This is a genomic window from Yoonia sediminilitoris, assembly GCF_003058085.1.
Classification (GTDB): domain Bacteria; phylum Pseudomonadota; class Alphaproteobacteria; order Rhodobacterales; family Rhodobacteraceae; genus Yoonia; species Yoonia sediminilitoris.
This window is the reverse complement of sequence record NZ_QBUD01000001.1, coordinates 170,620-226,238: the sequence shown is the minus strand read 5'-3', so window position 1 is coordinate 226,238 and position 55,619 is coordinate 170,620. Positions and strand designations below refer to the sequence as shown.

Below are 55,619 nucleotides of genomic sequence, written 5' to 3'. Positions count from 1 at the left end.
GGCCAGAGGTGCCCGTAATATCGTCAAACTCTTCGCCCAATATACCATCGCTCGGGCGTTCTGCCGCAAGTATGTCGCGCATGACCCGTTCGGCATCGCGGTCAGCGATGGTGACAGGATCAAAACCGGTGCTGTGCTTGTTTTCGGCAGTCAGTCCCGATTGGCGGAAGTGCTGCAATGTGATCGGGCGCACCGCATCCGCGAGCATGTGTGCAACGCGAATGAGTGCGGACGGGTTTTCGGGCGCTATGGCCATCGTCTTTTCCATACTACGCAGGATTCCTGCCCCCGCGGTAGCCCGCGTAGCACGGGAAGGTCAAGAGCCGCCGCTAGGCCGCTTCACTCAGGACACGTGCCAGATCGAACAACCGCCGACGCTGGTTTTCGGGAATTGCATAGTAGGACCGCAGCAATTCAAGGGCTTCTTTGTCCGTCAGGATGTCACCGGGAATATCGCTTCCCTGACCTTCAGCCGGAGGTTGTACGTCCAGACCTTCAAAGAAGAATGAGACAGGCACGCCAAGAACACTTGCAATATCCCAAAGACGGGACGCGCTGACGCGATTCATGCCGGTTTCATACTTCTGGATCTGTTGAAATTTGATTCCAACCTGCTCTGCCAACTGCTGTTGCGTCGTGCCGTTCATCCAACGGCGGTGGCGGATTCGCTTCCCAACGTGCACATCTACAGGGTGTTTCATACTTTTTCTTCCTTCGTTTCAGACGCAATCACGGGGCGACCTGCGATTCATGGTGCGGTTAATTAATGGTTAATATTCCAAAAATTAGCAGCCTAGATGGTCCATGACACCAATACGACACAACACGCAACGGTTGCAGCGGAAGTCCTGACCTTAAGGATAGGTAAGACGGGTCACTTTCCGCGAACGTTGCCAATACAGGCTCCTTTCGACCCCACGCCATTGAGGTGCTAAGACGTATCCAAAATGCACTAGAAAGGATTCGGCCCCAGATGCGCGCATTTCAGGTTTCTTCATTCGATAACGCCCCGGCATTGACGAATGTTCCCACTCCCGTTGTAAAAAAAAATGAGATACTCCTAAAAGTAGATGCCTGCGGATTGAATTTCGCCGATCTGCTGATGGCAACCGGCACCTATCAGGAAACCCCCACACCGCCGTTTACACTTGGAATGGAGGTTTGCGGGACTGTGATCGGGCAAGGCGCGGATGTTACCGAACCAGCCTTGGGAAGCCGTGTTGCGGTCTTTGGTGGCAGCGGCGGTTTGGCTGAACAGGGCGTCTTTCCCGCAGCCATGTGTCGCCCTGTGCCAGACCAGATGCCATCGCATGTGGCGGCTGGTTTTATGGTGGCCTACGGTACATCACATCTGGCCCTGACGCGGCGGGCCAACCTCGCGGCGGGTGAAACACTTCTGGTCCTTGGTGCCGCTGGAGGTGTTGGCCTGACAGCGGTTGAAATCGGCAAGGCCTTGGGGGCTACAGTCATTGCCGTGGCGCGTGGGGCCGACAAGCTGGCCGTTGCCAAGGCCGCCGGTGCGGATCATCTGATTGACAGCACGACAGACGACATCAAGGCCGCCGTCAAGGCGCTGGGTGGTGCAGATGTCGTTTATGACCCTGTTGGTGGCGATGCGTTCAAGGCGGCAATTGGTGCCTGCAAGCCCGAAGCGCGCGTTCTTGTCATCGGCTTTGCCAGCGGTGCGGTTCCCCCGATTGCGGCCAACATCCTGCTGGTCAAGAACATCACCGTCATGGGGTTCTATTGGGGGGGATATCTGAAATTCAATCCGACGGCCCTGACCGACAGCCTGAGTGAATTGATGGCGCTCTATACCGACGGAAAGCTTTCACCGCACATCAGCCATATTCTGCCGCTTGATCAGGCTGCCGACGCTATGGAGCTTTTGCGCAGTCGCAAATCGACCGGAAAGGTCGTCGTCACCCCGCAGCCAGCATAGGTTGGGCCGGCGCTGCCGCATAGCTTTGCTGCACGATCTCAGCCATCGCGATACTCACCGGATCGTCGGGTTTAAGCACATAAAGGTTGATTTTCTGCGGACTGAGAGGCGGCAGCGCTCCCCCATGGTTGATCGCAACCGTATGGGGCGTCAGGTTTCCCGCCAAGGCCACATGCACGGCCAGATCGGCACTGACCGCCACATCAACCGCATTGTCTGACTCTGAATCCACGACCAACTGCCAATCGACCCCGTGATTGTTGAGTGCCTGCAAAGTCCCGCTGCGAAAAATGCAATTGCTGCAAAAGGCGACGGGCAGCGGGGTCTTGCGCCATGCATCCCCGTCCTTGGCCCCGATCCACAACAACGGAACCTCGACCAGTTCGCGCCCGCCCGCACCGCAGGTTTCCTCTGTTGTGAGAATCAAATCAACCTCGCCCCGCCCGAACATCGCCAACAGCTGCCGCGTCGGCGCCGAGATCAGCCGGACCTGCATCTGCGGGAAATCGGCGGCAAAGCGGCGCAAAATCTCGGGCACCGTCGGATAGATGATGTCATGCGGCACACCAAGTTTCAGTTCGCCTTTGTAGTCTGTCGCAGTCAGCCGGTGGCAGATTTCATCATTCAGTGACAACATCCGGCGCGCATACCCCAAAAGCTGTTCACCCGCAGGCGTCAACCCGATGGTGCGCGATGATCGGTCGAGCAGGCTGACATTCAGCGATTCCTCCAACCGTTTGAGCTGCATCGACACCGCAGACTGGGTCAGGTTCAGCATCCCCGCCGCACGGGTCACACCGCCAGTATCCGCCACAGTCATAAAGGAACGCAGAGCAGTCAGGTCGAGGTTACGCATATGATATCACCAAATTTGATGTGAGAAACAACAATCATTCGTTTTCATTATGCACAACTGGGATGTATTCATCAAGTATCAGAATACAACGCCGCGAATACATCACGAAAGGAAATGCAAAATGACCTCCCTCACCGCGCAAACCACATGCCCCCACTTTGAAATGGCAAAGCCACGGGGCCTGTCGCAAACCCTGACGTCCTGGATTGCATTGGCACGCCAACGCCGTGCTCTCGCCATGCTTGACGACCACCTTTTGCGGGACATCGGCGTGACGCGTGCAGATGCGCTGCAAGAAGCCCGCAAACCCGTCTGGGAACACCCCGCAAACGCGGGGAAATAGCCAATAAATCAGGCGGGGTGCGACAATCCCGCCCGAAACAATCAGATTTAACGTTTTTGCATGCAATCCGCCTTGAAATCACCCGCTTTGCTGCCAATATCACACCCAAGGTAGCCGCACGCGCGGCACCACTGAGTTATCTGGAGGTATTAATGGCTCAATATCAGACAACGGGTGCGGTTGGCGGAGTCCGGGCGGCCGCAATTGATGAGGGCCTGCGCGCCCACATGAACAAAGTTTACGGCACAATGTCCATCGGCATGCTGATCACAGCTGCGGCGGCTTGGGCCATTTCCGGCTTGGCAACAACGACTGATCCCGCAATGGCGGTTGCACAGATGGGCAACGGCAAGATGGTGACAAGCTTCGGCGCCCTGATTTACGGATCACCGCTGAAATGGTTAATCATGTTTGCACCGTTGATCATGGTCTTTGGTCTGAGTGCAATGATCAACCGGATGTCGGCTGCGACTGCCCAGTTGGTATTCTACGCCTTCGCTGCCCTTATGGGGCTTTCGCTTAGCTCGATCTTCCTCATCTACACCGGCTTCTCGATTGTGCAGATCTTCCTGATCACGGCAATTGCCTTCGCGAGCCTGTCACTTTGGGGTTACACCACAAAGAAGGACATCTCGGCTTGGGGATCTTTCCTGATCATGGGCGTTGTCGGTATCTTTGTCGCGATGCTGGTCAATATCTTCCTGCAATCACCGGCGCTGATGTTCGCAATCTCGGCGATTGGTGTGCTGATCTTTGCCGGTCTGACCGCTTATGACACACAACAGATCAAGAACGAATATATTGCACATGCAGCCCACGGCGATCAGGAATGGTTGGGTAAGTCGGCAATCATGGGTGCGCTGAAGCTGTACCTCGACTTCATCAACATGTTCATCTTCCTGTTGCAGCTGTTCGGCAACCGCGAGTAATCTGAACAACATAACCGCAACAAAGGGCTGGTGGTAACACCGGCCCTTTTTCGTATCGGAGCAATCCACATGATTTCCCTGCCTGTCACCTCTCTGACAGCCGTCGCTTGTGCCGTCATCCTCATTATCCTGACCTATCGGGTCATCCTGCTGCGACGAAAGGATGGCGTTGTCCTGGGTGACAATGATGATCGTATTCTCACAAAGGCGATCCGCGGGCATGGCAATGCCTCTGAACAAATGCCGCTCGCGCTGATCTTGCTTGGGTTGATCGAAGTGCAGGGAGGGAATCCCGTTCTGACGGGGACGCTGGCGGCCATTTTTGTTGCGGGGCGCGCCCTCCATGGCGTCTATTTTGGGCGGCATGGCACGCCGTGGCAATTCCGTTTCTACGGGATGATGCTGACAATGCTGGCGCAAGCCGGACTGGTTCTGGCGCTGCTATTCGTTCTGCTCTGACGGAGGAAGACATGCCCGTGATCCGCGCAGGTCAAGCACGCATTGACCACCCGTAAACCGGCCACCCCGTGCTGGACCAGCGATACCGGCGGCCTGAGCCAGTTTGGTGCATTCACGGAAACCCTGCCCCCCCGGGTGCCGGTCATCCCTGCGGCATTGGCATGCGCAAGAGGACGAGTTCATCCTCGCACTTGAGGGCGAAGTCACGCTGTTCGAAGGCAGCACTGAAAGCATCCTGCATCCCGGTGACGCCGCCTGTTTTCCGGCAAGCGGCCCCGTCGGTCATTATCTGGAAAACCAAAGCGATACAGACCTGACCTATCTGGTCGTTGGCACCCGCGCACCCAGCGATTGAATCACATACCCTGACCATGGCCGTGTGACCCATTACGACCGGGCGACAGACACCCGCAGGCACGCCGCATCGGACGGCGCGCCTGCATCATCCCCTTACGACGACACGGCATAAGGGAATGGTGCAATTGCATAGGGCAAATATTCACCAGAAATAGGCTGTTGCGTCGCGTTCCGATGCCACGCCGGAAAACATCGACGACACCCCAACTTTCTGGCTGGACCCGCTAGGCAGACTCCTGTTCATCAGCCAGTCCCAGTTCCCGCAATCCGGCATTCTCCACCTCCGCAAGCCAAGCCATGTCCTGAGCCGCCTCGCATCGGGAGAGCCAATTCCGAATCGGCTCACTGTCGGGAACCATGTCCGGAATCCAGGTGAATGGTGACGCCACCAGAATGTCTGCTGCCGAAATTTGATCGTCGACCAGAAAATCATGCCCGGACAATGCAACCTCAAGCGCTGCATACATCGCAGCATTGTCGCGACACCATTCGTTGACCATCGGGTTGTCTGTTACTTCGAGAAAGCTCAGGTACATCAATGGCTCCATCACGTTGCCATAGTAAAAGAGCCACGACAGATAGTCGCCGCGAACAGGTGAGGATATGCCACGCCCCAAGGCGCTATCGAAATGATCGGTGAGCCAAAGCATGATCGCAGCGCGTTCTCTGATCATCCGGCCATCAACTTCAAGAACCGGAACTTTGCCTTCGGGGTGCGGATTTCGCGGATCAGAGTCTCCAAGACCACCCCGGCGCTTGACTTGGATGGTTTGGACCTTCACTTCGGTCTCTTTTCCCATCAAGCGCAGCAGGCTGAGCACACTGGTCGAACGGGATCGTGGCGAATGATAGAGTGTAATCATTGTTCTTTCCTATTGATTATCGCTAAAATCACTCTGCCACAGAACTGCTGCCATTTTTTGTCAGCAACTATGTTGTAGTCTGAGACATGGCCAAATCAGACCGAATCCTTCGCCTTATTCAGCTTCTTCGAAGTTTGCCCAAACCGGTCACGGCGGCCGTTCTGGCAGAAAAGCTCGAGGTGTCAAAACGCACGGTCTATCGTGATATCGACGCACTGCGGATTGTTGGTGCCCGGGTGGATGGCGAAGCAGGCGTGGGCTACGCCCTGATTGAAGATATCGCATTGCCACCACAAACCTTGACCCGGCTGGAGACGGAGGCGCTCTCGATCGGGCTGTCTGAGGTGCAGTTCAGAGGCGATGCAAAACTGGCTGACGCGGCCCGCGATGCATTTTCCAAAATCACCGCCACGCTCAAGGAAAGTCAGCAACGGGATGTGTTGCATGCGGTCAGCCAAGTCTATCGTTTCACAAAGCATGACGCCTCAGAAGTCGAAATGACGACCATCCGCGAAGCCTGTTGGTCCGAGCATGCAATGCTGCTGACTTATCGCGATCGCGCCGGATCAGAGACAACGCGGCGCATCTATCCGCTTGCGGTTCTGTACTTTGAGCGCGCTGTCATGCTGCTTGGTTTTTGCCATTTGCGAAATGATTACCGCAAGTTCCATGTGACCCAGATTATCAGCGCAACACCACTGAAGGAAAGCTTTCGGCCGCGACGTGTCCAACTTCTTAATGACTATGTCACGGACCTGCGAAAAAGGGTCGAAGAGTGGAATGGAAATCTGTCAGATTTCTAGACAGGCCTAACAGTCTGCCGACACGGCATAAAAAAAGCCGCGCAAATAGCGCGGCTTGTTCACTGTCCAAAAAGCAGATCGCTTACTTGATCTTGCCTTCCTTATACTCGACGTGCTTGCGCACGACGGGATCGTACTTTTTCACGACCATCTTTTCGGTCATGGTGCGCGCGTTCTTTTTGGTGACGTAGAAATGCCCGGTCCCCGCAGAGGAGTTCAGGCGGATTTTGATGGTGGTAGGCTTCGCCATGTCTCATCTCTCCGAATTGCGGGCGCAAGCGGCGCTTCGCTGAAAACTTGTTGAAGCTGCCTTTTACGCGGCGCTACGTGCGAGTCAACCATAAAGGCGCGAAATTGTATGAACTCAGCCCAACTCTCGCGATATGGCCAGCACTGATGTGATGTAACCTGATGCATTAGGCACTGGTGACATCGTGACTTCCCACTGTTTGATGTCGTCATTGATCGTTGCCCGCACCGTCCGGAACGTCTGCATTTCCCCGGCAAGCGCCCTTTCAAACCGTTTCTGAATCGCGGGACGATCACGCGCCGGCCAGAAATCCAGCCAAATTCGCCCCACCAGATCTGACATATCATCGACCGGCAGAAGCTGCATACCCTGCCCACCAACAAAGCTGATCCGCCCTTCGCTGTTAAGCAATTCCACACCGTCAGGGCTTTCGCGCAGCTCTGAAAGCCGCGGAATGCACGACGCATTATTGACTGGATTTGATGCAGACAACACCAGAGCCTTATTATTCACAGTTAAACCATAAGGCGAGCATATTATCAAAAAACAATCGTTTGTAAGTAAATAATGCGCGCGGACGGCCTATAAGCCGGATTTTGTTCGGGCCGAGGCCCTTGATGACCATTCATCTAGAATATCTGTTACCAGACATCCTCTAGCTGCCAACCCGGACCGTCTTGGGTTCAAGCATCCCAGCCTTGCGGCGCGAGGTCCCTATTTGGCATTGCTCCCGGTGGGGCTTGCCGTGCCGCTTGCGTTGCCGCGCGCGCGGTGGGCTCTTACCCCACCGTTTCACCATGGCCCCCATATAGAGGGTCGTTTGTTTTCTGTGGCGCTTTCCCTGAGGTTTCCCCCGCCGGGTGTTACCCGGCACCGTGCTTTGTGGAGTCCGGACTTTCCTCTGAGATCATCTGCAAGCAAATCACCCCAGCAGCCATCCAGCCATCCGCGCAATCTATCAGTTAGGCCCAAGCCGCATTCACGTCAACGGGGAAACGCCGCGCAAGATCGGTGATCATACCTGCGTCAACCGCATCCAGTGGTCCCGCGTGATGCGGCCGAAACCGCCGCCGAAAGCTGTCAAGCAAGAGCGCAGGGTCGGGCGTTGCAGTATAGCCAAAGGCCTGCATCATGGGGGCAAAAACGTTTGTTGCGGTCTTTGTTGCACTCTCGGGCCAGACCGATAGACCGTCTTTGACAAGCCGGCGCCAATCGAACCGCTTGCCCGGGTCAATCTTGCGCCCCGGCGCCATGTCCGAATGGCCAATAATCCGTTCCGGTCGGATCGCCCAGCGCGACTGAATACCTTGCAGCAGTTCCGTCAGCGCATCCATTTGCGCCGCGGCAAAGGGGCTGAACCCGTCGTTGGACAGCTCAATCCCGATCGAATGGCTATTTACGTCCTTCACCTTGCCCCACTGGCCTGCGCCCGCGTGCCACGCGCGCATGGCTTCAGGCACCAGTGACAGAACCTCGCCATCCGGCGCGATCAGGTAATGGGCCGATACTGCGTTGTCAGGATTGCACAGGGTCCGCAGTGCAGCCTGCGTATCCGCCATCGCGGTATAATGAATGACGACCATATCAGGGCGCGCGCAACCCTTGCGCGGCCCAAAGTTCGGTGAATTATGCGCGCTCTGCCTCAGCGTCCAGCGGCCTGCTTGAAGGGCGCAGGATCCCAGCCGCAGGCAAATCCATCGCCATCCGGGTCGATCCCGCGCCTGTCACGCTCTGGCCCGCCACGGGCCAGAAAATCGCGTTGCGCTTCGTCGTCGTTTGCGTAGGTCGCGCAGTTGCGCTGGAACCGCCCCTGCCCAGACAACAACGACCGGCTGTACCATTCCTGCCCGCGCGCGTTGGGCGCGTTGATCGCATATTCCACGATATTCGGCCCTGTGCTGCTTGGTCGTTCGGGCACCGCTGTCGGCGCGATCTGCTGCCGTGCGGCAGCCTGAGCAGCGCGTCGCTGCGCATCGCTTTCAATGGATTCGCGGCCTGCGACGGCATCAAAGCTTTGCTCGTCCGAAATGCCGGAATTGTTTGGCACGACAGGGGCAGCGGGCTGCGCCGGAACAGGTTGCACGGCGACGGGTTGCGTCGCGTCAAGCGGCGGCTGCGCTGGCTGCGGCGGCAGGGTTTGCGGCAGCGTTGATGCGCCAATCCCAGCGGCCGCCAGATCACTGCTGGGTATCCCGCCGGGCGGCAAGGTCTGCGGCTGATCCGGTACAGTATTCACGCGGGGCGGAGGCACAATCGCAGTGCGTGGGGCTGCCAGCGCCGCTTCGCGCCGTGCCCGTTCAATTTCAAACTGCTCGTAATCACCAAAGCCCACACCGCGCGTGTCATCGGGCGCACTCCCACCACATGCTGAAAGCGCCACCAAGGCGATAAGAAGTCCCGTGCCCGTTTTCATGGGTGTCACCTGTCAAACCACTGTTATTTTGCTGCAGGCTACCACCACTTTGCAGGTTTGGCTACAAATCCTGCCGACTGCTCAAGGCTGTAGGCGACGTTGAGCAGATCACCTTCTTCCCAAGGCCGCCCGATCAGTTGCAGCCCGAGCGGCAACCCCTGACTGTCAACACCCGTGGGCACGGCAATTCCGGGCAAACCGGCAAGGTTGACCGTCACCGTGAACACGTCATTGAGATACATCTGAATAGGGTCCGCATCCGTCATTTCGCCCAACCCAAAGGCGGCCGAAGGCGTGGCGGGCGTCAGAATCGCATCAACGCCACCTGCAAAAACCTGATCAAAGTCCTGTTTGATCAAGGCCCGCACCCGGCGCGCCCGGTTATAGTAGGCGTCATAGAAACCGGCGGACAGCACATAGGTACCAATCATCACGCGGCGCTGCACCTCGGGGCCGAAGCCTTCGGCACGGGTTTTTTCGTACATCTCGGTGATGCCGTCGCCCTGTGCCAGCTTGGCGCGGTGCCCGAAACGAACCCCATCATAACGGGCAAGGTTGGAAGAGGCTTCCGCAGGTGCGATCACATAATAAGCTGGCAGCGCATATTTGGTGTGCGGCAGACTGATGTCCTTGATGATCGCACCTGCATCTTTTAGCATCACGGTGCCATCTTCCCACAGTTTTTCAATCTCGGCTGGCATCCCGTCCATGCGGTATTCCTTTGGAATACCAATCACTTTGCCTTTGATGTCGCCTGTCAAAGCGGCCTCAAAATCCGGGACCGCCAGATCGGCACTCGTGCTGTCCAATGGGTCATGACCTGACATCGCGCGCAGCATGATCGCCGCGTCGCGCACATCTTTGGTCATCGGTCCGGCCTGATCAAGCGAAGACGCAAATGCGACAATGCCCCAACGCGATACACGACCATAGGTCGGTTTCAGGCCTGTGATGCCCGTAAAGGCCGCAGGCTGGCGGATTGATCCGCCCGTATCTGTCCCTGTCGCTGCAAGGCACAGATCAGCGGCAACCGCACTGGCAGACCCACCCGACGACCCACCCGGTGTCAGCGCCGCATCGTCATTGCCCCGTCGCCAGGGGTTAACCGCATTGCCATAGACAGAGGTTTCGTTGGACGACCCCATCGCAAATTCGTCCATGTTCAGCTTGCCCAGCATCACAGCACCGGCGTCAAACAACTGGGTGGTGATGGTGGATTCATATTCGGGCTTGAACCCTTCCAGAATGCGCGACGCTGCTTGCGACGCAACACCTTTTGTGCAGAATAGATCCTTGATCCCCAAGGGGATCCCGCACATATCCGGCGCGTCGCCCGCCTTGATCCGTACGTCAGCGGCGGCAGCCTGTGCAGTCGCAATTTCGGGTGTTTTGTGCACAAATGCCCCCAGCGCATCGGCCCCTTCGATGGCCGTCAGACATGCGGCGGTAATCTCTGCGCTGGTTGTTTCGCCTTTGCGCAGCGCATCACGCGCGCCAGCGATGGTCAGTTTGGTCAGATCAGTCATTATTCCACCACCTTCGGCACAGCAAAGAACCCTTCACGCGCATCGGGCGCATTCTTCAGCACGGCCTCCTGCTGGTTGCCATCTGTCACCACATCCGCACGGCGCTTGAGCCGCTGCGGCGTGACCGATGTCATCGGCTCGACCCCTTCGACATCAACTTCGTTGAGCTGCTCGATAAACCCAAGAATTGCGCTGAATTCAGACGCTAGTGCAGGCAGCGCGTCATCTTCGACCTTGATCCGGGCGAGTTTGGCAACGCGGCGGGCGGTTTCGGTGTCAATGGACATAGAGAACTCCGGCTGTTTGTTGGGGCCGCGTTTACCGCTCAACGGCTGCGCCCGCAAGCATATGCCTGCGGTAAACTTCAATCATCCAACCCGGTTTGATTGCGGTTCAGTCAAAACATCTTTCCGGTTTGCTCCGCGACGCTATAATCTTGGGTTAACAAGGGGAGAAACCACATGAAAATTATCTGGCTCGGGCACGCAAGTTTCAGGATCGAAATTGCGGGGCAAATCCTCCTGATTGATCCATGGTTGGATGGCAATCCCAGCTTTCCAAATGACCAAAGGGCCGCAGCCCTGACAGGTGCCACGCATATTTTGCTGACCCATGGGCATTTCGACCACACGTCCGAAGCGGATGCGATTGCCAAGGAAACCGGTGCGACAATCGTGGGCATTCCGGAACTTTGCGGCATGTTCGAAGGACATGAACTGATAGAGTTCAACAAGGGCGGCACGGTTGACCTCGGCGGGCCACTGGTGTCGATGGTCCATGCCACACATTCATCCTCGCTTGGCAGCGCCTATGCGGGAACTGAGTCAGGATTCATGATCAAAGGCGAAGACCACATGATCTACGTCTCGGGCGATACAGACATTATGGCCGACATGGACTGGATGGCGGATTTCTACAAACCCGACATCGGTATCCTGTGTGCAGGCGGGCACTATACGATGGGGATGGAGGGGGCGGCCTACGCAGCCAAACGCTATTTCAACTTCGACACGGTAATCCCGTGCCATTACAAAACATTCCCCCTGCTGGCGCAATCTGCCCAGCCTTTGGTTGACGCGCTGCCAGACGTTGATGTGCGCACCCCGGAATTGATGGAGGTCGTGGAGATCTAGCGACGCTGCGCAAAAAAGTCGCGCAGCAGTGCCTCTGACGCGGCCGCCCCGATCCCGTCATAGACATCTGGTACATGGTGGCATTGGGGATGGCTAAAGATGCGCGGCCCCTGCGCGATACCGCCAGACTTTGGGTCCGCAGCCCCATAATAAAGCCGCGCGATCCGCGCGTTGCTGATTGCGGCGGCACACATCGGACAGGGCTCAAGCGTCACGTAAAGGTCGCAACCGGCCAGGCGCTCTTGACCCATTTCAGCACAGGCCTGCCGGATCACGAGCATTTCGGCATGGGCGGTGGGGTCGTTCAACTCGCGGGTCCGGTTGCCCGCAAGCGCGATCACCTGCCCGTTTTGCACAAGTACGGCCCCAACCGGCACCTCGCCACGCGCGGCGGCCTGACTTGCCTGATTCAGGGCGGCATCCATGTGACTGCGGAACTCCATGACGTCTGATGCCCCGTTGTGGATGGGCGTTCAACCATGTTCGTCAATTTCGGGACCGACGGGGCCCGTTTGACAGAGGGTGAACGCGCTGCCCGACATGACCGCCTGCGGTTTGCTGCAACAGCCAGAAATCGCGCTCACCCGCAAGCCGCTTCCAACAACTCCCGCTGTTTGTTCGCGACGAAACGCACGATCCATACATCACTCTGCAATTGCGCAGTGCCGTCCTTGTCTCTAAACGCGGGGTCATGACTGATACACCCCCAAGCGGCGATCGCATCGCCAAAGTCCTGTCCCGCGCAGGGATTGCCAGCAGACGCGAGGCCGAGCGGATGATCGAGGCTGGCCGCGTGAGCGTGAATGGCAAGGTGATCACCAGCCCTGCCCTGAATGTCTCGGGCGCAGACAAGATTGTCGTGGATGGCAAACAGGTCGGCGAACCTGACCCGCCGCGCATCTGGCTATATCACAAGCCCGCAGGCCTTGTGACAACAGAGCGTGACGAACAGGGGCGGCCAACGGTCTTTGCATCGCTGCCCGACACAATGCCGCGCGTGATGTCGGTAGGGCGTCTTGACCTGAATTCCGAAGGGTTGCTGCTGCTAACAAATGATGGCGGGGTCAAACGCACGCTAGAACTGCCCAGCACCGGCTGGCTGCGTCGGTACCGCGTGCGGATCAAGGGATCGGTCAGCGAGGCCAAGCTGGACCAATTACGCGCCGGGATCACCGTTGACGGCCTGACATACCAGCCGATGACCGTCACCTTTGATCGCCAGCAAGGGGCCAACGCATGGCTGACAATTTCCTTGCGCGAAGGCAAAAACCGCGAAATTCGCCGCGCCATGGAAGAGATCGGCGTGATCGTGAACCGCCTGATCCGCGTCAGCTACGGACCGTTCCAGCTGGGCGCATTGGCCCAAGGCGAGGTTGAAGAGCTCAAACAGCGGGTGGTGCGTGACCAACTGGGCCTGTCGGGCAAACCAACGCCCGTGCGCCAGCGCAAACCGGTGAATCGTCCGGCCAAACGCCCCGAAAGTGGCAAAAAGCGCTCAACTTGAACCCTTGTTCCGGGCAACGCGTTGTGCATTGTAGTTGCAAACGAAAACAAAAGGGATTTCGCTTTGGCCGACCTGCTGACGCTTGAAAACGCAACAAACCTGATCATGCTGTGCTTTTTGCAGGCGGTGCTGGGTTTTGACAACCTCTTGTACATCTCGATTGAAAGCCAGCGCGCGCCGGTTGCCCAGCAAAAACAGGTGCGCATGTGGGGCATCCTGATTGCGGTTGGCCTGCGCGTGGTGCTGCTGTTCACAATGATCCAACTTCTTGGCTGGCTGTCAGAGCCGTTTTTCATCATGGAATGGGAAGGCGTTCTGGAAGGCGGCGTGAATTTCGCCACGATTATCTTTGTGCTGGGCGGTATTTTCATCATGTATACGGCCGTCAAGGAAATCGGACATATGCTGTCGATGGATAAACTTGACCATGACGTGGATGGGAAATCCTCAAAATCCGCCACGCAGGTGGTTTTACTGATTGTCGTCATGAACCTGATCTTTTCGTTCGATTCCGTTCTGTCGGCGCTGGCGATCACCGATGTGTTCCCGATACTGGCCACGGCGATCATTCTTTCGGGCATCGCAATGCTGGTGCTCGCCGATGGGGTGACGCGGTTTCTTGAAAAGAACCGGATGTACGAAGTGCTCGGCCTGTTTATCCTGCTGATTGTTGGCGTCGTGCTGCTGGGCGAAGCGGGCCCTGCTGCGGCCCACGCGATGCATGACGATACGCTGCAAATCAAAGTCTGGGGACAGGATATCATCCCAATGTCGAAATCCACATTCTACTTCTCTGTAGTGGTCCTCGTCGCCGTCGAAATCATCCAGTCAGGCTATAGCCGCAAACTGAACGCAGAGCGGGCCGCGTTACAGAAACACTCGTAATGTCAGCATTGCATACCTACATGGGAAAGGGATGAAAATGAATCGAGGGGCCTATGATCCGTCTTATTTTCTTTGCGGTCCTGATCGCAGTTTTGGTTGTGGCTGGCATTCTGGTCGTCACTATTCTGCTGTCCGTCTTTACGGCCAAGACCGTGATGGGGGCCGATAATATGCCAAGCCCGATCCAGAAAATATCCTATATCGCCCTTGTGATCCTTTTGATTGGCCTCAGCGTCGGCTGGATCGGAGGCGTCTGACATGGCCAAACGGTATGGCGGCCGGTTCAGCCCCGATGGGCAGGACACAGCGCAAGAACAGCCAAAGGCGGCAGAGATCAGGGCACCGGGCATGAAGTCCAATCTGCTGTTTGTGCCTGCCGTTATTCTGGTGTTCACATCGCTCAACGAAACCCCGCAAGACCTTGTGCTGGGTCTAGTCGCGGCAGGTGCGCTGACCTTTGCCGCTTGGCTGCTGCGCGAAGGGCTGAAGGCAGAGGCCGCTTATAACGCCCGCAAGGTCGCGCGCCGCCCTGCCCTGCCCCGCAAGATGCTGGCGACAGCCCTGACAGGAGCGGGTGCCGCACTTGCCGCCTACAGCAATGATACAGGCGTGGTCGGGTCCGCGCTTTATGCCGTGGCGGCGGCTGGCCTGCATGTGACAGCCTTTGGCATTGACCCGTTGAAAGACAAACGGATGGAAGGGATCGACGCCCGCCAGCAGGACCGTGTGGCCAAGGTTGTGGATGAGGCGCAGAATTACCTTGATGCGATGAAAGACCAGATCGACAGTCTTGGCGACAGCAAGCTGACGGCCCGCGTGGCCAGCTTTCAGGTCGTTGCCCACAAGATGATCCGCACCGTCGAAGAGGACCCGCGCGATCTGACCGGTGCGCGCAAGTTTCTGGGCGTCTATCTGATGGGCGCACGTGACGCGACGGTGAAGTTTGTGGACCTTTACAAGCGAAACAAGGATGCAGACGCACGTGACAAATACGATGCTCTGCTGGATGATCTGGAACATAATTTCGACGCACGAACGCAAAAGATGCTGCTGGATGATCGCAGCGACATGGATATCGAAATCAATGTGCTGCGCGACCGATTGCAGCGCGAAGGCGTGAGCCTGAACTTGAAAGGGAATAGGTAATGTCCGAAGAAATCCGCCAGAAGGCCGAAGCCGTTGTCGCAGAACTGGAAAAGGTGACAGCCGTTGCCTTGCCCGAGCCAAAAGGCGAGCTTGTCACGCTTGACGCCGCTGACGCCCCGACAAGCGAGGAAATCACCCGGCGGATGGCGGAAGTTGATATCACGGACACCAATTCGATCGTCTCATTTGGGTCTGCCGCGCAATCGGAATTGCAGGAGATTTCGCAATCCATGCTGGCAGGTGTACGCAACAAGGATGTTGGTCCGGCGGGCGACAGTCTGCGCAATATGGTGACGACAATTCGCGGCTTTTCGATCTCTGAACTGGATGTGCGCCGCGAACGTAGCTGGTGGGAAAAACTGCTGGGCCGCGCAGCCCCCATTGCCAAATTCGCCGCCAAATTCGAAGAGGTGCAGGGCCAGATCGACCATATCACAGGTGATCTCCTCAAGCATGAGCATGTGCTTTTGAAGGATATCGAAAGCCTTGATATGCTGTACGACAAGACCCTGCAGTTCTACGATGAACTGGGCCTGTATATCGCGGCGGGTGAAGCAAAGGTCGCCGATCTCGACACCAACACAATCCCCGCCAAAGAGACAGAGGTGCAAGGAGCCCCCGAAGATCAGGCCGTGATGAAAGCGCAGGAATTGCGCGACATCCGTTCGGCGCGCGATGATCTGGAAAGGCGGGTGCATGACCTGAAACTGACCCGTCAGGTGACGATGCAGTCGCTGCCGTCTATCCGGCTGGTGCAGGAAAATGACAAATCGCTGGTCACGAAAATCAACTCGACCCTCGTGAACACCGTGCCATTGTGGGAAACCCAACTGGCACAGGCCGTCACGATCCAGCGCTCATCCGAGGCCGCGACCGCCGTGCGCGATGCCAACGATCTGACCAACGAGTTGCTGACCGCCAATGCAGCCAACCTGCGTGACGCCAACAAGGTGATCCGCACCGAAATGGAGCGCGGGGTGTTTGACATCAACGCCGTCAAGGAAGCGAACGCCAACCTGATTGCCACGATCAATGAAAGTCTTGAGATTGCGGACGAAGGCAAGCGCAAGCGCGCCGAAGCCGAAGCCGAAATGATCAAGATGGAGGCAGAACTGAAACAAACGCTGGCCGCAGCGCGCGCCAAGGCCAGCCCCAGTGCCGCGCCCGGCGACACGGACCTCTAGAGCCACATGCGCGGTTGGACGGGGATATCGCGCGGCCTGATCCTTGCCTCTTTGGCGGGGCTGGTTGGCTGTGGCGATATTCTGGTCGAACCGCCCGCGCAAACGGCCGCGCCGCCAGTTGCCCCCCCACCCGCTGAACCGCTGGTCAAAGCCCCCAGTCAGGCCAGCCGCGACTTGGCACGCTACTACAGCGGTTTGCAAAACAGCCTGCTGACCCAAGGGCTTTTGCGCGGTGATGGCGGCGGGCCTGATACGCCCTTCACCGACACGCAACTGGCCCGGAATTTCGTGCAGATCGCCCTGTTCAACGAATATCGCGATGATTCCGATTTCAGCCGCCCGCAGGCCACCGTGTCCAAGCTGCGGCGCTGGGATCAGCCCATCCGGATGCATGTGCAATTCGGCGATACGGTGCCGCTGGCCCAACGTGATCAGGATCAGGCCAGTGTCAGTGCCTATGCCGCCCGGTTGTCACGGTTAACCGGTGTGCCCGTCACCCAGACCGATCGCAGGCCGAATTTCCACGTGCTGTTCCTGGGCGAAGACGACAGGCGTGCCTATGCGGATGAATTGCGCAATCTGATACCGGGGATTTCTGATGCGACGGTCCGGGCTTTCACCGACCTGCCGCGCAACCAGCTTTGCGTGGTTATCGGCAGCTTCAAGCCCGGGCAATCCAGCTATCGCACTGCGATCGCGCTGATCCGCGCTGAACATCCCAACCTGATGCGCAGCGCCTGCATTCACGAAGAACTGGCCCAAGGCATGGGGCTGGCAAATGACAGCCCTGCCGCGCGCCCGTCGATCTTTAACGACGACGAAGAATTCGCGCTGCTGACAACCCATGACGAACTGCTTTTGCAAATGCTTTATGATCCACGTTTTGAAACCGGCATGCCAATCACAGCCGCCGCACCGATTGCACGGCAAGTTGCCACCGAAATAGTGACGCCCGGCCAAAGCTGAGGCGCTGACACGACTGATAGGAGACCTGAAATTATGGGCATTTTCGATTTTTTGACGGGCGAATTCATCGACGTCATCCATTGGACAGACGACACCCGCGATACGATGGTCTGGCGGTTTGAACGCGAGGACCACGAAATCAAATATGGCGCCAAGCTGACCGTCCGCGAAGGCCAAGCCGCCGTGTTTGTGCACGAGGGCCAGTTGGCCGACGTCTTTACTCCCGGTCTTTATATGCTTGAAACCAACAACATGCCGATCATGACGACCCTGCAACATTGGGATCACGGCTTTCAAAGCCCCTTCAAGTCAGAGATTTACTTCGTCAATACGACCCGTTTCAGCAACCTCAAGTGGGGCACGAAAAACCCCATCATGCTGCGCGACCCCGAATTCGGACCAACACGCATCCGCGCCTATGGCACCTATACGGTCAAGGTCGCGGACCCGGCGATATTCCTCCGCGAAATTGTCGGCACAGACGGCGAATTCACCATGGATGAAATCAGTTTCCAGATTCGCAATATCATCGTGCAGGAATTCAGCCGCGCGATTGCCGCCTCTGGTATTCCGGTGCTGGATATGGCCGCAAACACCGCCGATCTGGGCAAGCTGGTCGCAGAGGCCATCGACAGCACAATCCGGCAATATGGCCTCAGCATTCCCGAGCTTTATATCGAAAACATCAGCCTGCCCGAAGCCGTAGAAAGGGCATTGGATGACCGCACATCGCGCGGTGTGGCGGGCAATCTGGACGATCACATGAAATGGAAGGCCGCAGAGGCGATGGCCACCGAAGGCTCTGCCGCAGGTCAGGCGATGGGCATGGGCATGGGGGCCGGTCTGGGGATGCAGATGGGCAATATGGTGAACGCGGGGCCTTGGGGGCAAGCGCCTGCTGCACCCGCCGCTGCGGCACCACCGCCGCCGCCACCACCACCGGTTGAGCATGTCTGGCACATCGCCGAAGCCGGCGAAGTCAGTGGCCCGTTTTCAAAGGCCGCGATGGGGCGCAAAGTTACCGATGGCGCGCTGACCCGCGACACGATGGTCTGGACCCAAGGGCAGGATGGCTGGATGAAGGCCGAAGATGTGACCGAACTGGCGCATCTCTTTACCGTCATGCCACCGCCACCACCGGGTGCGTAAAGACCCTGCCTACGGCGCCAGACCGAAACTGCTTTCTGGGCGTCGCAGATAAACTTGCGGCACGATATCAAGCCGAAGCACATGCATCAAAGCGCATCACCCGGCGCTTTGCCTGCAAAGTAGGCGTCAAGATTATCAAGCGCCCGGAAACCCATTGCATCGCGGGTTTGCACCGTAGCGCTGCCGATATGGGGCAGCATGAAGATGTTATCATATTGCGCAAAGGCAGGGTTGCCACCCGGCTCGGTCTTGAAGCAATCCAGCCCCGCCGCAGCGACCTGCCCGCTATCCAACGCGCCCATCAATGCGTCTTCGTCAACCAGCGCACCACGGGCTGTGTTTACAAGAACAGCGCCCTGCGGCAGCAGCGCCAGTCGGTCCGCATTCATCAAATCAGCGGTCTGAGGTGTCGCGGGGCAGTGCAGCGACAGGAAATCGGCAACCCCAAGCAGGCTTTCGATGCTGTCATGATAGGTCGCGCCATGGGCCTGTGCATCCGGCAGGCGCGAACGGTTGAAATAGTGGATCTCCATATCGAAACCGCGGGCCTTGGCGGCGAACGCACGCCCGACACGGCCCATTCCGATAATGCCAAGCCGTGCGCCTGTGACCTGCTTTCCGACCATAAAGGCAGGCGACCAGCTGTCCCATGCCCCCGAACGCACAATACGGTCGCCCGCAACAGCATGACGGGCCGCCCCCAGCATCAGCAGCATGGCCAGTTCCGCCGTGGCGTCGGACAGGACATCGGGCGTGTTGGTGATGGTGATGCCGCGCGCCTTGAGCGCTTGCAGATCGCAATGATCCACCCCGACGGAATGGTTGGCCACGATTTGCAGACGGTCCCCGAACTGCGCGACCACATCGGCGCTGAAATGTTCGGAATGGCATGGGATGATCGCATCGAACGCATGACTGGCCGCGATGAGGTCCTGTGCACTGCCCGGCGTGTCATCATGGTTGATGACAACATCATAATCGCGGGCTGCACGTTCAAGCGTTGCATCACTCAGGCGGCGGGTGATCCAAAGGCGCGGTTTGGTCATTTCTTGCGCACGCATTCATCCCAGAAGTCATACAGGGCGGCTCCACAGACCACGATGGCAATAACCATGAAAGGCAGCCCACCGGTGAAGCCTGCAAATCCGGTCGAGATACTGTAGGACAGGCCGCCAATAAAGATAAGCAGGATCGCGGTGCCGATAAATCCCATGAGAAGTTTGATACCATATGACATAGTCTGTCCTTTTGTTCAGGCGGCTTGCGCAAGGTGGTTTTGCAACCAGCTTGCGGTTCGCAACAAGCGGTCGTCTTTTTCGGCGGGGCCAATCAGTTGCACGCCGATGGGCAGATCGTTGGCCCCGACCAACAAGGGTAAGGTGACGCAGGGCAGCCCCGCAAGTGTCCATAGCGTGCAAAAGATCGGATCACCGGTGCCATCGCCAAAGCGTGGCGCCTCTCCGGCGGCAGAAGGTGCGATGATCGCGTCAAATTCGGTGAACAGATCGGCAAAAAACGCTTCCGCAGATACCTTGACGGCCAAGGCGTCCTCATACTCGATCTTGCTGATCTGGCGACCGCGCGTAATGATGGGTTTGAGCGTATCGCTCAGCATATCCCAGTGCGCGTCAAACGTCTCTGCCAGATGCTGGCAAATTTCGTATTCGTGGATACGCGCCTGTACAGCCACCAGATTTGACAATGTGTCAGCTGCGCTCATCCTTGTGACCTGCGGGCCCAGAATTTCCAGTACCGCCTCAAGCCCGTCACGGGCGTCATCAGTCAGGCGGTCATAGAATGGCAAATCGAACCACGCGAGGTCGGGGGTGACGGGTGCCTCTGCCTGCGCGCCCGCCAACATATCAGGGCGCGGGCGTGCGAAACTGCATGGGTCGCGCTGGTCGTATCCGCCAATAGCGTCCGTCAAAAGGGCCACGTCAGCCAGCGTACGGCCAAAGCAACCGACCTGATCCAGTGAAACCGACGTCTGCAAAAGCCCCGACCGGCTGATCACGCCGCGTGTAGGTTTGAAACCAAAAGTCCCGCAAAAGGACGCCGGGCGAATAACCGACCCGTTTGTTTGGGTCCCGATAGCGAGCGGGACATGCTGTGCCGCCACCGCAGCCGCAGACCCGCTGGACGACCCACCCGGGCTGTAGTCAGGGTTATGGGGGTTGCGCGTTTCATTGGCGTGCACAAAGGCCAGTTCGGTTGTGACGGTCTTGCCCATGATCACGGCGCCCGCCTCGCGCAGGTGTTCAACGATCCGTGCGTCATCGTCCGTTTGGCGCCCTGCGAATATCTGCGTGCCGCGTTGGGTCGGCATATCGCGTGTATCAATGATATCCTTCAATCCCACAGGCACACCATGCAGCGGACCGGTGGCCAGACCGGCCTTGCGGATGCGATCCGCCTCTGCCGCCTGGGCCAATGCGCTGTCAGGGTCCAGATAGGCCCAGGCATGAATGGCACCATCGGTCTCGTCGATCCGTGCCAGACATGACTTGACCAGATCGACAGAACTGAGGCGGCCAGAGGCGATGGCCCCAACAGCCTCAGTTGCTGTCAGACTGTGGGGGGCCTGCTTCATGGGACGTATTCACCAAACAGATAGTCAGGGAACCACAGTGCGATGCCCGGGAAGGTATACATCAGCACCATCGTCAGAATGACAATCCCCAGATAGGGAATGATCCCCTTGAAGATTTCGATCAGTTCGATCTGCTTTTTCAGCACGCCCTTGAGGTAGTAGGCAGACATCGCCATCGGCGGGGTCAGGAACGATGTTTGCAGGTTCAGGGCCACCAGCATGGCAAAGAAGTAAGGGTTCACGCCAAACGGCTCTAGCAGCGGCAGGAAGATCGGCACAAAGATGATCAGGATCTCGGACCATTCCAGCGGCCAACCCAGCACAAAGATGATCAACTGCGCCATGATCAGGAATTGGATCGTCGTCAGATCCATGCCGATGACCCATTCGCTGATCAGATCATGCCCACCGAGGTACGAAAAGACCGACGCAAAGGTCCATGAGCCGACGAACAGCCAGCAGACCATCGCTGTGGCTTTGGCTGTCAGGAACACCGATTCCTTGAGTTTTTGCCACGTCATCGACCGGTAAAGCACGGCCAGAACCATGCCACCCAATGCACCCATGGCCGCGGCTTCGGCTGGCGTCGCAAGCCCACCCAGGATCGACCCCAGAACCAGCGCAATCAGTACGGTCAGCGGCAGGAATGACACCAGCAAATCCATATAGATTTTGCTGGGTGGAGGAACGTCTTCCAGCTTTGGCTTGGGCGCCAAAGACGGGTTCACCCAAACGCGCAAGATCACATAGACGATGTAAAGACCGGCCAAAAGCAAACCGGGGAACACCGCAGCCGCATAAAGGCGCAGCGGCGACAGGTTTCCGATGGCGGCATAGACGATAAGCATAATCGACGGCGGGATCAAAATACCCAACGTCCCACCCGCGCAGATCACACCGGATGCGAATGATTTGTTGTAGTTAGCATTGGCCATCGCGGGATAAGCGAGCAAGCCCATCAAGGTCACAACCGCGCCGACAATCCCCGATGCGGTCGAAAAGACAGCGCATGTCAAAAGCGCCGCAATCGCCAATGACCCCGGCAGATTGCGGGCGGCCATGTAAAGCGAGAAGAACAGGCGATCAACGATATTGGCCCGCTCGACCACGTAGCCCATGAACAAGAACAACGGAATGGCGACAAGCGTGTCATTTTCCATCACCGAATAGGTGTTCTGGTTCAAAAGGTAGAAGATGTTGTTGTTGAAGATGTCCGAAAACACTTCGGGCGGGCCTTGGTAATAGGCGTAGTATCCAAAACCGACGCCCATGGCGATCAGGGTAAAGGCAATCGGAAATCCAAGCAAAACCAGCATGATAAACATGCAAAGCATAAGGATGGCAACTTCGGGGTTACTCATATCTATCTCTTTCGATTGAAGCGAAGTCGCTTATTTGTCGCTGGGGGTGATGCCGGGGATAGACACGTCATCCATGTGCATCAGCATGTCTTCTGTTTCACGCACATCATCCAGACGTTCCATCCAGACACCTGTCCGCATTGCATTCCAGCAGCGGACAAGTTCTGCCAGGCCCTGCAACAGCAACAGCCCTCCCGCCAGCGGGATGAGTGTCTTGAAGAAATAAATCTGGATACGGGCGGGGCTGTTCCAGCTGACTTCCTTGTAGCGCCAGCTGTCCGATGCGATTTCCCAGCCGTACCAGAACAGGGCCAGAATACCCGGAAAGAAGAAAAGCAGATACAGCAGGAAATCCACGCGTGCTTGCCATTTCACGGAAAAGAGACGGTAGACGACATCGCCGCGCACGTGGCTGTCCTGTGCCAGTGCATAGGGACCTGCCATCAGGAACAAGGCACCATACATCTGGACCATCATGTCGAAAGCCCAGACCGTAGGCGCGTTCAGCACATAGCGGACAAAGACCTCGTAGGACACTGACAGCGTCAAAATCAGGATGCACCACCCAAAGGCGCGGCCAACCCAAAGGCTAAGCCCTTCAACTGCATGAACGAATTTGGTCACCTGCGGTGCCTCCCCAATATGCATAAAAACCGGGGGCCTTCTGTGGGCCCCCGGCGTTTTCATTTCCTGATGATCAGGCGAAGTAGTGGTTGTATGCCAGCTTATAGTCAGGCTGGTTCAGGTTGAGATAGCCCATGACGTTCTTGGCGTAGGCCTTTTGGCTCTCAATCACGCGGGCAAAGAATTCATCCTCGCCAGAGATCCGGTCAACAACCACATCCCATGCCTCCAACTGGGCCGCCATAACGTCATCAGGTGTGCGGTGGACCTTGACGCCCTGCTCTTCTTGCAGCGTGACAAGATCGTCCGCATAACGCTTGGTGTTGTGCCAGTAGAAGTTGGAGTTTTCCGCTTCCGATGCGTACTTCAGAATCGCTTGCAGTTCAGCAGGCAGGCTTTCGAACTTGCGCTTGTTGAAGGTAACCTCAAAGAATTCCTGCGACTGGTGGAACGACGCAAGGTGATAGTCTTTCGACACATCCTGCATACCAAAGTCACGGTCAGACGTCGGGTTGTTAAATTCGGCCGCGTCAATCAAGCCTGACTTCATTGCAGGCTGGATTTCACCACCGGGCAACTGCACAACGGACATGCCCATTTCCAGCAGAACGTCAGCAGCCAGACCCACGGTGCGGTACTTGAGGCCGTTCATCTGCGACACATTTGTGATCTGCTCTTTGAACCAGCCAAGCGGCTGGGCGGGCATTGGCGAATTGAAGAATGACACAACATTCAGGCCAAGGCTGCCCATCAGTTCGTCAAACAGCTCTTGTCCGCCGCCATAGTTGACCCAACCCAGCACTTCCTGCGACGACCAGCCAAAGCAGGGGCCGGTGCCGAACAGGGATGCTGTCTTGGATTTTGAATACCAGTAAGCAGGCACATAATGTGCAGCATCCAGAACGCCGCGGTGAACCGCGTCTTGCATCTGGCTTGTTTTGACAACCGAGTCGACGGCGAGCAGGTCAATCTTCAGCGCATCACCAGCCATGGCGTGCACGCGATCGACATAAGACTGCGCGTTTTCAAGGAAAATACCGCCGCCCCAAGCGGCCTGCATTTTCAAGGTTGTGGTGTGCCCTTCGGCAATCGCCGGGGTCGCCAAGGCTGCGGCACCAGCAACAGCTGATCCGCGCAGAAACTTTCTGCGGTTTACGGTATCGGTCATGTTTCCTCCCAAGGAACTATCGTGCTCCCGCCCCCTCCCGAGGCAGAAGTCGACTTCGGTTTTTTAGATGCAAACAGGCGATTGAGCGTCGCGCCGATGACCGGTGAGCCAGTTTCGGCACAGCCAATCGCCTGTGATCCTCTGCGATTGTGTGACAAGTGAAACCCGCTGACAAGCGTTTCTGTTCAAAAACTGTGCTCTTCGCTGCATCTGCCCTGCAGCGTTCACCGCTGATGAAAGGTGTCTCAAGCCAATGTTCCCGCATGAGGGCGCGTTGGGTGATGGCCCCAATTAAAATAGATAACATATTGATATTGTGTTGTAATTACTGAATCCACCCAATTCCCATGTTCCGAATCCTGTTTGTGTCGCCTGGCGTTGCTTTTGTAAAAAGACCGTGCCTGACCAGCCGTTCTGTCGGACAGAAAAACTTTCCCCTGCGTCAGACCTGAGCCGCCCGATACAGCCATAGGTGGTTCTGTGCGACAGAGTTGCAATTCGCCATCTTCTTCAACGAATCGCCATGTTCCATAGGGCGCCTTGCACCGCTTTTTGACCGCCGCGACCGATTCGTCGCGAATCACTGATCAGGCACGGTGGCGCAGCAAAACAGGTGCGTCGGTTCGATCTCTCGTGGGCAGGGCCCCCGTCTGACTGTTCCCGATCCAAAGATTCTCTTGGTCCTGGCAGCCAATCCTCACGGTGCCGGTTCCAGATGGCGGGCAAGCAGTGACAACACATCCACCTTTGCTTTCAGGCGGGCCGCCAACAGGAACAGGCCACCCAGTTTCCGCTGAAGCAAGAGCACATCTATCGGCAATGGCGGTGGCACAAAACCATCTTCAGCCAGCGCCATCCCTTCGGCCTGCATCTGCTGCGACAATGTCGAATCTGCAAAATCAAACAACGCCTTGTCTCGCAACGCATCAAAGATCCCACGCATCATACGCTCGATGCGACTTCGCTGCCTGTCGGTTGTGCCCGAACCGATGAAACCGATTTCTGCCGCGGTCTGCATCATGGCCACTGTGTCATTTGAAAGCCCTGCCCGCATGAGTTTGCGGTAGCGTTCGGCAATCACCGGATCAATATCGCGGGTTGCGCCGAAATCGAGCAATACAATGCGATCCGTTTGAGGTTGGTACAAATAGTTGGCGAAGTTGGGATCGGTCTGCATGACGCCAAAGACAAAAAGCTCTTTCAATGCAAGATCGATCAAACGGGTGGCGATCCTGTCGCGCGTCTCCTGCGTTTCGTTTGCCGCCTGCTCGATTGGCAGGCCCGGCACAAAACCCATGGCCAGAATTTCAGGCGTGCTCCAATCATGATGGACATCTGGCACGACAAATGCGGGTTCCTTGGACAAAAGCGCCCCAAACCGGGCAAGTTGCGCCGCCTCGCGGGTATAGTCGGTTTCCTCGTGGAGTTGCTTGCGACCTTCCTCAAGATAGGGGGACAACGCAAACCCTTTTGGAAGCAGACCGGACATCCGTATCAACGCGCCCACATTGGCGACATCGCTGTCGATGCTTTTGGCGACCCCCGGATATTGCACTTTGATCGCCAGTTCGCGCCCGTCTTTCAGACGTGCCTTGTGGACCTGCCCGATAGAGGCCGCTGCAATGGGCCGCACATCGAAGTTTTTGAACGCCCCCAGCCAGCGGTCCGGCCATTGCTTGTTGAGCACCTGTTTCAATTGCGCAGGCGGCATGAAGTGCGCATCGTCCCGCAGACGGGCCATGATCTGCGCCAGCTCGGGCGGAAGGAATTCACCCGTGTCCATCGACATCAGTTGACCGACTTTCATGGCGGCCCCGCGCATCTTGGCCAACTGATCTGCAACCCGGCGGACATTGGAAGGGTTCAGCAACAATCCTTGCATTGACGGGCGCTGCCCCCGGCCCAGCTGTGCAACACCGTTCAACGCCATGTTGCCAGCTATGCTAGCCGTCATGGTCCCCAATTGGCCAAGCCGTGAAAGGCGGCGGGACGGTACGGGAATAGCCCGTGCATCAGGTTGTTTTTGCGACATCGACGGAAGGTAGCGGTGATGCGGGTATTTTCAACGCCCGTCACACAACAGGCCGCTAATTCAAAAGCGCTTCGATCAGGTCGACGATCTGTGCGGAATCCGGTGTAACCCGAGAGCCGAACGTTTCAACAACTGCGCCGTTGCCGTCGATCAAAACCTTGTTGAAATTCCAGCGCGGGATAAAGCCAAGCTCTTGCCGCAGCGATGCATAAAGCGGGTGCGCCTCTTCGCCTTTGACATGGGTGATTGTCGTCATTGGCATGTCGATACCATACTGTAGTTCGCAGAATTCCTTGACCTCTGTTTCGGTCGCAAGCTCTTGATTGAAATCGTCGGAGGGCACGGCAAGCACCACCAGCCCCTGCGCGCGGTAGCGGTCATAAAGGTCCTGTAGCCCCCGATATTGCCGCGTAAACGCGCATTGCGAGGCAGTGTTCACCACAAGCACGGGTTGTCCCTGCCATTGCGCAATCGACAAGGTGCCGCCGTCGATTGAATCGAAGGGCGCGTCAGTGTCAATGGCTGCCGCCTGCGTACTGAAAAGGAATGAAACGGCAATCAGAAGGATACGGAACATAGCGTGCCTCTTGGTTTGGTGTCGGCGGAGCCTTATCGGAGAGGTAGACCCAGCCGACCGACTGTCAAACCACAAACAGGGTCATAGACTATCCACCAAGCTCGAAACAGCCGTTCTTATCTTGTTGCGGTAAAACGGCAGCCCAAGACATTCGTGCCACTAATTCTGCGCCGATCGCTGCTGAGGACAGCACGGTAGTTGTCGCGCACGCCATTCTGCCAAACAATACGCACCTGCAGGGTGCCATCGCCGACATCTGTTGTCGTCCCCCGCCCGACATTGCCAAGGTCGTCGCGCGTCACCACAGAATAATTATTGCCGCCCTGCGACCGGTAGGTCGTGCTGCCGACAGACGAGACAAAAAGCGGGCATTTCGACACAAACGACCATGTTCCGGTCAAAGAGCGCGCGCGAGGGGCCGACGGTGCCGGTCGGGTCTGCACCGCAGCTTGTGTGCAAACCGTTCCGTCTGCCGCGTTCAACAGGTCCAGTGCTTCCTGGGTTCCGAGTGCTGAAAGGGCAATTTTTGCGCCACTTTCATTGACAAAGGCGCGAAACGCACGCCGCGTGCGTGGCCCCACCACCCCATCTGCCTGGCCTGCCGCGCAACCCAGCGCGTTCAGCCGCTGCTGGCTTTGCCGGATGATTTCCTTTTGCGGGACCGCCGGAATTTCAGGAGGGGTTGCAACCTCCTCTGCTTCGGTCTCCACTGGGTTGTCATCGTCGCGCAGACGATCAAGTTCTCTTATGGCGATGACGATCAGAAGGTCGCTTTTGTCTTTGTGCTTTTCCAAAAACGCCTCGTAGGCCACGACAGACCCCAAGGAGCGCGCACGCGCGAAATCGGCCCGCAACGCTTCACCGGCGGGGTCTGCGGTCGGCACTTGTTCGACAACCGGGGTTGCTGGTAACGCTTCACCCCCATCCGAGTTGAAATAGAATTTCCCTAGCAATTCATCATAATAGGCGGGGAATTGTTGGTGGTTTTGCTTCAAGGCAAGGTCGCGGACTTCAAGCCGCACCTCCGAGATCAGTTCGCGCAATTCCAGATTGGGTTGCGTTAATCTTGGCAACAATGTCCGGGTAAAAACCGAATTGGGGTCAGAGTCCGGCCCGTTAAGCCGGTCCAGCGCCTGCTGCTGCGCGCCTGCGGAAAAGACGACAAATGTGCCTTCGGGCGCCGTAACGCGCGCCAGTCCGCGCGAGCCACCGATATTCCGCCCTGCTGTCGCGGCAAACGGATTGTCGCGGCAGGCGTCAATAAACATCAGCGTGGTGCGCGCGCCTGTATTTTGCACGCGCAACAGCACGTCGGACAGGCCGATGCTTTCAAACTTGATAAAGTCCTCATTCGCCGTATCCGGAGCCTCGATGTCCACCGGAAGCAGATAGTTTTCGCCGTCAATCTCGACCCCGTGACCGGCGAAAAATACCAGTGCCGTGTCACCGGGCTGCAATTGGCCGGTAAAGGTGGCGATGGCGCGGTTCATTTCGCGGCGGTCGGCGTCAAGAATGACAGTCACATCAAACCCCAGCCCCGAAAGCGTATCTGACACGGCCCGCGCATCATTGCGCGCCTTTTCCAGCATTGGAACGTGCGCGTAATTGTCATTGCCGATGATCAGCCCCGCACGTTTTGCCGCAACGGCAAGATCTGGCAGGAAAACAGCCAATGAAATTATCAAAAACAGAGTTCTTATCATCTAGCCATCCTCGCCTTTAGGCCGATTATGCAGCGCGTGGCAACTCACGCAAGAAAAAGAGGCGCTGTTGTGGCCTGCCATTTCGGGAACTGCTGTCGTTGGTCCTTTGCCTTGCCAAAACTCTGTTCCGCGCAGCCTGTTGTGCTGCGCGGGCCATGTTTGCGTTCAATTTGCGACAAAAACACCTGTCTCGCGATAGATATTGCCGTCGCTTTTTTCATGATCCATCGAGAAGGCACCAGCAACCGATGTGTCTGACCCACCAAAGTTTCTGCCGATAAATCCTTCGTATTCCCCTGCACTGCCTTCAAACGTCGCACCGATTTGTGTAAATTCTCCGCCCGAGGCGCTGCCACTAAAGCGCCCGTCCGCACCCAAATCCGTGATTTCCAGGACGACATCCTCTGCCCCAACCGCATTGGCGAAGGGCACCCCATTGGGTGCGACAACAGTACGTCCGGTAATTTCACCGTCCATCGTCATACCGCTGAAGTCTGCGGTGAAAACTGCCACACCCGTCACACCCGCAGAGATGGCAGGGGTTGCACTGTCAGGGGCTCTGACGCTGAGGCCTGCGTAATTGCCGGTGTAGGTCGCTTCACCCGACGAAGGCAGATCCGCTTCGCCCCGGCGACCATATATGGTGCCCTTCGCCTGATCGTCGGGGTCGAAATTTTGAAAGGTCGCAGCAAAAACATCCGAGTTTTGCGCGACGGCCGCAAAGATTGGCGTATTGACCCGGTTTGTGATTTTCGCATCCCCAAGCGCGGCAATGGCCCGGTCGGTTCTGTCGCCAATCTCTTCCCCATCCAGAGTCAGGACGCCGGTATTGGGATCAAATGCCAGATCATCATTGCCGATTTTGATGTCAAAGACCTGTTGCCGGTCAACGAGCGAGTCGCCCGATCCACCGCCACAGGCGGAAAGTCCGCAAATGATGACTGTTGCCGTTGCGAATTTGATCTTCTTGGTCATGTGATTACCCTCTTTATAAATTTCACTTGCTGTGGGCCGACCGCCGAAAGATTGGCGGTTGCAGCCAGATCGGTTATTTTCAAACATTTTCGGCGACTGCCGCTGTTCTGGACCCAACTTACGACCGGGGTGGGCACGGGTCTGTGGGGTCGATCCCCCAATTGGCTCTCGCACCCGATTAACGCCATGAGGCATGACGCAAAAAAGGGGCGGTTGCTGCACATGCACCCCCCCCCCTTTTGGGTTCGCTCAACCGACCTTAGACAAAGTCGAAGGCGTCAACCGGCAGCGTCACGTCAAGGTCAAGCAGCGTATCGACACTGTCCACCGCGCGGGTCAGATGATCGCCGACGACAGGGATATTGCCTGTGACATCTGCAATCGTTTCCAACCAGCCTTCAAAGGCTGCGGCGAATTGATCGTCGGTTGCAAAACGCGTCACAGTGCCCGTCGCATAGTCTGAAAGATCAACTGCGCCAGCATTAACCGCCCCCAGGGCAGAGCCTGCGGTGAAGGCACCATCAAGGAAGGCCGCAGCCAGGTCGAATGACTGGCCTGTGTCCCCGTCGCGCACGATCAGAGTCTCGATCATGGTGTCGGCTTGCGACATGTTCTTGATCCGCAGTTCGGCGCCGCTGTTCAGGATCACCAGATCGGATCCGCCATCAACCCAAAACCGCAGGTCTGCGCCATCAGCAGAGCCCGCATTGCGCAACTCAATCGTATCGTCACCACCGGCGGCACCGGTCACGGCGTCGATCTTCCCTTCGGCCAGATCAAGCAGGCGTGCGGCGTCCCGCAAGGCATCCAGCCCGGCTTCGTCCACCGTGGCGTCTGCACCAAAGGTGAACAGATATGTATCCGCGCCCAAACCGCCGACCATGTCACCATCGGCTGACAGAATGTCATCGCCCGTGCCGCCAAACATCTGAACCGCGTCATAGTCCAGCATTGAACGAAGCTCAGAGGTCGCCTCTGTCACCGCGTCAGCGATGGGTTCCACGGCCTGCATGGCTGCGTCAACAATATCATCCAGCGGGTTCAGCGCGCCCAATGTATCTTTCACCGTGTCGGTGAACTCGGCAATGGCACGCAGAGGCGCAAACAATGCGGAGTCAAAGGTCGCTGACAGGTCATAATCAAGCACATCGGGCAAAATCGCCGATGTGAAAAGATCAACAAACGCACTTGCGTCAATCATCCAGTCGGTGCCGTCCTGACCAAAGGCGAAATTCACCGCATCACCCATTGACAACATCAGGTCGCTGCCCGTCCCGCCAAGGGCCAAGTTCAGGCTGCCGCCACCCAAAAAGATATCATCGCCGCCTTCGCCCATCTGAAAGCCCAGATCGCCGCCCACATGGAACAGATCGTTGCCATCGCCCGCGAATTGCAGGTTCAGCGACGTGGGCAGCGCTTCAATGATTGCGTCTTTGGCAGCCTGGGCCAATTCAGCTTGTTCCTGCGCGCTTTGCTCCTCTTCAGTTTGGTCGGTGTCGATTGTATCCTCAGCCGTATCTTTCAGGGCCTGTGCCAGATCGGACCACGCATCCCTGGCGTCCGCAATCAACTCACCCTGAGACACCATCAGGTCGCCGCCGGTGCCGCCAAACTGGGACTGAATGCCCAAACTATCGGACAATTTGACGCCAACCATCACGTCACCGTCTGCCCCGCCGGACTGCACGGCAAGTTGGCCCAATCCCAGCATCACATCGGTTCCCGCGCCGCCCGATTGCATGATGCCCTGACCGCCACCAATCAGAAAATCGTTTCCTGCGCCACCGGTCTGGATATTGCCACGCCCGCCGCCAATCATGATGTCCTGCGCTGCACCGCCGACCTGCAAATTACCGTAGCCACCCGCCAGAAGGACGTTATCGCCATCGTCGTTAGCCGAAACGTCAAGGAATTCTTCCACCCGGTCGCGCATTGCGTCGATATCAATATCCCCGATTGCGAAATCGTCCGGGATGGCCGACCAGATATGCGCGCCAAACTGAATATTGCCGCTGCCTGCGCCGATCAGCCAATCATCACCTTCAGCGCCAATTTGCACATTCATGCTACCGGCACCGACAAGCACGTCTCCGGCCTTGCCCCCGTGCTGGATGTTCTGCGACCCGATGGCCACCAGCAGGTCGCTATCATCACCGCCGAATTGCAGGTTGGTCATGCCCAGCGCGAACAGATCATCATCGCCCTCGTCGCCGAACTGCACATTGGTGTTGCCACCCGCAGCCAGCACATCATCGCCTGTACCACCCCACTGCAAATTGGTGCCGCCGATCCCGAGCAGGATATCCGCACCCGCGCCGCCCCACTGGCTGTTGCCGGTCGAGATGGCAATCATCGTGTCGTTGCCTGCTTCGCCCGATTGCGCCGTCACCAGAACGGATGCGGCTGTCATCATATCGTTCCCCGCGCCACCAAACATGACGTTGGCACCGCCTGCGGACTCCATCACATCATCACCGTCACCACCCATGAAAGTGTTCACGCCACCAATGCCACGCAACACGTCATTGCCCGTGCCGCCCGACACTGTATTGACGCCACCTGTCGCTGCGATGTGGTCATTGCCGCTGTCACCCAGCACGGTATTGATGCCACCGCTGGCCATGATCGTGTCATGGCCAGCGCCACCGCGCACCGTATTCGTGCCGCCCTTGGCGATCAGCGTATCATTACCATCCTGACCAAACAGGGTGTTGACGCCGCCGGTTGCTTCAATGCGGTCGTTGCCGTCCTCGCCAGAAAAGGTATTCACCCCACCCTTGGCAATCATCGTGTCGTCGCCGGTGCCGCCCTTGGCCGTGTTGATGCCGCCGATCCCTTCGATGCGGTCATTGCCGCTGTCACCATAAAGGGTGTTGGTGCCGCCAATGCCCAGAATGGTATCATTCCCGGTGCCGCCATAGGCGATGTTGGTGATGCCGTGCGCCTCGATCCGGTCATGGCCGGAGTCGCCACGCATGTGGTTGTAGGCACCCTTGCCGATCATCGTGTCGTCCCCGGTGCCACCCTGCATCCGGTTGCTGGCGCCGCTGGCGTACAAATAGTCATTGCCACTGTCGCCGGACATGTCGTTGTCAGCGCCGTAACCATACAGCTTGTCGTGGCCGCTTCCGCCATTCAGGTCATTGCTGGCCCCATAGCCGTACAGGCGGTCCTGATCGTTGCCGCCGTAAAGGACATTGCGCGCGCCATACCCTTTGAGCGTGTCATTGTGATCGCCCCCGCTGAGATAGTTGTAGGCGCCGTAGCCATAAAGACTGTCATAGCCGCTTTCACCGTACAGTTTGTTGGTGGTGCCATAGCCATAAATCTTGTCGCTGCCGGTGCCGCCCTTGAGGTAGTTGTAAACACCCTTGCCCTTGATTGTGTCCGACCCGGACCCGCCATAGAGGTAGTTTCGCGCGCCCCAGCCTTCGATGTAGTCACTGCCGGACCCGCCATAAAGCGTGTTCTTGTCGACGCTGTAGCCGTAAATCTTGTCGTTGCCGGACCCGCCGTCAGCGGTGCTGCTCCAGCCATATTTCTTGATTGTTTCGTGAATGCTATCCGATGAAAACCAGCCCATGATCGTCGTCCTTTTCGTGTTTGTTGCAGTCCGGCAGTGTGCCGGTGTTCTGTCATCAAACTACGAAAGCAGCGGGTCTGTTGTTATGGGGCCGATCCCCCAATTGGCCCGGCGTCAGGCCTCAAGCGCCAGCATGAATGCAGTGCCATGGCCGGGCTGCGCAGTCATGGACAGGCTGATGCCATTTTCCTGCGCCAAACTAAAACAGACAGCCAACCCCAAACCGTGCCCGTCTGATGTCGGGCCCTTTTCGCCCTCTTGCTGAAACCGCCCGAATTCCTCCTCTGACAGGCCCGGCCCGGTATCGACAACGCAAAGGGTCGCCATGCCGCCCCTGCGGCACAGGCCCATCAGGACGCCGCCCGCATCGGTGTATTTGATCGCGTTGGACACCAGATTGCTGGTGATCCGCATCAGAGCCATGGGTGGAATCCGTGTCTGATAGGTACTTGTCACCATCCGCAGGCGCAGACCCTTTTTTGCCGCCTCTTGCTGAAACATCTGCTGCACCGTTTGCAGGATCAGTCCGACCTCATAGCGTTCGTTTTCCTGCTCTGGCGGTGCGTCAGTCGCATTATCAAGATAGCTTTCGGACAGGGACGTAATGTAGCTGAACGCCTCGCGCAGTTGCCCGCGCGTTTCGGGGTCGACGCGGGCGGCAAGGCTATCGACGGTCATGCCCAGCGACATCAGGGGCTGGCGCAGATCATGGCTGGCATTGGCCAGTTGCCGCGTGCGTTCCTGCGCCTTGGCACGGGCCGTTGCATAGTTTTGTTCTGACGTGAACAACGCCTTGTTCAGTTCTGCCTCGCGGGCCAGGGCTGCAAGTTCGGCGGCGGTGGCCGCCTCTTGGGTCCGCCGGGTGATTAGCACTTTGGCGACAAAATTGGCCAGCGCGCCCAACACCAGGATCAGGTAGACGCCTTTGAGCGCGGACAAGCTACCCACGATCTGCGGCAGTGCGGGCACAAGAAGCGGGACAAGCAAAAGCATCAGCCCCGTCAGAGCCAGAAAACTAAAGAGACGCCCGACCGCAAAATTTGAGGCATGGGTTGCGTTGGTAATACGGGTCGCCACCAGCACGGCCACGCACATCAGCGCAAGCAACAGATAGGCAGCCGCAGCAACATACGTGCCGGGCGACACCAATGAAATCGCAAACCCAAAGCCACAGAGCCCCGCAAGTACGGCACACCATCGCGCCCAAATGACGCGGTTGCCGGCACGAAACCCCTGCCCGGCCAGCAAAAAACCGGACCCCGCCAGCGTGAATAGCAGGAAAAACCCAACAGCCGACTGGATGCCGGGCGTATTTGGGTACAGGAACCGAAAAAGCAGCCCGTCAAGAAAGGCCAGCAAGCCCAGCCCGACAAAGAACATCAACGCGTAAAGCAGACTCATCCAGTCGCGCAGGGCCGCGAAAAGCGCAACAAAGACAAGGATACTGGCCAAGGCAAAGGCATAGAAAGCCGCAGTCAGGGCCACGCTTTGGACGGCCTTTTGGGCTGTCGCATCGGCCTGCTCGAACCTGACGTCCAACTGCTGCAAGGGGCCAAACTTGACATGGGCCAGCACAAGCACGCGCTCACCGGGCAAAAGCGCCAGCGGCTGCGATTGCAGACGCCCTGCTGTGTGCTGGACGGCCAGAAACGGTCGAAAGACCGAATAGCTCAGCACATTTTCAAGCGGGCCGTCACCTGCAAGATAAAGATCAACCTCACTGACCAGCGGCGCGTTCAGAACCAGTCGCCCGGCGACAATTTCCGTGGCGTTAAGTTCTACCGCCGCCCATGCCTCTGGCGCATGATTGGCAGCGTAGGGTGACACCTCCAGCACTTCGGAAAAAGCCCCCTGACCGTAACGGGCAACCATATCGACAGGATCTGCGGCGGTGCCGGAGGCATAGCGTAGCGCAGGTGTCAGATCATGTTCGGACTTGGCTGGCGAGACGGCAAAACTGTCGGCAAACGCCGGGGCCGCGAAGGCGGCAAGCGCAAGCAAACAAGTCAGTGCGGCTCTCAACCGGCGGACTACGTCAAACAAGGGACCACTCCTCAAAACGTCGATCCTGCCATCAGGCGATGTTCTGCCCGATCTGACAAGAGGTCAGCGGCAAAATGGGGGATTGACCTCAGTTCCGGTCGCGGTGGTTGTCGTCTGCCGCCCGCAGTTCCCCGGGGGAGACGAAGCCATCATTGTCCTTGTCGGCAATGCCAAAGGCAAAGCCGAACGCGCCAAACATCCTGATCTGGCGCGCCGTGGTTTGACCGGTCTCTGCCATGGCGCGCACGAACACTTCGAACTCTGTGCGGTCAAGACGTGCGTCGGTATTTCCATCTGCCGCCACCCATGCGTCCACTTCCACAGAGGTCGCGGCAATCGGCCCCTGCTGCGCGCTCAAGGGTTGCGGCAGGATCGCGCAAGGCAGGGCAAGATACAAAAATTGCTTCATCATTCACCTGTTCCTTGTTGCAGCCATGGGCACAAAAGCTGGCATCCGGGGTTTTTCGCAAGGCGCTTTGCTGTCAGGTTATGCAAAAGACAGAAAATTTGGCAACACTGCGTTCAATGATGCGGCAGCCCTTTGCAAGCGAGTGACCCACGTGCGGACCTTTACCTGTGTTATTGCTGATGACCATGCAATTGTACGCGCGGGCTTGCGCGCAGCCCTGACCACACCGGGCCTCATCGAACCGGGCGGCATTGACGTTGTCGCAGAAGCCGCAAACGGGTTGGAGGCCATCGCCTGCCTGCGCCAGCATCGCCCGCATTTGTTGCTGCTTGATGTGCAAATGCCCTTTGCGGGGGGAACAGAAGTCTTGCTGGAGGCCCGGCGCTGGTCGGTCGACACAAAGATCGTCGTGCTGACGGGCATTTCTTCGGTGGGTAAACTGTCAGAATTGATTGACGCCGGAGTCGATGGCATCTTTTCGAAGGCGACCGAAAACGATGAGCTTTACGCGACCCTGCCCCTGATCCTGCGCGGCGGGCGGCATGTGTCGCAGCATGTTGTTGACAGTCTTGACAGCAGCCCGCCTGCGGTCAGCCTGACCGACCGCGAACGTCAGACCCTGAACCTTGTGGTCGCCGGGCGCAGCAACAAGGAGATCGCCGAAACCCTTGGCATCAGTGCAAAAACCGTTGATCGACACCGCACCAACATGATGCAGAAAATCGGCGTGCATTCGGTGGCGCAACTTATTGCCTTTGCACTGCGCGAAGGGCTGATCGACGGAACAGATGCACTGTAGCCGCCTCGACGTCCCGATATACTGCGATCTGGCCTGTCAAATCTGAGGTGCCGCGAGGGCGTCGCCAATCAGGTCTTCGACAAACAGGCTTAGCAATTGCGTCCGACCCGAGACCCCCGCCTTACGATAGATGGCATTTGTCTGGGCTTTCACTGTTCCCTCGCTCACATCCCGCAGGCAGGCAATTTCGGTTGTTGACATGCCTTTGATCGCAAAAAGCGCCACATCCCGTTCGGCGGGGGTGAGAGCCCATTCCGTAAATCTCTCTTCCACCACGTCCATGAAAGCCCCTGATGCAAGGCGCAACTGATCTTCAACGCGGCTATTGCGTGCTATGGTTTTGCGCAAGGCCATCATGCCCAGCACCGCCCCCAGAACCAGCCCAAGTGCCGCACCAATTTCGATAAGCTCGTAAACTTGCCACTGAAAGGGCGCGAACCCAAGGATCGAGGACAAAATGCGCGACAGGAAGAAGATGGCGCAGACAAGCTGCACCAGAACAATCGCAAGAATGTACCAGCGACCGATCAAAAACGACTACTCATAGATTTGGCGAAAACGATTAGTCATCGTCATCATCATCATCGTCGTCATCGTCATCATCGTCGTCGTCATCATCGTCATCGTCGTCATCATCTTCATCATCGTCATCGTCGTCATCATCATCCCGTTCGTCGTCCCTATCGTCATCGCGACCTGAACTCTCGGAGGACGACCGTCCACTGTCGCGACGTGATGGCCTGTCATAATCCGACCTTCGCGGTGCAAGAATGCGTGGACGACGATCGTCGTCATCTTTATTGCGCATATAGTCACGTAGAATTTCGCCGGTCTGCGGTGCAATCACCAACTCCCGGTAAAGGTCGGACCGTTCTGCGGTAAATCTTAGCCGCCCCAAAAATGTCCGGTTCACCTTGATGTCACGAAAGCCCTGGTCCTCTAGCTGCCGGACCACCTGATCTTCGACGGATTGGGCCACCGCAAGATGCGGTGCCCCAATAAGTAAAAGTATTATGAACAATCGTTTCAGCATGAATTCCCCGCTGCCTGCGATACTACAAGCACAGGATGGATGAACGATTAGTCGTCGTCTTCGTCGTCTTCGTCATCATCATCTTCGTCGTCGTCATCATCTTCGTCATCATCCTCGTCATCGTCGTCATCGTCATCCTCGTCGTCATCTTCGTCGTCTTCGTCGTCATCTTCATCGTCACGATCACGATCCCGGTCACGATCCCGATCACGCCCCTTACGATCGTCATCTTCGTCATCTTCGTCATCTTCGTCGTCGTCGTCTTCATCATCTTCGTCGTCGTCGTCAGACTCGTCATCATCATCGTTTGAATTGCGGACAAAGACCCCTGGTGATGTGTCATCGTCACCGCTGGCACGTTCGACTTCGCTCTCGAGTATTTCACCGGTGGCAGCATCATAGGTCACTTCGAGTTTCTGGCCTCTCAGAAAGGCCTCCACCTTCACGCGGCGCGGGCCGTTGACCACCTCAATGCGTTCGAATCCGCGCGACTGCAATTCGCTCACGACCTGGTCCGCAATAGATTGCGCATAGCCGGCGGACGCGGTCACCCCCAAGACTGCGGTAGTGGAAAGGAGCAATTTTTTCATGGTCTATCCTCTTGATGTTCAGGACGCACAACGCGGCCTGTGAAGACTAGCATTGCCGCGCAATGGATTATCAAACCATTGGCTCCGGGTTTATTCAGCGCCGCCTAAACCAAAGTTTATGCGCTTCTCGGCACCTGATTCAGGCACCAGACATGTCAAAACCCAGATGCTTGGCCACAGTGAAGATATCCTTGTCACCGCGACCACACATGTTCATGACCAGCAGGTGGTCCTTGGGCAGATCGGGTGCGATCTTCATGACGTGCGCAAGCGCGTGTGACGGCTCAAGAGCCGGAATAATACCCTCCAGCGCACAACTGAGCTGAAACGCCTCCAGTGCCTCCTTGTCGGTGATGGCCACATATTGGGCCCTGCCGATTTCATGCAACCATGCGTGTTCCGGTCCGATGCCAGGGTAGTCAAGGCCAGCCGAGATCGAAAACCCTTCCAGGATCTGGCCATCATCATCCTGCAAAAGGTAGGTGCGATTGCCATGCAGGACACCGGGTCTGCCGCCAGTCAGGGATGCGCAATGTTCCATCTTCTGGTTGACGCCCTTGCCTCCGGCCTCGACCCCGATGATATTCACATCCTTGTCGTCCAGAAAGGGATAGAACAGCCCCATGGCATTCGAGCCGCCACCAATGGCCGCGATCAACGTGTCGGGCAGGCGCCCTTCCGCAGACATCATCTGTTCTTTCGTTTCCTTGCCTATGATGGATTGAAAATCACGGACCATCGCAGGATAAGGGTGCGGACCTGCAACCGTTCCGATGCAATAAAACGTGTCGCGCACATTGGTAACCCAATCACGCAGCGCATCGTTCATTGCATCCTTCAGGGTGCCGCGGCCTGATGTGACAGGGACGACCTCGGCGCCTAGCAGGCGCATCCGAAACACATTGGGTGCCTGACGCTCAACGTCATGTGCGCCCATATAGACAACGCATTTCAGGCCAAATTTTGCGCAGACGGTTGCAGTCGCCACGCCATGCTGGCCTGCACCGGTTTCGGCAATAATGCGCGTCTTGCCCATGCGGCGGGCAAGAATGATCTGTCCCAGCACATTATTGATCTTGTGGGCGCCGGTATGGTTCAACTCATCCCGCTTGAGATAGATTTTTGCGCCGCCAAGATGATCGGTGAGGCGTTCGGCAAAATATAGCGGGCTTGGGCGGCCAACATAGTGGGTCCACAAATCGTGCATCTCGGCCCAGAAGCTGTCGTCGGTTTTTGCATTTTCATACTGTTCCTCAAGCTCAAGGATCAGTGGCATAAGTGTTTCCGACACGAACCGGCCACCAAAGTCGCCAAAGCGGCCCTTTTCATCGGGTCCTGTCATGAAACTATTGAAAAGATCGTTTGCCATCTTTGGTCATCCTCGTCCGTCGGGTCTGTTCGGGTGTTAAGCCTTTGGGGAAAAATCTTCTAGAAGATTTTTTTCGAAAGAACCTTATCTAAGGTTCTTGGGCGCGCGCGGACGCAACAAAGTCCGCCATGCGCTGCGGGTCTTTCACACCGGGTGCGCTTTCCACTCCGGATGATACGTCAACCTGTCGTGCTCCGGTGCGTTCAATCGCCTCTGCAACGTTGCCCACATTTAGTCCACCAGCCAGCATCCATGGCACGCTCCACTTGCGACCCGCGATGAGACGCCAGTCAAACGCCAACCCATTGCCACCCGGCAGGGCGGCATTTCTTGGGGGCTTTGCATCCATCAAAAGCTGATCGGCCACATCGGCATAGATATCAAGCTGCGCCATGTCCTCGGATCCGGCAACACCTACCGCCTTCATCACCGGCAGCCCATAGCGCGCCTTGATCTCAGCGACACGCTCCGGTGTTTCCGCACCATGTAATTGCAGCATATCCAAAGGCACACCGCCGACGATCGCGTCAAGCGATGTATCATCCGCATCGACGACCAGCGCGACCTTTGCAATGCCCGGCGGCACATCAACGACCGCCGATCTCGCCTCTTCTATCGACACATGGCGCGGTGATTTGGGAAAGAAAACGAGACCAACGTAAGCGGCGCCAGCCTGCACGGCACTGGCCACCATTGCGGCGTCACGCAATCCGCAAATCTTCACACGGATGTCAGAGTGCATCAGCCCGTTTTTTCAAGCAGGGCCAGCACGTCGTCATCGCTTTGCGCTCTAGCGGCAGCGCCCCGCAACTGCTCCACTTCGCGGCGCAAAGTCTCTACTTCGCGGGCCTTGCGACGCGCATCGGCACGGATGCGGTGCTCGCGGATCCACTCCCAGAAAAAGCCAATTAACAGACCGGCACCGACACCCAGAAGAATCACGACAAACATGGGCAGGCTGATATCCGGCGATACGCCCAGCAAGTCGCTCACCGGTTCGGGCATTGCACGCAGCGTGACGAAATCACGGTTGGCCAGCCCGATTAGAATGAGGATCAGCCCAACAATGGCCCAAAAAGCATAGCGTATCGTCTTCATCATCAGCACCAATTCGTTAAATCTGCATCGACCATCAGACGTATGCCAACGACGTCTGGCCCTTTCCTAATCAACGGCTGAACTGTGTCAACCGATCGCTGTATCAGTTCAATTTCCGTTTAACCTGTCGCGAAGCAGTTTGCCCGTCTTGAAAAAGGGAACATGCTTTTCTTCGACCTGCACGGATTCACCTGTCCGCGGATTTCGGCCAATGCGTTGATCGCGCTTTTTCACTGAAAAAGCACCAAACCCGCGCAACTCCACCCGATCACCGCGGGACATCGCACCTGTAATCTCTTCAAAGACAGTATTCACGATCTTCTCTACGTCTCGCTGATAAAGGTGCGGGTTCTCGTCGGCAATTTTCTGGATCAGTTCTGAACGGATCATGGCGAAGTTCTCCCTAGCGATTGTTGCCCAGCGGGTTTCTGTCCGCTTTTCAAGTAACTATAGGCGCATTCATGCGCTCACGAAATAGCATGACGCGGTCAATTCGTCACAAAATCCGATGAATCAGGTCCGATCCGGGGCGGTTTTGCGTGCAATCGTGCCAAGGGTGCGGGACGTGCCTAAAAGCATCCGGGGGGCATCGTATCGATTCGCGCTACGCTTTTGCTGAACAGGCCGCCTGCAAACGCCGCGGCTCGTTCTCAAATCTGTCTCAATGGCGCTGACGTCAGGCACGGATACGCATGCGCCAACCAGCAACCTGTTTTCTTGCAGAAAGGATGGAGTTGGCCGACACTTGAAAAAAGGCCCACCATTACTGGCAGGCCCCAAAAGAAATATGCGCCGGCGCTTACTGCTTGTTCATCCGATTTTCGATCAGATCCTCGACCACAGAAGGATCAGCCAGCGTCGATGTATCGCCCAGCGCGCCGAAATCATCTTCGGCGATCTTGCGCAGGATGCGGCGCATGATCTTGCCAGAGCGTGTCTTGGGCAGTCCAGGTGCCCATTGCAGCAGATCAGGCTTTGCAATCGGCCCGATCTCTGAGCGCACCCATGTTTCCAGCTCCTTGCGCAATTCATCGCTTGGCTCTTCGCCTGACATCAGCGTGACATAGGCATAAATCCCCTGCCCTTTGATATCATGCGGGTAGCCCACAACGGCAGCTTCGGCAACTTTCGCGTGCGCAACCAGTGCGCTTTCGACTTCTGCCGTTCCCATCCGGTGCCCAGAGACGTTGATCACATCGTCGACCCGCCCCGTGATCCAGTAATAGCCATCGGCGTCGCGGCGGCAGCCGTCACCGGTGAAGTAGTAGTTCTTGTAGTCGCTGAAATAGGTCTTTTCAAACCGCTCGTGATCGCCCCAGACAGTGCGCATCTGCGCGGGCCAGCTGTCTTTGATGCACAGCACGCCCTCGGCCACCGTTTCGTGGATTTCCTCACCGGTTGTGGGTTCAAGAATAACCGGCTGGATACCAAAGAACGGCACCGTGGCCGACCCGGGCTTGGTCGCAACTGCGCCGGGCAACGGGGTCAACAGATGGCCGCCGGTTTCAGTCTGCCACCATGTATCAACGATCGGGATTTTTCCTTTGCCGATGGTCGTGTTGTACCAGTTCCACGCTTCGGGGTTGATAGGCTCGCCCACGGTTCCCAGCAGTTTCAGATCGGACAGGTCGTATTTTTCGACAAAGCTGTCACCTTGGCCCATCAGCGCCCGAATGGCAGTCGGTGCTGTGTAGAACTGATTGACCTTGTGCTTTTCACAAACCTGCCAGAACCGGCCCGCGTCCGGATAGGTCGGCACCCCTTCGAACATCAGGGTCGTAGCCCCGTTGGCAAGCGGTCCATACACAATATAGCTGTGGCCCGTGACCCAACCTACATCGGCCGTGCACCAGAAAACATCGCCATCATGGTAATCGAAAACATACTGATGCGTCATCGAGGCATAGACGATATAGCCACCCGTCGAGTGGACCACGCCCTTTGGCATGCCCGTGGATCCTGATGTGTAAAGGATGAACAGCGGATCTTCGGCGTTCATCTCTTCTGGGGGGCAGTCTGCTGAAACGGTTTCTTCGATCTCGTGTAGCCAATAGTCGCCATCTGAGCGCCAGGCGATCTGCTGGCCGGTCCGCTTAACGCATAGGCACTTGCAATCGTGCATGACGTTGATCAACGCTTGGTTCACACTGTCCTTGAGATTTGTCACCCGCCCGCCCCGCGGCGCGCCATCAGCGGTAATCACGACCTTTGCATTCGACCCGCTGATCCGCGCAGCCAGCGCATCGGCAGAGAACCCGGCAAAGACAATCGAATGAATCGCGCCAATCCGCGCGCAGGCCAGCATTGCATAGGCCGCTTCGGGGATCATGGGCAGGTACAGAACAACACGGTCGCCTTTCTTGACGCCCAGTTCCTTGAGACTGTTAGCCATCAGACAGGTTTTTTCGTGCAACTGCGCATAGGTGATATGCTGCGCCTCTTCATCGGGGCTGTCGGGTTCCCAGATGATGGCAGTTTGGTCAGCACGGGTTTCAAGATGGCGGTCAATGCAGTTAGCGCTGATATTCAGCGTGCCGTCTTCGTACCATTTGATGTCCACATTGCCGGGGGCAAAGCTGGTATTCTTGACCTTGGTATAGGGCTTGATCCAGTCGATGCGCTTGCCATGTTCGCCCCAGAATGCTTCGGGGTCATTGATCGACGCCGCATACATTTCGTCGTATTTTGCCTTGTCCGCATGCGCGCCAGCGGCCATCGCCGCAGACGGTGGATAGAGTCCTGCTGGTTGATCGGTCATGACTTCCCCCCTTCGAATTGATATTCACTTTGGATCGCATCATGGGCAGAATGACGCGGAATCCAAGTCCGTCGTCGAACCGGCAGCAGGATTTGTCAAGTTTTGGCGGCCAAAATGACAGCATTTGTAAAAAATTTTACCCCCTTTTCTTCTCCGTACCAAACGGCATAGCTGAAATCATGGATGCAATTCTTGTTCTTGGCGCGGCTGTCTGGTCCGATGGGCCGTCGCCCACATTGCGCAGACGCACGGCCCATGCCGCAGAGTTGTGGCATGCCGGGGCTGCTCCGAGCATTATTCCATGCGGGGGTTTGGGCAAACACCCCCCCTCCGAGGCGGCCGCGATGCGAACCCTTTTGCTGAATGCAGGGGTCTCTGCTGATGCCATCATCCTGGAGGATCAATCCACGACCACGCTTGAGAACATCCGGAACGCGCGGCCACTGCTGCCCGGACCCAATGTCATTATCGTGACAGATCACTACCACGGGCGGCGGGCGCTGATGGTGGCACGGCATTTGCGACTGAATGCACGGGTATCGGCACCAAAGCACCCTCATCCGCCAATAAAACACCAGATTAGAGAAACCTTAGCCCGCCTTGCCTATGCATATAAATTGCGCGGTTTGGGGCGGAACGGTTAAGATGGCCTTGCCGCCTTAACGTTTGGTTAACTCTTGCCCCCACAGGATGCGAAGGGTGCGGCAAGGGGACAGAATGCGCCACATTTTGACAGGGTTTTTCTTGCTGGGGCTCGCGACGTCCGCAGACGCGGGCGCTTGGAACCGCGAGAAGGGGCAATTGTTTGTCTCTTCAGGGCTGAACCTGTGGGCCAGCGACTGGGGGTATGTGCCAAATTACTATGACACCACAATCTATGGTGAGTACGGGCTGACAGACCGTGTCACGCTTGGCTTTGACTATTTCACCGCAGATCGGGATAATAGTCACACCGCCGTGGGTTTTGCCCAGTTTCCGCTGGGCGATGTGACTGGCGCAAACCGTTATGCGGCCAGTCTGGGTTTCGGTCTGGAACGCGATCAGGACGATGACATTGATTATCTGATGCGCGGCGGCCTGTCATGGGGACGCGGGCTGCAAAGTGGATGGCTGGGTATTGATGCCAGTGCGACCACCCGCACCTCTGACCGGACCTATCGGCCCAAGGTCGATTTCACATGGGGCCACAACCTGTCAGACGCATGGACCACCATGGTCCAACTGCAAACCGGCGAAGGCAAAGACGGTACCCGCTTTGCCAAACTCAACCCGACCGTCATTTACAGCCTGACAGACAATGCCCGGGTCAACCTTGGCCTTGTGGAGCCAATCACAGGACCAGAAGAAAGCAGCCTGCGCATCGGGGTATGGTTCACCCTCTAAGGTGGCACGCCACATCGCCCTTAAAGCCCCCCGATGTGTCGCAGATTGTTGATGATTTCATCCAGCCCCTGCCCGTTGCGCAGACTGGCAAAGACGCATGGCAGATCACCGCGCATCCGGGCGGCATCATGTTTCATCACGTCCAGTGACGCGCCGACATGGGGCGCAAGATCTGTTTTGTTAATGACCAGAATGTCGGACCGTGTAATCGCCGGGCCACCCTTGCGGGGGATTTCCTCGCCTGCCGCGACATCAATCACATAGATCGTCACATCGGCCAGTTCAGGGCTGAATGTGGCCGACAGATTGTCGCCGCCACTTTCGATCAATACCAGTTCCAGATCGTCGTGGCGCTGGCGCATCTCGGCAATGGCTGCCAGATTGATCGACGCGTCCTCGCGGATCGCCGTATGCGGACAGCCCCCCGTTTCGACCCCCATGACACGATCAGCCGGCAGGATTTGCATCCGCATCAGGGCTTCTGCATCTTCCTGCGTGTAGATATCATTAGTGATGACGCCAAGGCTGATCTGGTCCTTCAGGGCGCGCGCCAATCCCGCCGTCAGCGTGGTTTTGCCTGCGCCGACGGGGCCACCAATCCCTACCCGCAATGGGCCGTTTACCGACATTTGTCTTGTCCTCTTTTCATGACCGGAAAATCCGCGTGTGCTGGGTCGCATGCTGCATTGATGCGATATCAACGGCAAAGGTCGCGCTGCCGATATCATCAAGCGTGGCGTTTGCCGTCTCTTGCCCGATCTGCACGCACAAAGGCTGCAGGTCATGCACGATCTTCTGCGCCGCAGTCTGCCCCAAGGGCATCAAACGGGTAGCTGCCTGCACCAGATTACTGGCAAAGGCTTGTAGCCAGACCTGCGCAACAGGGACGGCGTCCATATCCATCAGGCCAGCGGCCCTTCCCACCGCGACAGGATACGCCATATCAGGCAAATCCAACCCCCAAACGGCGCGTGTCGTAGCTGCAAAGGCGGCCCCTTGCTGCAAAGTCTCTGCCCGGCGCTCCCTGGACGGGGCCAGCGCGGCGGCAAGATCAGCCAGCGCATCCAGATCATCCCCCAGATGCGCCTGATGCAAAAGGATGGCATCGGTGCGCCCGGCACCGCGCGCCAAAACGTCAGTAAGCCAATCGGCTAAGTGATGGATCTGTGTGATGTGGCCGGCACTTACGGCGCGTTCCAACCCATGCGACCAGGCGAAGGCCCCTACCGGAAAAGCCGGTGACAGCCACTGCGTGAGGGTCAATAGGCGATCAGCCTGCATGGGAATGGCTGTGATCGTGACCCATTGTGCGCCCGTGGCCGTATGCCCCGCCTTCGGGCGTGAAGGGACCATCGAAATCCACGACCTGCGCGCCAAGCTGTTCCAGCATCGCCCGCATGACCTTTTCGCGTTGCACAACCAGCGCACCGTCTTCGATGGCACAGGGCGCATGGCGATTGCCAACATGCCATGCCAACCGAACAAGGTCACCGGTGACGCGCATCAAGGGCTCGTCTGCGGCAGCGACCGCGATTGTGCGCCCGTCGGACAGGACAAAGCCGTCGCCAGCATTGATGGATGTCGTGTGCGGCAAATCGACGAGGAAGGACACCGCCGCCTCTGACTGCAATCGCTTGCGGCGCAGGAGCCGTGCATCATAGGTCAGTTTGACACAATCATCGCTGTGCGCATGATGGACAATATGGTTGGCCACTAGGGTCATGACCCAACCCTTCCCCAGATCAAGGCGTTTACATGAGATGCGGGACGGCGTTTCGCAACGCTTCTTCGCGGGTCATTCCTTTTTCCGCCAGTTCCGCGTCGGTCATGGCCGAGACTGCATTCAGCGCCTGAACGCGCGGGTTGTTTTCGGCGAGATAGACCAAACCATTGCCAATGGCACGAACCGGTGCGAGAAGCATGTGACCCAGTTCGGCCAGAACTTCGGAGTTTGAAATCAGTGAGTTGTCGGATTGGAAAGCCATGATGTGCCTCTTGCAAGCGTGTTTCTTTCCTCCCTTCCAACGAATTAGGTCCCACACTCACCACAAACAAGCTTTCATCCTGCAAAGCGACTATGCGCCCAGTGCATTGGTTTGTTAACGTCAAAATAAGAAATACCTCTGCGCCATGGGCAGGCTTTCCGCCGGTTCGCAGGTCAGCAATTCACCATCGGCGCGGACCTCGTAGGTTTCGGGGTTCACTTCGACATGCGGCATCGCGTCGTTCAACTTCAGGTCCTTCTTTCCAATCCCGCGCGTATTGACCACGGGCAGTGTCTGTTTGGCCAGACCAAGGCTGTTGCCGATGCCTGCATCCTGTGCGGCGGCGCTCACAAAGGTCACCGCAGAATTTTCCACCGACCGCCCGTAGGCCCCGAACATCGGGCGGGTATAGACAGGCTGCGGCGTCGGGATAGATGCGTTAGGATCACCCATCTGCGCGCAAACGATCGTGCCCGCCATAAGGACCATCTCTGGCTTGACGCCAAAGAACGCAGGGTCCCACAACACCAGATCGGCGCGTTTGCCTTCCTCGATCGACCCCACATGCCGTGACAGGCCATGCGCAATGGCGGGATTGATGGTGTATTTGGCGATATAACGCCGGACGCGCATGTTATCGTTGTCGCCGGTTTCCTCATTCAGGGACCCCCGCTGCACCTTCATCTTGTGCGCGGTTTGCCATGTGCGGATGATCACTTCGCCCACGCGGCCCATCGCCTGACTGTCAGAGGCGATGATCGAAAAAGCGCCCATGTCGTGCAGAATATCCTCAGCGGCGATGGTTTCACGCCTGATCCGGCTTTCGGCAAAGGCCACGTCTTCGGGGATGGATTTGTCCAAGTGGTGGCAGACCATCAGCATGTCCAGATGCTCGTCGACCGTATTCACCGTAAAGGGCCGGGTTGGATTGGTCGAAGATGGCAGCACATGTGCTTCACCACAAATCTTGATGATGTCGGGCGCGTGTCCACCCCCTGCCCCTTCGGTGTGGAAAGCATGGATCGTGCGGCCTTTCATGGCGGCAACGGTGTTTTCCACAAACCCGCTTTCGTTCAGCGTATCAGTGTGAATCATCACCTGCACGTCCCAGGCGTCCGCCACCGACAGGCAGCAATCAATCGCTGCCGGGGTTGTGCCCCAGTCCTCGTGCAGCTTCAGGCAGGACGCGCCCGCAAGCACCTGTTCTTCCAATGCGGCAGGCAGCGATGCGTTCCCTTTGCCTGCAAAGGCAAGGTTCATCGGAAAGGCGTCAGCCGCCTGCAACATCCGGCCAATATGCCAAGGGCCCGGCGTGCAGGTTGTCGCGAGCGTGCCATGCGCAGGCCCGGTCCCGCCGCCGATCATTGTGGTCAGACCAGAATGCAGTGCATCCTCTATCTGCTGGGGACAAATAAAGTGGATATGGCTGTCGATCCCGCCAGCGGTCAGGATACGCCCCTCACCGGCAATTGCTTCTGTACCCGGGCCGACGATGATATCCACGCCGGGTTGCGTGTCTGGATTACCCGCTTTGCCGATCTTGACGATCTTGCCGTCCTTGAGGCCAACATCGGCCTTGATGATACCTGTCCAGTCAACGATCAGCGCGTTGGTGATAACCGTGTCAACCGCGCCAGCGGCGCGGGTCACCTGACTTTGGCCCATACCATCACGGATCACCTTGCCGCCGCCGAACTTCACCTCTTCGCCATACAGCATGGCATTGCTGCCCGTGCCGCCCGTCGCGGCAGCCCCGGCAAGTTCGGCGGTCAGGTCACGCTCCACCTCGATAATCAACTCGGTATCCGCCAACCTTACGCGATCCCCAACCGTGGGACCGAACATTGCGGCATAATCAGCGCGGGATATCGAGGCAGGCATGGGCGTCTCCGGTCAGGTTTTGGCTTTGGCCCCGGCATCACCCAAAGGCACATCTGCGAGGGTCACAGGCTTCTTGGTTGATCCGGATGTCGTTTTGGGCGCGGCTTTATTGGCCGCTTTTGCAGGTTCAGCAGGTTTCGAAACCTGCGTTGGCGCTGGCTTTTTCGCCGCAGCGGGCTTTGCGCTCTGCCGGGGCTTGGCAGTTTTCGCAGCAACCGCAGGTTTCGCAGCAGAGGCTTTGTCAGTTGCTTTTGTTTCGGGGGTCTTTTCTTGAGAGGCGGGTGCTGATGTCACCTTGGTAGCAGCAGCAGATTTCGGCCCGGGCTGGCTCGTGACGGGCTGTGCCACAGGCGCGGCTTTGCTCTTTTCGGCAGCAACGGGTGCGGCAGGTTTGGCAATTGCCTTTTTGGGGGCTTGCTTTTTGAGGGTCGGCTTTGCCTTGGCAGGTGTCGCTGTCTTTTTCGCCAGTGCCTTTGCAGGCTTTGCTTTCGGGGCGGGCTTCTTGACGGATGCATCGCCAAGGAAAGGCGCATAAAGCGCCTTTTGCGCCGCGTACGTCTGGTCAAGCATGGTCTGTGTCATGCGCATCTGTTGGCCGATTACGGCCGCTGACGCGCGCGCCATGTCGGCAGAAAGTGAAAGTGCGATAGCTGGGGTCATATTTCATTCCTCAGGGTTGAAGGGCAATTTTGCCCGTCCACCATAACGCAATGCGGCTGCAAGTGCAGCATCTTTCTGCAATGCAGCATCCCACATCACAACGCCCCCATGACCTGCCCGTTGAAACCAAAGACATGGCGGGAACCCGCAAGAGGGATCAACGCAACCTCACGCCGCTGGCCCGGCTCAAAACGTACAGCAGTCCCGGCAGCAATATCCAGACGCATGCCGCGCGCCGCTTCACGGTCAAAATCAAGCGCCGGATTGGTTTCGGAAAAGTGAAAGTGGGACCCGACTTGCACTGGCCGATCACCGGTATTCGCCACCATCATGGTCAGGGACTGTGCCCTTGCATTCAAGGAAATTTCGCCCTCTGCTGTCATCACTTCACCTGGTATCATCGCATCACCCTAACCTTCTTATGGCCAAAAATATCCCCGCCGGAGGCATCACCGGATCGGATCATGCACTGTCACCAGTTTTGTGCCGTCCGGAAAAGTCGCCTCGACCTGCACTTCGTGGATCATCTCGGCGATGCCATCCATCACCTGGTCGCGGGCAATGACCTGCGCGCCTGCCTGCATCATATCCGCCACCGACCGACCGTCGCGCGCGCCTTCAACGACCGCATCAGTGATCAGCGCAATTGCTTCGGGGTAATTCAGCTTGACCCCACGTGCCAGCCGCTTGCGCGCCACTTCAGCCGCCATGGCAACCAGTAATTTATCCTTTTCGCGCGGGGTCAGCTGCATCTTTCTAAAGTCTCCAAACCTTGGGAAGCGGCACCTCAGAGAGTGCCTCGATCACCGGAATAATATCATGGCGCAGATCAAAGCCGTCTTTTGCCAAAAACCGCAAAAGCAGCAGGTCATCCGCGATCAGGCTCGCACCGGCTGTTTCAGGCAACGGCAAGTCTGCATGCAACGCCGCCTTGGGGCCCGCCAAAAGCACGGTCGCCATCGCACGTGCACCGCCTGCAACCGCGCGATGCGTCAGCATCCGGTGCGCATCGCCCATCAGACGCACGGCATCCGCAAAGACAAGCTTCTTGTCACGAAAGATCCGCCACTGATCCGTAAACGACAAATCATGCAGGTCCTCGCCCATGGCTTCGCGGCCAAAGATGAGCGGCTCGACAATCAGCGCTGAGGCGTCACTCTCCAGATCAACCCGCAAGCGCCGGGCCAGCGCGGCACCCTCGAACAGAATCGTCTCCTGCGGCAGCCAGTGGATGCAGCCACCGGCGGCAACTGTCATTGTCACGTCGCTGCGCGCGACCTGCCCCGGCTGCGCCCGGTATGCCCGTTCCGCCGCTTGCGACGATAGCGACAAAAACGCGTCAGGCCCCGCAGCCAGCGCATATTGCATCCGGTCGCCCCCGGTCAGCCCACCTGCTGTATTCAGGAACACCGCATCAAGCGCCTTGCCCGCGACACGCGGAAACAGGGCCTTGAGAGACCCGCTTTGGCGCAAATCATCAATGACAGACTGGTCGCCCCGCCGTTTCGCCGCAAGTTGCAGGCCACCCTGCGCACGCGGGGACGCAACGGTCTTTATGGGGGCAGCGTAGGTAATCTTGCGGTCTCTTTGGCTTGTTCACCCTATCCATCCCAAAAAACGGGCCCTTGACCAGTGGCCACGCGCATTTTCAACGCAATTGGCCCAATGGCCACCACGTTTTGCACAATTTGCAGGCATTCGGCAAAGAATGGCGACCCGGTGGCGTCAATGAAAACGCACGCCAGTCTTAAAACGAGTGAAGCTCCCGAAAAAATCCGGGAGCTTGATTGCATACGCGTTTGCGCCCTGCTGCTTGGGCTAAGCGCATCATCATTAAAGATCAGGCTGCATGATACCCAAACTCAGGATACAAGGGATCAGTCCTCTGGCTGATCCATCCGCACCTGATAGCGGACCTTACCCTTGACCGCGCGCGACCATCGCAGATTGATGCTGCGCCCGCCCGTCCCCTGTTCCGGCTCCGCGTAGGGCATCTCGTAGACGCGCGCCCCGGATGAGGTGGTCACTGCCCCTTCGGGCATCACGCTATCGACAAACTGCGCGGGGCCGTCAAATGGCAGGTAATTCTTGGTGCTCATCACCCACGTCGCGGCCTCTGACGCCTGGCTGTGGGACAATGACATCGGGTTATGCGCCGGTTCATTCACATTGTGATAGACGTTGCCTGCAAATGTCAGACGCCGGGTGCGGCTGTAGTCAAGATCGGCAAAACTTGTGTCGACATGTTCCACCCTGTCGATCCGCCCATTGAGCGACCGGAAAACATTGCTTACGACTGAAAACCCGTTGATGTAGTGGCCCGGGCCATAGGGTTTGATCACGATGAAATTGAACCAGCCCGCGACGTCATTGGTGGTGAAGATATTGCCGGTGATCGTCATCCCACCAAAGGAGAACTGTGCGCCCAATGCGGGTTCGCTCAGGTGTTCATTGGTCCATTCGATAAAGTTGTTGTCGCAGTAGTTCCCTGTGAATACCGACTTGGGGTTCAGCGATGTGATCACAATGCCACCCTTGCGGATGCCATTGACCTCATCATCGCCGTGAAACCAGTGGTTGCCGGAGATCAGGCTGCCTGACCCCGCCAATACACAAAAATGCTTGAACTTGCTGGTCCGGTTGTCGCGGATTTTGACATCATTGGCGTTGGTGTTGAGGCCTATGCTCTTGCGGTTCGACACCGGGATCGCCTGCTCGTCCGAAATGAACTGGCAGCGGTCAATCATCATCCCCTGACAGCCCCGCCCCGGTGACGTGATCCCACGGTCCCTGGGCTTGTTGATGAAACAATCGCGCACATGAAATGTGAACCCTTCAGGGGCCATCATGATCGCGCTTGCCTCGCCCAGCCCCTGAAATTCGATATCGTCCAGAACAAACTGGCTGAGCTTCTCGAAACCGGAAAAATCAAGCATGTATTTGAACCGCTTGAAGGTAAACACCTGCGTGCCTTCCGCATCATAAAGCGGCTGACTCAGCGTGATCCGGCTGCCCGCGACATTGACCTCGCGGACATAGACTTCGCGGCCCACGCCGTTACCTTCGACCACAGCCCCAACCGGAATGCTGGCGATATTGGCCACGTTCGTCAGTTCGCGGTCGTTTGACGCCGAATAGGTGGCTTGCGCTTCGACTTCGATGGTGTCCCAAGCCGCGCCTGCAATGGGTTGGAAATGCCCGTTGCGGATCACCCGCCGCGTTTCAAACCGGTCGCGTGTGGGGTCGGCCGCCTGCATGTCCACAGGTTCCGACAGCGCAATGCGTCGCCCGCCCAGATCAAGCGATTCATGGTCTGCGAAATTGATCAGCGCCTGAAACGCCTTCTTGAACGCCAGTTCTTCGTTCTCGAACGCCTCAAGATAGCTTTGGTAATTGAAACCCCGTTGCAGAATAAAGCGATGTTCTGGGGCTTGACTGATTGTCCCTTCAAAACTGACCGGATTGGCCAGTGTCACACTATCACCCAGCAGATAAACGCCCTCTGGCACAATAATGGTGCGCCCACCAGATGCGTTGTCAGCCGCCTCGAAGGCGGCAGTGTCATCCGTCGTGCCGTCGCCTTTCGCGCCAAAGTCCCGCACATCGACAAAGGCCAGCAAATCACGCAGGAAAACGCTTGTGACATCCTCGATCTGGATATCATCGACCCGGACAAGGCCGCCGCTCGGGCCCGTCAAGTCAATCCCGAAGTGCCCGTAATTGGCCCCCGTCCAAACCAGATCAACGCCCGTGCGATCGCCCGTGCCAACGATGGCGCTGATCTCAACCACCCCACCGTAGCTATCCAACTGTACGGAAGGCCCCGCGCCCGGCAATCCGGTTGCCTCTGCGCCGCCCGCAAGCCCGGCCCATCCTGAAATGCGCACCGCTGGCATCGGCCCTGCGACAGCCTTGACCCGCGCAGTGATCCGCAAATAACACCCCGGCAAAATCGGCGTTTCGCCCATATAGCGCACGCGCGCCATTGGGTCGGTTTTCAGCACCTCAAGACAGCCTGCAAAATCCTGATCGGCAGCGACGAACACGCCCGATCCGCTGACGGCATAGGTGTCAGACCCCGGCGTGCCATCGCCGCTGGACCAGACACCAAGACCGGCTGCGAAGGGCAGCGGGTTGAACACGATACCGTCGGTGATTGCTTTATTCATGAAGAAAGACCCTTGTGGCAGCAAAAATGCAAAAAGCCCGGCGCAAACCGGGCCACTCGCAAGTCAGGCTACATCTGAGGTCTAAAACATGGCTGACAGCACCGTGACGGTGCCCCTACGCCCCAACGTCAGGGGCGGGGACCAGTTGCACGCCATTGATTTCCCAGCCGCGTTCAGTCTGGATCATGTCATAAAGCAATACATGCAAATTCCCGTTCTGGTCCCGCAAAAGCACCTTCTGTCGCTGTGCATCACCGATCTGCTCTTGATCTAGAAATTCGACCCGGCTGTTGTCCCACACCATCGGATAGCCGCGCTGCACCATCGTCCCGAAATTCTCGGGATTGCCAAAAAGGCGCTGGATCATAGGGCTGGCATATTGCCAGGCCATATCAATATCGCGGTCATTGAAGGCCTGAAGCTGGTCGCCGATCACGCCTTCGATTGTCTCCTTTGACTGCGCAAAGGCGGTCGTTCCCGCAAGCCAGAATGCCAATATGCAAGTGAATAACCGTCCCATCGCCGCTCTCCTGATTATCTTTCCACTTATAGATACGGGCAGGGATGGGGATTAGTTTCAAAATTCTTGGGTTGTCTATGCGCGAAGCCAGGTCACACCTTCAACGCATGTCCGGTCCTGCGCCATTGTGACCACAGGTGCAGAGCGGGAATTGCCCGACCTGGGGGGGGCGGTCGGAGCGGGTGTTTGGCACGGGCCCGCGCATCACGCGACCGCTCTGGCGCCTGGCAGGCCGTTGCAAATCGCCCTCCAGGGGGAGGTCGGGCGATGTCCGAACTGCGCCGGGCAGTTGATCCAGTTGGGAAGGTTTCTACGAACGCGAACGGCCGCCCCGGGCCGCACATCAGACCAGCTCATTTAGCGTAAACCACCAAGCCTGCGCATTATGCCGCCAGCTTTTCTTCGATCAACGCGACCGTTTCGTCCACACCGTAAAGCGCGATAAAGCCACCGAAGCGGGGACCCTGCGATGCACCCAGCAGCACTTCGTACAGGGCGGTGAACCAGTCGCGCAGATTCTCGAACCCGTGGTCCTTGCCGACAGAAAAGACCAGCGATTGCAGGGCTTCTGCATCCAATCCGCCGTCCCAGTCCTTCAACCGCGCGGCCAGATCGGCCATGGCGGCGCGTTCAGGGTCGGTTGGGGCGCGGTAGGTCTTGGTGGGCTTCACGAAGTCGTTGTAATAGGCGACGGCAAAGCCGGCAGCCTGATCCATCTGCGGGTTCTTTTCGGCTGATGCGTCCGGCGCGTAACGCTGGATAAAGCCCCAGAGGGTTTCCTTGTCCTCGGCGCCCGACACGGACGCAAGGTTTAGCAACATCGCAAAGGGAACCACCATATCGGAGGCGGGCACATTATGGCCGTGGATATGGAACACCGGGTTGTTCAGGCGCGCCTTGTCATCCTGTGTGGCATAGGCGCGCAACTGCTGGTGATATTCATCGACCGCTTTGGGGATCACATCAAAATGCATCCGCTTGGCCGTCTTAGGCTTTTGATACATGAAATATGACAGGGACTCTGTCGCTGCATAGGTCAGCCATTCGTCAATCGACAAACCATTTCCCGACGTCTTCGAAATTTTGCGCCCCTCCGCGTCCAGGAACAACTCATAGGTGAAATGTTCCGGCGCGCGGCCGCCCAAGGCCCGACAGATGCCGTCGTAAATGGGCGTGTTGGTGGCGTGGTCCTTGCCGTACATCTCGAAGTCGACGCCAAGTGCGGCCCAGCGGGCACCAAAGTCCGGCTTCCACTGCAATTTGCAGTTCCCGCCGGTCACCGGGATCGTCACGTCGGTCCCGTCCACGTCTTCAAATGTAATCTGGCCGTCCTTTGTGACCTCTTTCATCGGCACATAAAGCACCTGCCCGGTCGTGGGGCTAATCGGCAGGAAAATCGAATAGGTCTGGCGCCGTTCTTCGCGCAAGGATTTGAGCATGATCGCCATCAGCGTTTCATACTCTTCCGCCGCCTTCAGTAGGATCGCATCCATCTTGCCAGACCTGTAATAGTCCGTGGCCGAAGCGAATTCATACTCGAAACCGAATGTATCAAGGAAATTGTTCAGACGCGCATTCATATGTTCGCCAAAGCTGCCGTG

General features: G+C 57.5%; 61 protein-coding genes and 1 other RNA gene (2 of these 62 only partly in view). 17 read left to right on the top strand and 45 right to left on the bottom strand.

The window, feature by feature from the left end; translation table 11 throughout:
- Together C8N45_RS01175 and C8N45_RS01170 are read right to left on the bottom strand one after the other, a co-directional pair.
- Nucleotides 1-256, bottom strand: partial view of an inositol monophosphatase family protein gene (locus C8N45_RS01175; protein ID WP_108385083.1) — the 5' end (the start) only. Its footprint begins 554 nt before the window's first position; 256 of the gene's 810 nt are visible here — the first part of the coding sequence; the start codon lies at nt 254-256; the stop codon falls past the left edge of the window.
- Nucleotides 257-329: 73 nt separating this feature from the next.
- Nucleotides 330-701, bottom strand: a complete 372-nt coding sequence (locus C8N45_RS01170; RefSeq protein WP_108384392.1) for a helix-turn-helix domain-containing protein — start codon at nt 699-701, stop codon at nt 330-332.
- A gap of 272 nt (nt 702-973) precedes the next feature.
- Here C8N45_RS01170 and C8N45_RS01165 point away from each other — a divergent pair, with 272 nt between their 5' ends.
- Nucleotides 974-1,942, top strand: coding sequence for an NADPH:quinone oxidoreductase family protein (locus tag C8N45_RS01165; protein WP_108384391.1), 969 nt, complete (start codon nt 974-976; stop codon nt 1,940-1,942).
- Here C8N45_RS01165 and C8N45_RS01160 read toward each other — a convergent pair.
- Nucleotides 1,923-2,798: a LysR family transcriptional regulator gene (locus tag C8N45_RS01160; protein WP_108384390.1), complete on the bottom strand. Its 876-nt coding sequence runs from the start codon at nt 2,796-2,798 to the stop codon at nt 1,923-1,925. The two genes, C8N45_RS01165 and C8N45_RS01160, sit on opposite strands and share 20 nt — an antisense overlap.
- A gap of 121 nt (nt 2,799-2,919) precedes the next feature.
- Here C8N45_RS01160 and C8N45_RS01155 point away from each other — a divergent pair, with 121 nt between their 5' ends.
- The 4 genes from C8N45_RS01155 (at nt 2,920) to C8N45_RS01140 (ending at nt 4,884) form a co-directional block, all read left to right on the top strand.
- Nucleotides 2,920-3,141, top strand: a complete 222-nt coding sequence (locus C8N45_RS01155; RefSeq protein ID WP_108385082.1) for a DUF1127 domain-containing protein — start codon at nt 2,920-2,922, stop codon at nt 3,139-3,141.
- 152 nt (nt 3,142-3,293) lie between these two features.
- Entirely contained in the window at nt 3,294-4,070 is a 777-nt protein-coding gene (locus tag C8N45_RS01150; protein ID WP_108385081.1) for a Bax inhibitor-1/YccA family protein, read from the top strand.
- A gap of 69 nt (nt 4,071-4,139) precedes the next feature.
- Nucleotides 4,140-4,529 (top strand): MAPEG family protein, encoded by a 390-nt coding sequence (locus C8N45_RS01145; protein ID WP_108384389.1) that lies wholly within the window; start codon nt 4,140-4,142, stop codon nt 4,527-4,529.
- A gap of 106 nt (nt 4,530-4,635) precedes the next feature.
- Nucleotides 4,636-4,884 carry a cupin domain-containing protein gene (locus C8N45_RS01140; protein ID WP_245882510.1) on the top strand — a complete coding sequence of 83 codons (249 nt, stop codon included), beginning with the start codon at nt 4,636-4,638 and terminating at the stop codon, nt 4,882-4,884.
- A gap of 226 nt (nt 4,885-5,110) precedes the next feature.
- Here C8N45_RS01140 and C8N45_RS01135 read toward each other — a convergent pair whose 3' ends face one another.
- Nucleotides 5,111-5,749 (bottom strand): glutathione S-transferase family protein, encoded by a 639-nt coding sequence (locus C8N45_RS01135; protein WP_108384388.1) that lies wholly within the window; start codon nt 5,747-5,749, stop codon nt 5,111-5,113.
- 86 nt (nt 5,750-5,835) lie between these two features.
- Here C8N45_RS01135 and C8N45_RS01130 point away from each other — a divergent pair, with 86 nt between their 5' ends.
- Nucleotides 5,836-6,552, top strand: a complete 717-nt coding sequence (locus C8N45_RS01130) for a helix-turn-helix transcriptional regulator (protein ID WP_108384387.1) — start codon at nt 5,836-5,838, stop codon at nt 6,550-6,552.
- 82 nt (nt 6,553-6,634) lie between these two features.
- On the opposite strand, the gene rpmG is transcribed toward C8N45_RS01130, so the two are convergent.
- From rpmG to gatC, 7 genes are all read right to left on the bottom strand, one after another.
- On the bottom strand, nt 6,635-6,802 hold the full coding sequence (rpmG, locus tag C8N45_RS01125) for a 50S ribosomal protein L33 (protein WP_055082637.1): 168 nt from the start codon (nt 6,800-6,802) through the stop codon (nt 6,635-6,637).
- Nucleotides 6,803-6,916: 114 nt separating this feature from the next.
- On the bottom strand, nt 6,917-7,315 hold the full coding sequence (locus tag C8N45_RS01120; protein WP_211095442.1) for a PAS domain-containing protein: 399 nt from the start codon (nt 7,313-7,315) through the stop codon (nt 6,917-6,919).
- Between the two features lie 56 nt (nt 7,316-7,371).
- An RNA gene (rnpB, locus tag C8N45_RS01115) (RNase P RNA component class A) lies at nt 7,372-7,752 on the bottom strand.
- Nucleotides 7,753-7,764: 12 nt separating this feature from the next.
- A complete protein-coding gene (locus C8N45_RS01110) occupies nt 7,765-8,385 on the bottom strand; it encodes an N-acetylmuramoyl-L-alanine amidase (RefSeq protein WP_108384386.1) in 621 nt (206 codons plus the stop codon).
- 59 nt (nt 8,386-8,444) lie between these two features.
- Nucleotides 8,445-9,215 carry a hypothetical protein gene (locus tag C8N45_RS01105; RefSeq protein WP_108384385.1) on the bottom strand — a complete coding sequence of 257 codons (771 nt, stop codon included), beginning with the start codon at nt 9,213-9,215 and terminating at the stop codon, nt 8,445-8,447.
- 38 nt (nt 9,216-9,253) lie between these two features.
- The gene (gene gatA, locus C8N45_RS01100) at nt 9,254-10,741 is read right to left on the bottom strand and encodes an Asp-tRNA(Asn)/Glu-tRNA(Gln) amidotransferase subunit GatA (RefSeq protein WP_108384384.1); all 1,488 of its coding nucleotides are present in this window, start codon (nt 10,739-10,741) and stop codon (nt 9,254-9,256) included.
- Entirely contained in the window at nt 10,741-11,028 is a 288-nt protein-coding gene (gatC, locus tag C8N45_RS01095) for an Asp-tRNA(Asn)/Glu-tRNA(Gln) amidotransferase subunit GatC (RefSeq protein WP_108384383.1), read from the bottom strand. The genes gatA and gatC overlap by 1 nt, the downstream gene beginning before the upstream one ends.
- 174 nt (nt 11,029-11,202) lie before the next feature.
- Between gatC and C8N45_RS01090 the strand changes: the two genes are divergently transcribed.
- Nucleotides 11,203-11,874, top strand: a complete 672-nt coding sequence (locus tag C8N45_RS01090; protein ID WP_108384382.1) for a metal-dependent hydrolase — start codon at nt 11,203-11,205, stop codon at nt 11,872-11,874.
- On the opposite strand, the gene C8N45_RS01085 is transcribed toward C8N45_RS01090, so the two are convergent.
- Entirely contained in the window at nt 11,871-12,317 is a 447-nt protein-coding gene (locus tag C8N45_RS01085) for a nucleoside deaminase (RefSeq protein ID WP_108384381.1), read from the bottom strand. The genes C8N45_RS01090 and C8N45_RS01085 overlap by 4 nt on opposite strands.
- Nucleotides 12,318-12,565: 248 nt before the next feature.
- On the opposite strand from C8N45_RS01085, the gene C8N45_RS01080 reads away from it, so the two are divergent.
- The 7 genes from C8N45_RS01080 (at nt 12,566) to C8N45_RS01050 (ending at nt 18,708) form a co-directional block, all read left to right on the top strand.
- Complete coding sequence (locus C8N45_RS01080) at nt 12,566-13,378, top strand: pseudouridine synthase (protein WP_108384380.1); 813 nt, start codon at nt 12,566-12,568, stop codon at nt 13,376-13,378.
- 63 nt (nt 13,379-13,441) lie between these two features.
- A complete protein-coding gene (locus tag C8N45_RS01075; RefSeq protein ID WP_108385079.1) occupies nt 13,442-14,263 on the top strand; it encodes a TerC family protein in 822 nt (273 codons plus the stop codon).
- Between the two features lie 53 nt (nt 14,264-14,316).
- Complete coding sequence (locus C8N45_RS01070; RefSeq protein ID WP_108384379.1) at nt 14,317-14,520, top strand: hypothetical protein; 204 nt, start codon at nt 14,317-14,319, stop codon at nt 14,518-14,520.
- 1 nt (nt 14,521) lies between these two features.
- Nucleotides 14,522-15,409: a 5-bromo-4-chloroindolyl phosphate hydrolysis family protein gene (locus C8N45_RS01065; protein WP_108384378.1), complete on the top strand. Its 888-nt coding sequence runs from the start codon at nt 14,522-14,524 to the stop codon at nt 15,407-15,409.
- On the top strand, nt 15,409-16,593 hold the full coding sequence (locus C8N45_RS01060) for a toxic anion resistance protein (RefSeq protein WP_108384377.1): 1,185 nt from the start codon (nt 15,409-15,411) through the stop codon (nt 16,591-16,593). The genes C8N45_RS01065 and C8N45_RS01060 overlap by 1 nt, the downstream gene beginning before the upstream one ends.
- A 6-nt stretch (nt 16,594-16,599) precedes the next feature.
- Nucleotides 16,600-17,559: a DUF2927 domain-containing protein gene (locus C8N45_RS01055; protein WP_108384376.1), complete on the top strand. Its 960-nt coding sequence runs from the start codon at nt 16,600-16,602 to the stop codon at nt 17,557-17,559.
- A gap of 33 nt (nt 17,560-17,592) precedes the next feature.
- Nucleotides 17,593-18,708: an SPFH domain-containing protein gene (locus tag C8N45_RS01050; protein ID WP_108384375.1), complete on the top strand. Its 1,116-nt coding sequence runs from the start codon at nt 17,593-17,595 to the stop codon at nt 18,706-18,708.
- A gap of 86 nt (nt 18,709-18,794) precedes the next feature.
- Here the strand turns inward: C8N45_RS01050 and C8N45_RS01045 are convergent, their stop codons facing one another.
- The 13 genes from C8N45_RS01045 to C8N45_RS00980 all read right to left on the bottom strand — a co-directional run bounded on the left by C8N45_RS01045 (nt 18,795) and on the right by C8N45_RS00980 (nt 35,776).
- Nucleotides 18,795-19,754: a 2-hydroxyacid dehydrogenase gene (locus C8N45_RS01045; RefSeq protein ID WP_108385078.1), complete on the bottom strand. Its 960-nt coding sequence runs from the start codon at nt 19,752-19,754 to the stop codon at nt 18,795-18,797.
- Nucleotides 19,751-19,945, bottom strand: a complete 195-nt coding sequence (locus C8N45_RS01040; protein WP_108384374.1) for a hypothetical protein — start codon at nt 19,943-19,945, stop codon at nt 19,751-19,753. Before C8N45_RS01040 ends, C8N45_RS01045 begins: the two co-directional genes overlap by 4 nt.
- Nucleotides 19,946-19,960: 15 nt before the next feature.
- Nucleotides 19,961-21,298 carry an amidase gene (locus tag C8N45_RS01035; protein WP_108384373.1) on the bottom strand — a complete coding sequence of 446 codons (1,338 nt, stop codon included), beginning with the start codon at nt 21,296-21,298 and terminating at the stop codon, nt 19,961-19,963.
- Nucleotides 21,295-22,659, bottom strand: a complete 1,365-nt coding sequence (locus C8N45_RS01030) for a TRAP transporter large permease (RefSeq protein WP_108384372.1) — start codon at nt 22,657-22,659, stop codon at nt 21,295-21,297. The genes C8N45_RS01035 and C8N45_RS01030 overlap by 4 nt, the downstream gene beginning before the upstream one ends.
- 30 nt (nt 22,660-22,689) lie before the next feature.
- Entirely contained in the window at nt 22,690-23,283 is a 594-nt protein-coding gene (locus C8N45_RS01025; protein WP_108385077.1) for a TRAP transporter small permease subunit, read from the bottom strand.
- 73 nt (nt 23,284-23,356) lie between these two features.
- Nucleotides 23,357-24,451, bottom strand: a complete 1,095-nt coding sequence (locus tag C8N45_RS01020; RefSeq protein ID WP_108384371.1) for a TRAP transporter substrate-binding protein — start codon at nt 24,449-24,451, stop codon at nt 23,357-23,359.
- 697 nt (nt 24,452-25,148) lie between these two features.
- Nucleotides 25,149-26,483 (bottom strand): ABC1 kinase family protein, encoded by a 1,335-nt coding sequence (locus C8N45_RS01010; protein ID WP_108384369.1) that lies wholly within the window; start codon nt 26,481-26,483, stop codon nt 25,149-25,151.
- 55 nt (nt 26,484-26,538) lie between these two features.
- Nucleotides 26,539-27,060: a glutathione peroxidase gene (locus tag C8N45_RS01005; RefSeq protein WP_108384368.1), complete on the bottom strand. Its 522-nt coding sequence runs from the start codon at nt 27,058-27,060 to the stop codon at nt 26,539-26,541.
- Between the two features lie 116 nt (nt 27,061-27,176).
- Nucleotides 27,177-28,763, bottom strand: coding sequence for a caspase family protein (locus tag C8N45_RS01000; RefSeq protein WP_108384367.1), 1,587 nt, complete (start codon nt 28,761-28,763; stop codon nt 27,177-27,179).
- A gap of 165 nt (nt 28,764-28,928) precedes the next feature.
- On the bottom strand, nt 28,929-29,738 hold the full coding sequence (locus C8N45_RS00995; protein WP_133175916.1) for a hypothetical protein: 810 nt from the start codon (nt 29,736-29,738) through the stop codon (nt 28,929-28,931).
- Between the two features lie 259 nt (nt 29,739-29,997).
- Entirely contained in the window at nt 29,998-33,321 is a 3,324-nt protein-coding gene (locus C8N45_RS00990) for a calcium-binding protein (RefSeq protein WP_108384365.1), read from the bottom strand.
- A gap of 114 nt (nt 33,322-33,435) precedes the next feature.
- Nucleotides 33,436-35,364: a sensor histidine kinase gene (locus C8N45_RS00985; RefSeq protein ID WP_133175915.1), complete on the bottom strand. Its 1,929-nt coding sequence runs from the start codon at nt 35,362-35,364 to the stop codon at nt 33,436-33,438.
- An 88-nt stretch (nt 35,365-35,452) separates the two neighbouring features.
- Nucleotides 35,453-35,776, bottom strand: coding sequence for an EF-hand domain-containing protein (locus C8N45_RS00980; protein ID WP_108384363.1), 324 nt, complete (start codon nt 35,774-35,776; stop codon nt 35,453-35,455).
- Between the two features lie 22 nt (nt 35,777-35,798).
- On the opposite strand from C8N45_RS00980, the gene C8N45_RS00975 reads away from it, so the two are divergent.
- Complete coding sequence (locus tag C8N45_RS00975) at nt 35,799-36,572, top strand: response regulator transcription factor (RefSeq protein ID WP_108384362.1); 774 nt, start codon at nt 35,799-35,801, stop codon at nt 36,570-36,572.
- 36 nt (nt 36,573-36,608) lie between these two features.
- On the opposite strand, the gene C8N45_RS00970 is transcribed toward C8N45_RS00975, so the two are convergent.
- From C8N45_RS00970 to acs, 8 genes are all read right to left on the bottom strand, one after another.
- A complete protein-coding gene (locus C8N45_RS00970; RefSeq protein WP_108384361.1) occupies nt 36,609-37,103 on the bottom strand; it encodes a helix-turn-helix transcriptional regulator in 495 nt (164 codons plus the stop codon).
- A 31-nt stretch (nt 37,104-37,134) separates the two neighbouring features.
- Nucleotides 37,135-37,605: a hypothetical protein gene (locus tag C8N45_RS23385; RefSeq protein WP_245882509.1), complete on the bottom strand. Its 471-nt coding sequence runs from the start codon at nt 37,603-37,605 to the stop codon at nt 37,135-37,137.
- A 47-nt stretch (nt 37,606-37,652) separates the two neighbouring features.
- Entirely contained in the window at nt 37,653-38,195 is a 543-nt protein-coding gene (locus tag C8N45_RS23380; protein ID WP_108384360.1) for a PepSY domain-containing protein, read from the bottom strand.
- Between the two features lie 139 nt (nt 38,196-38,334).
- Nucleotides 38,335-39,564: a tryptophan synthase subunit beta gene (gene trpB, locus C8N45_RS00955; protein ID WP_108384359.1), complete on the bottom strand. Its 1,230-nt coding sequence runs from the start codon at nt 39,562-39,564 to the stop codon at nt 38,335-38,337.
- A gap of 88 nt (nt 39,565-39,652) precedes the next feature.
- Nucleotides 39,653-40,306, bottom strand: coding sequence for a phosphoribosylanthranilate isomerase (locus C8N45_RS00950; RefSeq protein WP_108384358.1), 654 nt, complete (start codon nt 40,304-40,306; stop codon nt 39,653-39,655).
- Nucleotides 40,306-40,665, bottom strand: a complete 360-nt coding sequence (locus tag C8N45_RS00945) for a LapA family protein (protein WP_375342454.1) — start codon at nt 40,663-40,665, stop codon at nt 40,306-40,308. Before C8N45_RS00945 ends, C8N45_RS00950 begins: the two co-directional genes overlap by 1 nt.
- A 105-nt stretch (nt 40,666-40,770) precedes the next feature.
- Complete coding sequence (ihfB, locus tag C8N45_RS00940) at nt 40,771-41,052, bottom strand: integration host factor subunit beta (RefSeq protein ID WP_108384357.1); 282 nt, start codon at nt 41,050-41,052, stop codon at nt 40,771-40,773.
- A 409-nt stretch (nt 41,053-41,461) separates the two neighbouring features.
- Complete coding sequence (acs, locus tag C8N45_RS00935) at nt 41,462-43,420, bottom strand: acetate--CoA ligase (RefSeq protein WP_108384356.1); 1,959 nt, start codon at nt 43,418-43,420, stop codon at nt 41,462-41,464.
- Between the two features lie 179 nt (nt 43,421-43,599).
- Between acs and C8N45_RS00930 the strand changes: the two genes are divergently transcribed.
- Both C8N45_RS00930 and C8N45_RS00925 read left to right on the top strand, forming a co-directional pair.
- Nucleotides 43,600-44,064 (top strand): YdcF family protein, encoded by a 465-nt coding sequence (locus C8N45_RS00930; RefSeq protein ID WP_108385075.1) that lies wholly within the window; start codon nt 43,600-43,602, stop codon nt 44,062-44,064.
- Between the two features lie 73 nt (nt 44,065-44,137).
- Complete coding sequence (locus tag C8N45_RS00925) at nt 44,138-44,803, top strand: hypothetical protein (RefSeq protein WP_108384355.1); 666 nt, start codon at nt 44,138-44,140, stop codon at nt 44,801-44,803.
- Nucleotides 44,804-44,823: 20 nt separating this feature from the next.
- On the opposite strand, the gene ureG is transcribed toward C8N45_RS00925, so the two are convergent.
- The 12 genes from ureG to C8N45_RS00865 form a co-directional block, all read right to left on the bottom strand.
- On the bottom strand, nt 44,824-45,432 hold the full coding sequence (ureG, locus tag C8N45_RS00920) for an urease accessory protein UreG (protein ID WP_108384354.1): 609 nt from the start codon (nt 45,430-45,432) through the stop codon (nt 44,824-44,826).
- Nucleotides 45,433-45,448: 16 nt separating this feature from the next.
- The gene (locus C8N45_RS00915; protein WP_108384353.1) at nt 45,449-46,084 is read right to left on the bottom strand and encodes an urease accessory protein UreF; all 636 of its coding nucleotides are present in this window, start codon (nt 46,082-46,084) and stop codon (nt 45,449-45,451) included.
- Nucleotides 46,074-46,526 (bottom strand): urease accessory protein UreE, encoded by a 453-nt coding sequence (locus tag C8N45_RS00910; RefSeq protein ID WP_108384352.1) that lies wholly within the window; start codon nt 46,524-46,526, stop codon nt 46,074-46,076. Before C8N45_RS00910 ends, C8N45_RS00915 begins: the two co-directional genes overlap by 11 nt.
- 28 nt (nt 46,527-46,554) lie before the next feature.
- Nucleotides 46,555-46,788: a DUF1127 domain-containing protein gene (locus tag C8N45_RS00905; protein ID WP_108384351.1), complete on the bottom strand. Its 234-nt coding sequence runs from the start codon at nt 46,786-46,788 to the stop codon at nt 46,555-46,557.
- A 120-nt stretch (nt 46,789-46,908) separates the two neighbouring features.
- Nucleotides 46,909-48,669: an urease subunit alpha gene (gene ureC, locus C8N45_RS00900; RefSeq protein ID WP_108384350.1), complete on the bottom strand. Its 1,761-nt coding sequence runs from the start codon at nt 48,667-48,669 to the stop codon at nt 46,909-46,911.
- Nucleotides 48,670-48,681: 12 nt separating this feature from the next.
- Nucleotides 48,682-49,329 (bottom strand): hypothetical protein, encoded by a 648-nt coding sequence (locus tag C8N45_RS00895; protein ID WP_108384349.1) that lies wholly within the window; start codon nt 49,327-49,329, stop codon nt 48,682-48,684.
- Nucleotides 49,330-49,424: 95 nt separating this feature from the next.
- A complete protein-coding gene (locus C8N45_RS00890; protein ID WP_108384348.1) occupies nt 49,425-49,730 on the bottom strand; it encodes an urease subunit beta in 306 nt (101 codons plus the stop codon).
- Nucleotides 49,731-49,778: 48 nt separating this feature from the next.
- The gene (locus tag C8N45_RS00885) at nt 49,779-50,081 is read right to left on the bottom strand and encodes an urease subunit gamma (protein WP_108384347.1); all 303 of its coding nucleotides are present in this window, start codon (nt 50,079-50,081) and stop codon (nt 49,779-49,781) included.
- 4 nt (nt 50,082-50,085) lie between these two features.
- Complete coding sequence (locus C8N45_RS00880) at nt 50,086-50,850, bottom strand: urease accessory protein UreD (protein WP_511259391.1); 765 nt, start codon at nt 50,848-50,850, stop codon at nt 50,086-50,088.
- A 356-nt stretch (nt 50,851-51,206) separates the two neighbouring features.
- Entirely contained in the window at nt 51,207-53,498 is a 2,292-nt protein-coding gene (locus C8N45_RS00875) for a glycosyl hydrolase family 28-related protein (RefSeq protein WP_108384345.1), read from the bottom strand.
- A gap of 115 nt (nt 53,499-53,613) precedes the next feature.
- Nucleotides 53,614-54,018: a DUF4864 domain-containing protein gene (locus C8N45_RS00870; RefSeq protein WP_108384344.1), complete on the bottom strand. Its 405-nt coding sequence runs from the start codon at nt 54,016-54,018 to the stop codon at nt 53,614-53,616.
- A 383-nt stretch (nt 54,019-54,401) separates the two neighbouring features.
- A protein-coding gene (locus C8N45_RS00865) for a lysine--tRNA ligase (protein WP_108384343.1) crosses the window boundary here: on the bottom strand, nt 54,402-55,619 show its 3' portion. The gene runs 348 nt beyond the window's last position; only the last 1,218 of its 1,566 coding nucleotides appear in the window; its start codon lies beyond the right edge, outside the window — the gene reads right to left on this strand; it ends in the stop codon at nt 54,402-54,404.

What these genes read in the sequence shown, in the direction of transcription:
- trpB (WP_108384359.1), bottom strand. Translation starts at nt 39,564, where the DNA reads ATGGCAAACGATCTTTTCAATAGTTTCATGACAGGACCCGATGAAAAG.
- C8N45_RS00910 (WP_108384352.1), bottom strand. Translation starts at nt 46,526, where the DNA reads ATGACCCTAGTGGCCAACCATATTGTCCATCATGCGCACAGCGATGAT.
- C8N45_RS23380 (WP_108384360.1), bottom strand. Translation starts at nt 38,195, where the DNA reads ATGAAAAAATTGCTCCTTTCCACTACCGCAGTCTTGGGGGTGACCGCG.
- C8N45_RS01085 (WP_108384381.1), bottom strand. Translation starts at nt 12,317, where the DNA reads ATGGAGTTCCGCAGTCACATGGATGCCGCCCTGAATCAGGCAAGTCAG.
- C8N45_RS00905 (WP_108384351.1), bottom strand. Translation starts at nt 46,788, where the DNA reads ATGGCTTTCCAATCCGACAACTCACTGATTTCAAACTCCGAAGTTCTG.
- C8N45_RS01070 (WP_108384379.1), top strand. Translation starts at nt 14,317, where the DNA reads ATGATCCGTCTTATTTTCTTTGCGGTCCTGATCGCAGTTTTGGTTGTG.
- C8N45_RS00990 (WP_108384365.1), bottom strand. Translation starts at nt 33,321, where the DNA reads ATGGGCTGGTTTTCATCGGATAGCATTCACGAAACAATCAAGAAATAT.
- acs (WP_108384356.1), bottom strand. Translation starts at nt 43,420, where the DNA reads ATGACCGATCAACCAGCAGGACTCTATCCACCGTCTGCGGCGATGGCC.
- C8N45_RS01000 (WP_108384367.1), bottom strand. Translation starts at nt 28,763, where the DNA reads ATGATAAGAACTCTGTTTTTGATAATTTCATTGGCTGTTTTCCTGCCA.
- C8N45_RS01065 (WP_108384378.1), top strand. Translation starts at nt 14,522, where the DNA reads ATGGCCAAACGGTATGGCGGCCGGTTCAGCCCCGATGGGCAGGACACA.
- C8N45_RS23385 (WP_245882509.1), bottom strand. Translation starts at nt 37,605, where the DNA reads ATGCTGAAACGATTGTTCATAATACTTTTACTTATTGGGGCACCGCAT.
- C8N45_RS01150 (WP_108385081.1), top strand. Translation starts at nt 3,294, where the DNA reads ATGGCTCAATATCAGACAACGGGTGCGGTTGGCGGAGTCCGGGCGGCC.
- C8N45_RS00975 (WP_108384362.1), top strand. Translation starts at nt 35,799, where the DNA reads ATGGGCACAAAAGCTGGCATCCGGGGTTTTTCGCAAGGCGCTTTGCTG.
- C8N45_RS01055 (WP_108384376.1), top strand. Translation starts at nt 16,600, where the DNA reads ATGCGCGGTTGGACGGGGATATCGCGCGGCCTGATCCTTGCCTCTTTG.
- C8N45_RS01020 (WP_108384371.1), bottom strand. Translation starts at nt 24,451, where the DNA reads ATGACCGATACCGTAAACCGCAGAAAGTTTCTGCGCGGATCAGCTGTT.
- C8N45_RS00980 (WP_108384363.1), bottom strand. Translation starts at nt 35,776, where the DNA reads ATGATGAAGCAATTTTTGTATCTTGCCCTGCCTTGCGCGATCCTGCCG.
- C8N45_RS01165 (WP_108384391.1), top strand. Translation starts at nt 974, where the DNA reads ATGCGCGCATTTCAGGTTTCTTCATTCGATAACGCCCCGGCATTGACG.
- C8N45_RS00950 (WP_108384358.1), bottom strand. Translation starts at nt 40,306, where the DNA reads ATGCACTCTGACATCCGTGTGAAGATTTGCGGATTGCGTGACGCCGCA.
- C8N45_RS00925 (WP_108384355.1), top strand. Translation starts at nt 44,138, where the DNA reads ATGCGCCACATTTTGACAGGGTTTTTCTTGCTGGGGCTCGCGACGTCC.
- C8N45_RS01005 (WP_108384368.1), bottom strand. Translation starts at nt 27,060, where the DNA reads ATGTTCCGTATCCTTCTGATTGCCGTTTCATTCCTTTTCAGTACGCAG.
- ihfB (WP_108384357.1), bottom strand. Translation starts at nt 41,052, where the DNA reads ATGATCCGTTCAGAACTGATCCAGAAAATTGCCGACGAGAACCCGCAC.
- gatC (WP_108384383.1), bottom strand. Translation starts at nt 11,028, where the DNA reads ATGTCCATTGACACCGAAACCGCCCGCCGCGTTGCCAAACTCGCCCGG.
- C8N45_RS01080 (WP_108384380.1), top strand. Translation starts at nt 12,566, where the DNA reads ATGACTGATACACCCCCAAGCGGCGATCGCATCGCCAAAGTCCTGTCC.
- C8N45_RS01045 (WP_108385078.1), bottom strand. Translation starts at nt 19,754, where the DNA reads ATGACCAAACCGCGCCTTTGGATCACCCGCCGCCTGAGTGATGCAACG.
- C8N45_RS01040 (WP_108384374.1), bottom strand. Translation starts at nt 19,945, where the DNA reads ATGTCATATGGTATCAAACTTCTCATGGGATTTATCGGCACCGCGATC.
- C8N45_RS01160 (WP_108384390.1), bottom strand. Translation starts at nt 2,798, where the DNA reads ATGCGTAACCTCGACCTGACTGCTCTGCGTTCCTTTATGACTGTGGCG.
- C8N45_RS00915 (WP_108384353.1), bottom strand. Translation starts at nt 46,084, where the DNA reads ATGCAGGCTGATCGCCTATTGACCCTCACGCAGTGGCTGTCACCGGCT.
- ureG (WP_108384354.1), bottom strand. Translation starts at nt 45,432, where the DNA reads ATGTCGGTAAACGGCCCATTGCGGGTAGGGATTGGTGGCCCCGTCGGC.
- gatA (WP_108384384.1), bottom strand. Translation starts at nt 10,741, where the DNA reads ATGACTGATCTGACCAAACTGACCATCGCTGGCGCGCGTGATGCGCTG.
- C8N45_RS01105 (WP_108384385.1), bottom strand. Translation starts at nt 9,215, where the DNA reads ATGAAAACGGGCACGGGACTTCTTATCGCCTTGGTGGCGCTTTCAGCA.
- C8N45_RS00945 (WP_375342454.1), bottom strand. Translation starts at nt 40,665, where the DNA reads ATGATGAAGACGATACGCTATGCTTTTTGGGCCATTGTTGGGCTGATC.
- C8N45_RS01155 (WP_108385082.1), top strand. Translation starts at nt 2,920, where the DNA reads ATGACCTCCCTCACCGCGCAAACCACATGCCCCCACTTTGAAATGGCA.
- C8N45_RS01010 (WP_108384369.1), bottom strand. Translation starts at nt 26,483, where the DNA reads ATGTCGCAAAAACAACCTGATGCACGGGCTATTCCCGTACCGTCCCGC.
- C8N45_RS01090 (WP_108384382.1), top strand. Translation starts at nt 11,203, where the DNA reads ATGAAAATTATCTGGCTCGGGCACGCAAGTTTCAGGATCGAAATTGCG.
- C8N45_RS01060 (WP_108384377.1), top strand. Translation starts at nt 15,409, where the DNA reads ATGTCCGAAGAAATCCGCCAGAAGGCCGAAGCCGTTGTCGCAGAACTG.
- C8N45_RS00995 (WP_133175916.1), bottom strand. Translation starts at nt 29,738, where the DNA reads ATGACCAAGAAGATCAAATTCGCAACGGCAACAGTCATCATTTGCGGA.
- ureC (WP_108384350.1), bottom strand. Translation starts at nt 48,669, where the DNA reads ATGCCTGCCTCGATATCCCGCGCTGATTATGCCGCAATGTTCGGTCCC.
- C8N45_RS00875 (WP_108384345.1), bottom strand. Translation starts at nt 53,498, where the DNA reads ATGAATAAAGCAATCACCGACGGTATCGTGTTCAACCCGCTGCCCTTC.
- C8N45_RS01050 (WP_108384375.1), top strand. Translation starts at nt 17,593, where the DNA reads ATGGGCATTTTCGATTTTTTGACGGGCGAATTCATCGACGTCATCCAT.
- C8N45_RS01030 (WP_108384372.1), bottom strand. Translation starts at nt 22,659, where the DNA reads ATGAGTAACCCCGAAGTTGCCATCCTTATGCTTTGCATGTTTATCATG.
- rpmG (WP_055082637.1), bottom strand. Translation starts at nt 6,802, where the DNA reads ATGGCGAAGCCTACCACCATCAAAATCCGCCTGAACTCCTCTGCGGGG.
- C8N45_RS00895 (WP_108384349.1), bottom strand. Translation starts at nt 49,329, where the DNA reads ATGACCCCAGCTATCGCACTTTCACTTTCTGCCGACATGGCGCGCGCG.
- C8N45_RS01170 (WP_108384392.1), bottom strand. Translation starts at nt 701, where the DNA reads ATGAAACACCCTGTAGATGTGCACGTTGGGAAGCGAATCCGCCACCGC.
- C8N45_RS01110 (WP_108384386.1), bottom strand. Translation starts at nt 8,385, where the DNA reads ATGGTCGTCATTCATTATACCGCGATGGCGGATACGCAGGCTGCACTG.
- C8N45_RS00870 (WP_108384344.1), bottom strand. Translation starts at nt 54,018, where the DNA reads ATGGGACGGTTATTCACTTGCATATTGGCATTCTGGCTTGCGGGAACG.
- C8N45_RS01035 (WP_108384373.1), bottom strand. Translation starts at nt 21,298, where the DNA reads ATGAAGCAGGCCCCCCACAGTCTGACAGCAACTGAGGCTGTTGGGGCC.
- C8N45_RS01135 (WP_108384388.1), bottom strand. Translation starts at nt 5,749, where the DNA reads ATGATTACACTCTATCATTCGCCACGATCCCGTTCGACCAGTGTGCTC.
- C8N45_RS00890 (WP_108384348.1), bottom strand. Translation starts at nt 49,730, where the DNA reads ATGATACCAGGTGAAGTGATGACAGCAGAGGGCGAAATTTCCTTGAAT.
- C8N45_RS01130 (WP_108384387.1), top strand. Translation starts at nt 5,836, where the DNA reads ATGGCCAAATCAGACCGAATCCTTCGCCTTATTCAGCTTCTTCGAAGT.
- C8N45_RS01145 (WP_108384389.1), top strand. Translation starts at nt 4,140, where the DNA reads ATGATTTCCCTGCCTGTCACCTCTCTGACAGCCGTCGCTTGTGCCGTC.
- C8N45_RS00930 (WP_108385075.1), top strand. Translation starts at nt 43,600, where the DNA reads ATGGATGCAATTCTTGTTCTTGGCGCGGCTGTCTGGTCCGATGGGCCG.
- C8N45_RS00885 (WP_108384347.1), bottom strand. Translation starts at nt 50,081, where the DNA reads ATGCAGCTGACCCCGCGCGAAAAGGATAAATTACTGGTTGCCATGGCG.